The organism is Leptothoe sp. ISB3NOV94-8A (assembly GCF_043421595.1).
Lineage (GTDB): Bacteria > Cyanobacteriota > Cyanobacteriia > Phormidesmidales > Phormidesmidaceae > Leptothoe > Leptothoe turfae.
Genome location: NZ_JAXSQW010000001.1, coordinates 6,861,084 through 6,918,754, shown reverse-complemented (window position 1 = coordinate 6,918,754; position 57,671 = coordinate 6,861,084). Strand labels below are relative to the sequence as shown.

Below are 57,671 nucleotides of genomic sequence, written 5' to 3'. Positions count from 1 at the left end.
AGATTACGACGACAGCAGTATCAACTAATCCAGATGTTGTTCTGGTTAAACGCATTACTGCCATTAATGGGCTCACCACCAATCCTAATGACAGTCATGACCTCACCCAGATTGTTAATGATGGTGTTGCTAACTCTGCCGATGACGAAAGCAATTGGCCAGCGGGTTATCTAGTGGGTGAATTGGATGCAGGCCTAGTAAAGCCCGGTGATGAGATTGAATACACCGTCTATTTCCTCAATGCGGGAGATAGTGCAGCGGAAGACGTGAGAATCTGTGACTGGATTCAGCCGAATCAGAGTTTTGTAACTGGCCAGTATGGCGGCAACGATATTGAGCTAGTGATTGGCGGCACCACTTACAATCTCACTGACGATAGTGATACGGCCACCGACCGGGGAGAGGTGACCACGGTGGGCAGTCTGCCTGCGACACCCACCTGTAATCTCTCTTCGTTTAGTACTACCGCTAGCGATGAAGTAGTCGTGGTGGATATTACGGGAACAACGGGTGATCCGACCGGGTTGACCACATTCCCGAATACCACTGGACAAGGGACTCCCACCAATGCCTATGGGTATTTCCGGTTTACCACCAAGGTAGATGAATAGGAGATCCTGGTGATGTTAGCGATGGCTTATCGCAACAGATTTAAGGGTACCTCCATGCGTTTACCGCAGAGGGACTATAGACGAGCAGGTGGTTATTTTTTGACCCTATGCACCAAAAAACGGGAGTGTTTTTTCGGTGATGTAGTGGATGGTGTTATGGAATTTTCAGCTATTGGTCATATGGCAAAACGGTGTTGGCAAGAGATTCCTGACCATTGTGAGAATGTGCGAATTGATGAATACGTAGTGATGCCCAATCACCTCCACGGAATTTTGATAATTGAACGTCGTTTGGATAATCCTCTTGTAGAGACCTTCCATGGAAGGTCTCTACAAGAGAGGTCGTCGTTGTCCCAGAAGATGTCCGCGATTTCCCCAAAACGAGGTTCCTTAGGTGCCATCGTACGGTCCTATAAATCTTCGGTAACGCGATGGTGTCGCCAAAATGGGTATTCTCGGTTTGCATGGCAATCTCGGTTCTACGAACACATCATTCGTGCCGACAGATCAATTGATTATATTCGGCGATATATCGTCAAAAATCCGAGCAATTGGGGACGCGATCGCAATCATCCCCGCAAATTATTGCCCCCAATAAAATCTCCCCCAATAACGTAATCCGCCCCAACGATCCCTTTGTAGAGACCTTCCATGGAAGGTCTCTACAAAGGGATCGAGGACGATTATCCGTATTACAAAAAATTCCAATTTTCAGTATTACACAAAATTTGGTTATTGAAAATGTCTAACCGTCGCCTTTCACCCAATCAATCAAAACCAAACCGCCGTCAGTTAACCAATCGGGCACGGACTATTATCGCCGCCATATTGTTGTCGGGAGGCGTATTGTCACCGGGGATGATGGCCTGGGCCAATAGTCCTGCCCCAGGGACCATTATTCGGAACCAGGCGACAGGTAGTTTTGTTGATCCGAGTGATAGTAGCACCCAGACCATTATCTCCAATGAAGTACAGGTGGAAGTGGCTGAGGTAGCAGGTATCACTGTGGTCAGCAATGGTTATAACGAACCCACTGACGGCACCGTCAATGAAGGCGATACGGTATATGTAGACTTTGTAATCACCAATGTGGGTAACGATCCTACCCAGTTTGTACTTCCGGGCTCTGCTTCAGTGACCAATGGCACCCAAGCAGGAGATATTCAAATTATTGAGTACGATGCCGATGGGATAGGGGCAGGGGCTGCGGTTGATCTGACGGGCAACAATATTACGGTGCCCGGTGGGGGTGAGACCACTGGTAATTTGTTAAGTGGTGTGGCCAGTGCCAACAATGGCTCTATTCCAGCAGGGGCCAGCATTACAGTACGGGTACCGGTAACGGCAGGGACTGCAGGCAATGATTTAACGGTCACCCTGGGGGATACAGCGGCGACAGATGGTCAGAATGAGGCCTATGTGGCAGGGTCAAATGATGTCTACACCCAGGATAATTCGGGCACGGATAATGGGGACACAACAGGTGCACCGATTAATGGCGAAAGAGAAGCTGAGGATAGTTTAACGGTCGAGATCACAGCCGCACTTGATCCCAATGTGCTTTTGGTGAAAAGGATTACCGCCCTTAATGGGGGAACCACTACCACCGAAGGTGATGACATAGCTCAATACCTGGATGAAGCCAGTAACCCCTATGATGACAACGACATTACGGTTGCAGATCCGGTCAATCCTGGAGATCCACCAAAAGATACAGATCAGTGGCCGGATATCACAAACAATCTACTAGGCGGTATCAATGGCGGTAACGTCATGCCCAACGACGAAATCGAATACACCATCTACTTCCTCTCTTCCGGAGACACCACCGCAGAAAACGTTCTCTTCTGCGACTATATTCCCACATTTACCACCTTTATCCCCAACGCCTACACTGGCAACAACCCCCAAGCCACCGGCGGCATCGGCGGAGCCGACCTCAGCATCGAACTCTTCCGCAATGGCACCACCGACTACCACACCGGAGCCAACGACGGCGATAGTGCTACTTACTTTGCCCCCGGCGTTGACCCCGCCAACAGCTTTCCCGACATCGACTGCGACGGCGACGGCAATGGTAGCAATGCCAACCCCAACGGTGCCGTTGTTGTTAACCTGGGTGATTTACCTGACGCTACCACCAACGCCACCGGAGCCTACGGCCATGTGAAATTTAGAGCCCGAGTGAAGTAACCCCACCATGATGAATATTTTCTTACATGCCCCATAGGTAAATTGTTCTTTCCTGGTACAATTCAACCCGTTCAAAAATCTTATCGTCCCAGCTCACCTGAGAATCGCGATTAAAACAAATCAAATGGGCTTCTGCTGCTCCAGATTTATCCGCATAGTCAGCCGTTTGCGCTAAACCATTAGCCACAGTGGCCTCCAAAGACCGGTATAAAATCTTAAGCTCCAACACCACTCGCTGCACTGGCCCGAGAAACCCCTGCTCCTGAGCCAAGGGCCATTCAATTAACAAATCGGTACGTTTACGTCCCAGACCATATTCTCTTGTCAGTCTGCCACCCCCATTAAGAATACGTTGTAAAAACGCTTGCAACAGGAGTTGAGGACCGGCCTCTTTATAATCAAATCGTTCGATCCAGACTTCACTATTCTCCCGAAAAAACTGTTGGAATGCTCTCAGTAGCTTAGGCATATCCAGTCGTTTATCACTCTGGATATACCAATTGGGTTCCTGTTGAATCGTATATTGACTAGTCCAAATTAATTCCCTAGGGATAATCTCCTGATAGATAGGGTTAGCAATCTGCCAGGTAGGTCGACGATGAATCAATCCTAAATCTTCAATATATTGGGTATCATCCGTAGGAAACTCATCCACCTGCACTTCTCCAGCCAGTATCTGGGCAATTACCCGATGGACTCGGGGCTCTTTGAGTTTATCAGTGAGCTGGTCCAGGTGGGTGTCACGCCGTTGAATCAGACTTTCTCGGGCAGTTTTCATAAGTTCCAGGGTGATGGGTTGGGTGCGCTTTTTACCGTCCCCTTTAAAGCAAACCTGATAAGCCAGGGCATTTACCAACCAGGGTTGCCCCTGGGTCTGCTGCCATATGTAAGTTAGTGCTTCTGGCGTAAACACCTGCTTCGTCAGATCCGTGTGCTGCTGGAGCAATGCCTGCACCTCAGACTCAATAAAATGACCTAATCGCAGGGATTCTGCCTTAATATTAAATGCACTGCCCCCGGTAATAATGTCCTGTCCTGTGGTTTGAATGCGATAGTCCCGCACATCCCGTACCCCACAGAGAATAATTGATAGAGGAAAATTCTGCGGTCGTTGGGTATAGCCTGCTCGCAACTGACGCAACAGGGCAACCAGCGTATCCCCCACCAGTGCATCCACTTCATCCAAAAATAGAACAATGGGTTGGTCCGTTTGAGTAGCCCATTGGGATAATAGGCTACGCAGCATATCATCGGCTGGTGCCGATTGCTTGAGCATTGCCTGTCGCCAGTCATGCAATCGAGCATCTTGCTGATAAAGCTGAGCCATTGATGCCAGGGTATAGACAACGGTGTCAATGCCACGAAAAACATCATTTCTAGCGGTTTGGGCCGTCTCAATATTGGCATAAACCGCCTGGTAGCGCCCCTCAGCATTGAGATACTCCATCAGGGCCAGCAAACAGGAGGTTTTCCCTGTCTGCCGGGGTGCATGCAGCACAAAATATTTTCCCTGGGCAATCAGCTGGAGAATGTCATCCATAGCCCAACGGGTCAACGGATCGATCAGATAGTGCCAATCAGCCCGCACCGGACCCGCCGTATTAAAGAATCGATCTGTGAATACCGGTGCCATAACCTGCCAAAGGAAACGTCCGCTCCTCTATCATGAAGCAACTTGAAGCGGATTACGCCATCGACAGCCAGAGGATCTCGCAAAATCAGTATCTATTGTACAACCTTCCAGACAATGCCCTATCGCTAAAGCCGCTAAATGGGCATCTGGAAACAGGTTGGCATTTATATGGGCATCTTGCAGCAAGCCCCTTAAAACAGTGGAATATTGATCGGTGGATAACGGAATCCAGATATTAGGTAGAGCCAACCCTTCTTCCACCTGAGCCCAGGCATCATCAATTCCTAAAGACAGGGATATCAACTTTCTCATCACATGAGAAAACTATGGGTGGGCACCTTAATGAGAGCACTGGGATAACCAGGCACATTTTGTCAGGGTTGCGCACAAATGAAATGTCAGTTACTCAGTTGGGGCCTCAAACATGCCCTAATTGTCATAATATTGTTATCTCATGGAGCATTGATTGATCGTTCAGCTCGGGCAGATGCTCCAGCACCTGGCACTGCGCTTAAAAACCAAGCCACAGGGAGCTTTATTAACCCAGTTAACAACTCACAAGAGACACGGACAAGTTCATCTGTCATGGTGACCACCGACTCAGACGGCTGCACCATCGGTAGCGGTACATCTGACCCTAGCATTATCCCTTATATCAGCGGTGAGGTCAGACGCAATGTCATTGCCACCCGCGATTTAGTAGACATCTTGGACGATGATTGGCGAACTGCGGTTGGTCAACCAACCGATCCTGCGTTAGAAAACTGGTTTGGAACCGCTAGTGTTCCTCAGGGTAGCGTTAACAATTTTAGCTATCACGATCCTGTCATCGACAATATAGTCAATGTCTCTGTTGAGTTGGTACAGATTCCCATAGGGGAGACTGCATGTGCTGGAGAGCCTACGATTGCAGGCTCAAGTCCTACCCTCAGCAGTAGTAGTTCTTTGCAAGGTTCAGCACCCCGTCCGACCAGCCTTTATGAAAGTAATGACCAACCTCGATTTTGGAATGAGACTCACGCCGGCGCTTTGAGTGATCTCAAACGCAATACCGTTCTCCTATCATTTGACCAACCAGTTAGCTCGTTTGGCTTCTGGGTAGGAGACTTAGAAACTCGCACTGATGGCAACGGAACACCAGCAATTTCAAGGCTTCTGGATGCCTCGAATAACCGCATTGGCAATGATATTGAAATTGCGCCAAATTCTCTCTATGACAGTAACGAACCCGACCCAGAACTGGTTGTTCAAAGCCTGTGTGGCGGCACAGCCAATAACGAACCAGGCTGTGGCAACCAATCAACTCGCTGGATTGGCTTTGTTGATAATGGTGAGATCGAACGTATACAAAAAGTCATGCTCATTGTCGGCGATGATGACAGTACAGCAGGCAACAACAATGCCGATAGCGAACACCTTAGTTTTATCGGTGCTAATGTTGTCAGACCGCCTGAAGTACTCGTCGTCAAACGGATTACGGCTATCAATGGCAACCGCACGGTTAACTTAAACGACAACACGCCTCTCAATACTGAAGTCAATGACAATATCGCTAATTCCGCTGATGATAACAGGAACTGGCCTACAGATTATCTGATTGGTGAGATTAATGCAGGCTTAGTAAAGCCCGGCGATGAGATTGAATATACAATATATTTTATCAATACTGGGGGCAGGGAGGCTATGGATGTAAGGCTCTGCGACTGGATACAGCCTAACCAGAATTTTGTTACTGGTCTGTATGGAGCTTCTGCGCCCAACCTATATGATGGAAAAGACATTGCGCTTGATATTGGTGGTAGCACCTACCAGTTAACCGCTACGAACGATGTAACTGATAGGGCAGAATTAACAACTGTAGGTAGCTTGTCTACAAATCCTACTTGTAATCTATCTGACGACACTGCTCTCAACGATAATGTATTGGTGTTGGATGTTACTGGAACAATCGGTGAACCCACTGGGTTAACTACATTGCCTGGTATATCTGGACAAGATTTGCCTAGCAACGCTTTTGGTTTCTTTCGATTTACGACCCAAGTAGTTGAATAGCCGAGCCAGTAGAATTAACGTTTTTTTATCTAACGCTTGATTGCACATTATTTGTCAACAGCAAAAGCTCTTAATACAAAGTTCCGGCATAATACAAGTTCGTAACCTTGACAAAAAATACGCATGGTTACTGAGAGAATCAAAGTTTTTTTGTGTACCCTAGCGTTATTAGATGAGATCACTTTAAAGCCACACGAATTGGAATAGTTACAACAACTTTTCTGGGTAAAACATCTCAATTCGTGTGAAGTTATTCCATTAGCAGATGGACTTTGATTATTCTCCATAGGAGAAGAGTTAGCTTACTGCATATGCCGTTCCTGATCAGGTCAGTCATCTACCATGCAAATTCCATTCCTATCTCTAAATTCCTTGGGGATTCATCATCATTTCGCAAAGAAAGAAAACAGTTGTCCTAACTCTAGAAAAAGCCACTATTTTTTGTCTTCTCGTAATTACTTGTTAGCCACATTGGGGCTTGCAAGTATGATGGGTGGAATATTTGCAACGACAGCAACAGCAGAGGTGACAACATTTGGAGTAAGTGTTAGAAGTGATGGTACTGCAAACTTCTCGGGACCTGATCCAACCTACCCTGGCTTTAGTAATGCGGGGAATGATGCTAATGATGAGAATGGGATTGTGCGGACCTATGATACTGTCACCTATCGGGTTAACTATGCCACCGATACTCAGCCCAATGGCAGTACGACGATCACAGTCACCATTGGCGATGATTATCATTTGTGGGAAGAGAACCAAAGTTCATGTCTTGGGAGTGTGTCGGTTAGTAGCGATCGCAAAACCCTCACATGTACTGAACCCCTACCCACCTCAACCACCGGCTTCTTTGACTTTACAGCCGCTGTTTTAGGCACAGCCCCCCATGGTGCAGATCTGGAAGTAAACGCTAATCTCACCTCTAGTGCCGGTAATCTCTCAGCAGGCCCTACCCAGGTGAAAGTTTCAGCCACACCACAAATGGACCTGGCGAAGGATGACTCCGGCGCTCCTCGTCGAGTCGGTACATTAACCGAGGGGCCTGGAGGCGAAGAAGGGGTGCTTTATGTCTGGCCCCTGTCAATTATTGCTCCAAAAGGGAGCGAGGTCTTGGGTGATGACGATCCGAGTACCCCAGGCAATCAAATGATTATCACTGATGTGGTGAGTGGCATTTCCCCCAATGCCCGTTTATATACTTGGGGTGGACGATCGGGCTGTGCCCCCAATACCAAAGACAACAGTATTGCCGGATCTTGGATCAGAGAACTCCCATTGGGCTCCCTAAGTATTGCCGGGGCAGGACAAGAGACAAATGCTGTCACAGATTCTGGTACCTGGAGCTGTAGTCAAAGCGGTGCAGGCAACGACATTACTATCACCATTACCGATGCCGACTTGTCTGGTCAACATCGTCCTACCCTAAATGCCAATGGAGGTACCCTCAATGTTCATGACACTCATCTAGTCGCCGGAGTTGTAGAGATTTGGATACCTACGAGTGATTTTCCAGCCGGGGGAAATCAGCTCACAGTTACAAACTATTATGACTTTCTCGATACCCCAAGTGTTACCAATCAGTCCAATATAGAACCGGACCAAGGAGGGAATGTCACCGTTCCCATCAGTAACAGTGATGATGTAAACAATGATCGAACATTTGCGTTGCAGCAGCCCCAGTCAGGGCGTAGCCAGGACAAATATTATCGTACTCCCTACAGCGGTGGTAATTTCAATAACAACAGCGTGTTGTATCCTATGACAGACATTGAATCCGGCGATGGTGTCGTGCTCCCAGGTGAGAGCGTTGGTAGTTATTTCACTATTAGGAACACGGGTGTTGGCGATTTAACCAATGTTATGCTGTGCGACAAGTTTGATAACCGCACCCAAATTTTGGCCCCTAATCCCACCAGTGGTCAATATGTGGAATTCCGCACGGGAGGTCAACGACTGACAGAGTCAGATGTAATTATTGAGTATGGTGTAGGAGGCGACACTGCAATAGATAGCTATTATGGGGGTGAAACAGCGGCAATTGGAGACGCGACTCGGTTTGAGGATCAGCGCAACGCCACCTGCAATGATAGTGATGCCACCTGGTATAGCGAAGCTAACCTGGCCAGCAATCCTGGTTTGATTCCTCAAGTCACCCGAGTACGGATTCGGCCTAGCGGAGTGGATGGTGTTCTGCCAGAAGGCTTCCGTATAGACGCTGTGCTTCACCTACAGGTTCTTAATATTGATCCAGTGACGGGGATACAAATCCCCGATCCGACAATTCTTGCTAATTTTGTTACCTCCCGGGTAGATGAACTCAAGAGTGGCAATTGGGATGTCGGGTCTTATAACCCCGTTGACCATAGCGGTAATGATGACGGTGATCGCCTGCAGCTCACCCGTGCGATCGTCCGAATTGATAAAAGCACCGATGATCCAACTAATGGAACGGAAGCAGATGACTCCGTTAATACCGTTAAGGCAACTGAGAATATTACCTTTGCCCTAGAGACCACCCTCACAGCATTAACCAGCGATGTCTCTGAGGCTGAGATTGTGGTGACCGATACCTTGCCCACAGAACTCAGCTACGTTACCGGATCTGCCAATATTACCCCTGACAGCGTGATCGCGAATGGAGATGGAACTACGACTCTGAGCTGGAGCTTAGGCGATTACTCTCCCAATGTGCCGATTCCGACGATCACCTTCGAAGCTAAGGCGGGGTTTGATATTGTCGGTGGCACCAGTATTGCCAACCAAGCATCTGTTGCTGCTCTAGATGATACTGGTTCGGACCTTGACTCCTCTCCTTTAGAATCGCGTACCGATATCCGTTCGGTTACTATCGTCAACAATGCAGCATTTACCATTTTCAAAGAGGCGGTCACACCAGAAATAGAGCCAGGAGAAGATATTGTTTATGATCTGTATCTGGCCAATCTCAGTGAAGATATTGATGTAACAGCAGGCTCTGAATTTATCGATATCCTTCCCTATGAGGGCGATGGCTCTATTCGAGATGCGTTTGATGGTGTGGGTACCCCGCCCACAGATTATACAGCCACGCCTATCTTTAAAACTATTCAGGATGTAGATAATGCGGGTTTTACCTTCCAATTCACCAACGATAGTCCCAACAATATCAGTGATAACCCAGCGACTCAAAATGGCAGTACAGTCTGGTGTACTCCTGCTGATATTACTAGTGGAGCAGGAGGTTGTCCTGCGGCCGATTATTCTGATGTCACGGCAGTTTTGATCACAGCACCCGCTATGAATGCCGGGGATCCGACGCGGCGGCTGCGACTAACGATGTCATCTACGGGTAGTCTCGGCGGTGAAATTTATACCAATAATTTCAAGGGAACTCCTGACCATCCTAGTTTAGGCTTTATTCCATCTGTCGATGCTACGGTGAGAACTCGTGCTAGCACATTTTCTGGTCCCACCTTTGCCTGCGACACCTCCGCCTATTCCATCATCAACAGTCCATCCGAATTCGGTATCTTTGACCCAACCACCCTGAGCTTTAACTCAATTAATACCGCTACGTCCCCAAACTTTGATCCTCCCATCGAAGTCAATGGTTTAGCCTATAACATTTTGGATAACTACCTCTATGGTGTTGTCATCAATCCTCTAGGTGAGTCCAGTTTCCAACCGCGCGAGATTGTGCGCATCAGCGCCGATGGCACCCTTGAAGGGTTAGGTCGAGCCACCTTAGTGAGCGATCCGTCTACCGAACTGAATACCCCCGCCTGGTTTAGTGGCACCATGGATGGCCGTGGTAATTACTACAACATGGTAGATGGCAACACACTGCGAGTTGTTGCGATTGGTGACACTCCTACCGATGGTAGCCTCACCTACCAAACTTTTGCTATTACAGGGCTACCCAATGATCCCGATGACCTTAATTTCAATCCTGTTGATGGTCAGTTATACGGCATCACCCAGGGAAATCTCTATCGTATTCCACCAACAGGAGGAGCTGCAACCGTTGTTACAACGACAGGTGACCCCGTACCCTTTAATTCAGGGGGGTCTTGGGCCACCAGCAGCGGCATCAGCTACTTTTATCGCAATGTGGCTGGTGGTGATAATGCCCTCTTTGCCATTGATTTGACCCGGTCGCCCGCTGTTGTCCACCGGGTGGGACCAGTGTTTACCAATGATAAATTTGATGCCACTTCCTGTACTCCACCCGCCCTCACCAAAAATGTTGAACCTGAAATTGCATTTCCCGGTGATACGGTCACCTATACCTACGTGTTATACAACGGGTATGGTAGCGACATTTTTATTGATTTTGAGGATGTCCTCACGGACCCCAACATTACCTTTGATACCAACAGTCTGAGTGTTGCATCCCCTGGTGGTGGCACCGTCACCACATTTAATGACACTGCACTGAGCATCAGCAGCATTAACATCCCTAACGGTGTGGATAACATTACCAACAGTGTCACTTTCACAGTAAATGCTGTTGTTGATAACAATGCTCCAGTGGGCAACATTGATAACCAGGCATCCCTCTCCTTCGGTGCACAAACCTTCCCTAGCGACGACCCGGACTCACCCCCCATTGATGATCCGACCACGTTTACGGTCGTGTCGAGTAACGCTGATGTAGTATTGGTGAAACGGATTACGGCCATCAATGGCGATCGCACCAAAAATCCTAACGACAATACCACCCTCAATGGGATAGTCAACGATAATGTTACAAATTCGGCTGATGACATGAGTAACTGGCCAAATGGTTATCTGCTAGGTGAACTTGATGCAGGATTGGTCAACCCTGGTGACGAGATTGAATACACAGTGTATTTCCTCAACGCAGGTGGCACTACAGCCGAAACCGTGAGAATCTGTGACTGGATTCAGCCGAATCAGAGTTTTGTTACTGGACTTTATGGTGGCAACGACATTGAGCTAGTTATCGGCAGCACCACCTACAATCTCACTGATGATAGCGATGCCACAACTGTTGATCGAGGCGAGGTGACCACAGTGGGCAATCTACCTGCGGTACCGACATGTAATCTCTCTGGGTTTAGCACATCCGCCACCGATGAAGTGGTGGTGGTCGATATCACTGGCACAACCGGTAATCCAACCGGATTGGCCACATTACCTAACACCACCGGGCAAGGGACACCCACCAATGCCTATGGCTATTTTCGGTTTACCACCAAGGTGGATGAATAAGCAATCCGATTTTTACCAATGACATCGTTGTAGGGACATTCCGTGGAGTGCCCCTACAACACAAATCAGTATTGTCCTGACATTGCAGAGTTGCTACAATAACAAGCCATATTCTCAAGGAGTTTCACCGAAGTCAAACTAGCAACTATACAGGCATCATAGGGTCTGAAAGGAAGAATAGCTATCTATGTCTTTGTTGCCACCATATCTAGCAAACCTTAGCCAGACACCTGCAAAGCAGGCAGTTCCCTCTTTGATTATATACAGCGGCATTTTGGTCTGTGGGGCACCTGTGTTAGCCAACAGCAACGACAAGCCAATGATTCTGATTGAGAGTCAGGCAGTGGGAAGTTTCATAGAAAACGTTGATAATGATGTGCAGCAGATTGAATCTAATATAGTTGATGGTGTGGAGTTAGAAGATGTTGCAACAAACAACTCAACGTCTTCAGAGCGTACTAACTTAAACCATAATCAGACAAGAGATACATCAAGAGAAACTGTTCAATAGATATAGCGGTTTCCAGTTGAGATGAATACATTTTGTGATGTAAGTAAGTACTGACAAGTATAAGATCATGGCTTTGGAGCTTGATGGGTCATACTAGTAAAATCACGTATTTAGTACTATCTTAAATTCAAGTTTATAGACAAAAATAAAGAATAGGCTGATTAGATTCATATGAAGGACTTTGAGCCCCAAAATGCTTAAATATCAAAGCATTTTGATTAAATCTCTTCTGTCTTTTTCAGTATTTTATGTCAAGTATTTTAGTAAAATTCCCGAGAGATTATCGCTGATCTTTAAGGCAAGCTAAGAAAACCAAGGCAAGTATTTTTTTATACAGTGTTTTCATCATTACTTGAGCGTCTCGTCGCTCTAAATCCTCACAGGGTCAGAGTTCGAAAACAGCTGGCAGAAAAGTCTTTGCCGCTGGTTAGTTTGATTCAGCAGCGGTTGTTGGGTGCACCCTCGAAAAAAATACACAATGGGAAAATGGTCGCGGCCCATTCTTTGGCACTGGCAACGAGTATTGCGACCACGTTAATGACAGCCTTACCTGCTCAAGCAAATAATCTGCCTGTAGAGGCATGGCCGGATAGTTCACCTCAGGCTCCTCTCTCTTTGAGCTGTCACGATATGGCATTTGGCGACTTTGTGCCTGACCGTGAGCCATTTGGCATGACTGGGGGAAGTAATGCCAGGCCTAAGTATTCTGTAGATACGGTATGGACAGCAACGGCCCCTAATGGAACTACGGCCACGATGCGTACTGTTGCCATTAACAACAACAGTGGTAAGTTTATAGCCACTGGCAATGATCCAGATGTATTTTTTATTGAGTTTACCGATCCAAGAACAGGGATTAGCACTCCCAGGCTGACGGAGCGTGAAGGCGACCCTGGTGATAGCTGGGTTCTGGAAGTTGAATACAATCGTCCCATTGGTAATGCTCGTGTCCTGGCGGGGGATGTTGACAGTCAGTACGTTAACAGTAATGTCCGGTTTCGAGACATCCTTGAGGTTGAAAGTTTTTTGGGTGGGACATCCATTAGCTCTACCAATACCTATGTTGGGTCTATCCTGGTGGAGAGTCTCTCAGGTAATAAACACACATTCACAGATGATTCATCATCAACGGATAATCCGAATGCCTCTAATACCGAGGGATTAGGTCCCAACCCCTCAGAAAATGACCCTAGTAATCGAATTGTCGTTGATTATCAAAATACGTTTATTGATACTACCCAAATTACCTATGCAGTGGGTGCATCCTTAGATGGGGGAGCTACTCAATCTATTTTTATGACTTCTGGTATGGCAGCGGGCTGCCACATTAGTGGTAATGCCTTTGAGGACACGAGTCAAGATGATTTGCTGAGCAGTGGTGAGCGCGGACTAGATGAGGTAACTGTCACACTTTATAAGGATGACGGCGATAATATTCTAGAAACCAATGGTGACGACTTACTGATTGAGGTTAAGGAGACGCAAAATGGCGGAGAGTATTCATTTACTAACCTGGCGGAGAATACAAACTACTGGGTAGATATTGATGAAACCGATGGAGATCTGAAAGGATTGCTCTATGGTGGGGGTGATGCGGAGGCGTCTCAAATAAATCCGCGCCAAGTAACCCTTTTGACAACAGATATTTTGAATATTAATTTTCCATTTGACCCGGCGGGCAATGCTCAAATGGCTTTAGTTAAAAGAATTACGGCTATCAACCGAGGACAGGCTGATGAACAGGTATTTGACGACACCTATGTAGATGTGGGTAGCCCCGATGATGACGATAATGCAGCCGAGTGGCCAGCTAACTATCTGAGTGGAGTTGTAGGTGGTATCAGCGTGCAGCCAGGGGATGAGATTGAGTACACGATCTATTTTCTCTCTAACGGTAGTACTGTAGCGCAGGATTTTCGACTGTGCGATCGCATCCCCGACTATCTCACCTTTGCCGACGATGCATTTAATCCTGACACTGGCATCATGTTAGGGCTGGCTAATGGGAATCAGGTTTTCACTAACACTGAAGATCTGGATATAGGGGCCTATATTGCCAGCAATAGCGCTTCTTTAAACTATTGTCGTTACGATTTGACCCTGGGCAGTCAGACCCAGGACAATGGCTTCATTATTGTCAATGTGGGAGATGTACCGCCTGCATCGAGTGATCCAACCGGTGCTTATGGATTTGTCCGATTTAGAGCTACGGTTAATTAGCGCGCTGCCACTGGCGAATCACCTCTTCAACTACAGAACGATCTGGGGGAGTACTCACCCGTCCAGTTGGATCTGTTGTTGCTCCAGGAATATTTTTACTCCAAGGACTGTTGGGAACGGAATTAATATCAACTTTGGCATTCATTGGACGAAAGCCATGCTGCACAAATACGGCCTGCTGCCCGGGCTCCATCAAAAAGTCAATAAATGCGCGAGCAGCGTTAGCTTCACCACCGTTTACATCACGTCGCACAATGACAGCGGTGGAAATAGTCTCGATGGTCGGATCTAGGTAAAGGATTTGATAGGGCTGGCCTTGGGTTGCGCTGGATTGTTCCCAACGGTGGAGGGCAATACTCTCATATACGGTGGCAATGTCGGCATCGTTGGGACCGCGAGTAATAAACTCTTGCAATAAAATGTCCGTAGATCTAGGCGGCTGATAAACAGAGCGTTTTACCAACCCAAACAAAGTTTGTACATTGTCTTTGCTAAAGTCACCCGTATTGAGGCTGTTGCTATTAGCCTCAGATTGTGACCATAAACTCATCGTCAGCTGACCACTGTTAGAGCGGGTAGGATCAGTCGTTACAAAGTCAAAACTGCCCCAAGCGGCATTGCCACCAATTTTGTCCCAATTACCACCCGTCATGGCGTCTTCCACACGCTGCCACTGAAACTCACCGCCAGGGAATAGTGCCTGGGCTCGTTCTGGCCAGGAGACTGCTACAAGCATGGTTTTTGCAATGGGTTGGGGCGTTTCATAAAAGGGCTCATCACCGTACTGTGCCTTCCAACGTTGGCTTAGTTCGTCCAATAGTTGACCATTGGCCGGAATTAGCACTGTGGGTTCAAAGTCATTGTTATCATCAATATATTTGTTGACAATATCTTGGGAACCTTGGAATTCAAGATTGATTTGAATCGAAGGATTCTGTTGTTCGAAACGAGTTTCGAGAAGTTTAAGAGGTTCCTGAAGTTCGCTGCCGCTAACAATGGTAATGGATTGGTTAACACCGGGGAGAGGGGCGTAGGCGAGACCGGCAGAGGCAACGATGATGGCAAGGGAGGTAACGGGTTTGGTAACCATGGTGGAGAAAAATGGGGAATGGGGCCAATTGTGTAGGGTCGTTCCATGGAACGACCCTACACAATTGGAATGGATGAAAAATTAGGCAATTAAGACATCGACATTTTCTTGGAAGCCCTTGAATTCATCGCTAAGCTCTCGCAATTCATCGGCAGCTACCGAACTGGTGAGATCAGCGGTGCGGAGTTTGTTCTGAAGTTGTTGCAACACACCCCCTGATTCGGCAATTAGGGTAGACAGGTTGGCTAGCTGGGCCTGGCGAGCGTCTTCACCATGCTGGGCAAGGGAAATATTGCGCTTAAGGCTGTTGGCAAGTTTGCCCCATTGTTCTTGGGCAATACCTTTGCTGTTGCGAACTTTAGCTTCGGCTTGCTTTAACTGACGTTGGAGTTCATCTACTGAGAGAAGGGCATCGTTACCTTCCAGACGCAGGGCCAGCTGAGCGATCTTGTTAGGAAGCTCTTGGGTGCGATCGCACGCATATTGCACCACACCTAACAACTCAATCTGGTCGCTATCAGTCAGTAACCGAGTCGCCTCCTCATTTAACTCATCGGCCCGAGCCCCCAGAGCAAGAGCCTGCTGCCGCACCTGTTGAAACTCCCGATTAATAGATTTGTTGGCCAACTCAACCTGGTCAGGTTCACGAGACTTCAGGCTCGCTGCACCGGCAGTGGCAAGAACCGCCGCACCGGGTATTGCCACAACGGCAGGCAAACGTCCCAAACGCACACCACCTATCAGAAAAATGCCTCCCGCCAGCACCGCCAACGGATACTGTAATGGATTGGCTAGCTTCATCAGCGCTCCTAAAACTCTACCTGCAGATCGGCCATCAACTGGGCAATGGTCGCCGGATCACCCTTACGATAGTAACCTCCATTCAACTGAGCAATCTGCTCTAGAGCCTGGGGATTAAACTCTCCCTCCTTGCCATAGCCCACTGTAAAGAAAGCAATGCGCTGGTCCGATGAAAATCCACTGCGCGCTAGTTCTTGTTCAAGTTGGTCCAGACTAATGCCCGATTCTGAATCTTCACCATCGGTCAAAATCAGTACTGCATTGATGGCATTTTGCCTCAGGTTAGCCGATAGCCAATTGCGCGCTGCCAATGCCGAATCGTAAAGTCGGGTGCCGCCATCGGCCCTTAACCCAGCAATAAATTGTAGTCCTCGCGATTTACCCTCGGGTGTACCATCCGCCAGCACTGGCTGACGAATATCACTATCAAAGTCAATCAAAGCCACCTGGTCTTTAGGACCCAAGGCATCGACATAGGTCTTCAATGTGTTTTGCACCGACGGCAGCTTGTTACCCTCCATGGAGCCAGAGGTGTCCACTACTATCACTACTAAAGAAGACTTCTTAGCCACCTGACTCCAGGTGGTCAACATGGCTTCAGCTACCTCTGGTGCAGGGGGGCGGTACGAATCGTAGCTAGCCTGGGGGTCCACACCAAAATTGGGACTAAACTTAGGCCCCAGAGCGACTCCGGGTACGCCTGGTCGCAATCCCAATTTTGTAGCGATTTGCTGCGCTGGCGGAGATTGCAGATACTCTAAAATCTGGTCAGCCGCTTCCTTTTCTTGGTCGCTGACCCAGGGCGCATTGGGCACAATGCCCCGCATATTGGAGGTGAAGGTGGATTTGGGATACACCGCTTCATAGCGGGTACCCCCGGGGGGCAAATCAGTATTAGCTGCAATCACCGATGACTCATATACCGAGCCAATGGAGGCCCAGAAGGGGCCATTTTCCACCATAGACTGGGCCAGTGTGGAGGTGGATTTACCGTAGCGGGTGATCTTGCTCTGAATTTCTTGGACTTTTGTTTGGTGCTGCTGCACGTCTGCCACTGTTAACTCTTCAGGGCGTTTGCCGGACACTGAAGAGAACTGTGACACCAGGGTTTGTAATCCAGAATTAGACCGGGTAGGTGCGGTATGCACATAGTAGATAGGCTGTTCGGGACTGCTGGCATCTAAATCTTTGTGGGTTTTCGCAGTTACTAGCTGGGCAAACAGATCATCAACGTTGCGTAGACCGGGGGCCAGGTCCGATGGCACCATGAACACCATGGGGCTATTGGCCAACAGTGGTGCATCGGTAATCGCTGGGATATAGTTTTGGCCAGGATAAAGCTGATCCATGCGGTAGATCAGCTGATTCTGATAAATCTCACCGTCTACAGACAGAATAGTGGGAAAGTCTGGAGCCTCAGCGGTGAGATTACCTTGCTGAAATTGCTGTGCTAGGTCGACCGTCCGTTCTACAACATCGCCGCTACCTGCTGCCTCACAGGTCATATGAAATGCGTCACCATTCTCCAGCTGCGGCTTTGTTTGGTTAAACTGAACCGCTGCTTCATCACAAAAATGGTGTAGTGCACTACCCACCAGCAGCTTTACTTCAAACCCACGACCGTTACTGGAACTGGTGCCACTATTACAGCTGGCAAGTAACAAGGCACTAACTAAGGAATTAGAAATAACGCGAACAAAGGTTTTCAATCGGTTCTCCATAGCTGCCAATGTGACATTATCAATAGCTACATAACAATTGATATGAAATTCGGATTTATCCTGCCCACTTAATAGGTGTGAAAAACCGAACCGTAAAATGCGCTCACAGGTATTTAACGATCTTCACAATCAGTTTGAATATCTACGTCTAAGGTCTCTTCGTCAATTGTGATGTAAAGAATATTGGGTCGACAACATACCTGACAATCCTCAACATATTGCTGGGTGAGACCGCTGCTGATATCGATAAAGGTGGTGTTGGGTTCGCCGCAGTAGGCGCAATAGTATTCGGCGGTGGTTTGCATATGTCGTAGGGGAATAGGGACCAATTTTGTAGAGATGTTCCATGGAACATCTCTACAAAATTTTGGGATGAAAACGAACCTAATTACGTTGAGGTTGTTTGCGGCTCCGTTCTAGTTGTAGACGAATACGATGATGGGCCTTGCGGGTTAAGGGATAACGATATACACAATAAACACCACCGCAAATTAAAAGACTCGGTAAGGCGCTGGCTAATAATCGGATAATCAGCAGATGAGCATTCGGTCCAATTTGACTGGCCCAGTCAAGCATCCAGCCAGAGAGAAAGATGGCGATCGCCACACCCACTTTCTGCAAAAACACCATCAGGCTAATAAACATGCCTTCTTGACGTTCACCGGTACGCAGTTCTTCGTCATCAATGACATCGGGCAACATGGCGAAAGGCACTAGATAAAATGTGGATAGCCCTGCCCCAATCACCACGCCGATGACGTACATGAGACCTATCTGCCCCGGTTGCACCAGACCTAATATACATACGCCGATGAGCGCTAAAGGTGCCCCAGCGTAGTAAACCATCTGCTTGCTCGTGCGCTTGGTCACCCACAGCCAAAATGGCATTAGCACCACGGAACTACCCTGAACCGCAATGGCCATCTGGGTAAAATGCTGCTCTCCCAGGTTCATCCAATCCGTCACGAAAAAAGGCAGCATCGCCGCTGTTACCTGCACTCCGACCCAAGAACACAGGTATAGCCCCATCACCCAGCGAAATGCCCGATTGGCAAAGACCCGACGCAGCTGACGACCCATGGGGTGGGGCGATAATTCAGGCTGTTTACGCATCACCGGACGGTATTGACCGTAGGTGCCAACGACACACACAGCAATGGCTATCACAATAAAGATGCCGCTGGCCGCACCCAGAATCATGTACTGGCGTCGGGTGTTTTCCACCAGGGCAAAGATAATCTGGGCCAGCACTAGCCCCACCACCGAGCCGATAATATTGGCTGCTGAACGCACCGACATAATGCTGGTGCGTTCGTCATAGTCGGGGGTAAGTTCGGTTGCGATCGCCACCATTGGCAAAATAATTACCGAAAACGCCGCATAGCCCCCCACGGCCATCAGCACATAGTAAATAAATAGGCTGGTCTCTGACTCCAGGGGAGGCACCAACCAGAGCATGAAGGTGAAAAAGCCCAGGGGCAAAGCGCCCAGCACCAGCCAGGGATAACGACGTCCCCACCGAGACTGGGTGCGATCGCTTAGCCAGCCAATAACCGGATCATTAACGGCATCCCACACCCGCCCAATGAGCAGCACTGTCCCAGCCAGTGTGGGAGACAGACCTACCACCTCTGTGAGAAAAAACAGTAGATAAAAAATTGCCAGGCCAATGGGAACAGCCGTTCCTAATTCACCAACACCGTAGGCAAATTTTGTACGGAAAGACAAGCGGGTAGACATAACTCAGACAGTGACGCTCGGTATTTCACAATACCGAACAGCGCCATAGCCTGAATAGTACTAAACAGTTCTAAAACAGCCAGTTGATCGATGCCGCAACTTCTGCATCTGTATCGTTAGATTTGAAAATCAGATTGCCTTCTACATTCAGAATGAGGCGCTCACTGACAGCCATATCAACCCCCCCCGTAATCATGGGGTCAAGGTCACTGTCATCAAAGTTATAGGCAAAGCCGCCGCCGCCAAAGACCAAAAATTGCTCATCTAACGCCAGATCAAAGGAGACGGGTAAACGACCTTCAAAGTCCTCACCGATCAAAATAGCAGGGCGTACTGATAAACTCCCCTGCTCAAACGGAATCACCTCCAACTTGGAATCAAGTACGGCTGCTGTATCATCGTTAAGCCCCGTTCGTACACCTACCCCTACATAGTTCTCAATCTCACTTTCGCCAGAGGGTAAGGCCAGGGTGGGTGTTGCGATCGCCAATACTCCCACCAACGCCCCTGTCAAAGGCTTCACACAAGCGGCAAAATTCATAGTCTTAATTAATAAAGTTATATATACAATGAATAGCCTCAATCCATTGGAATACAGGCTATTCGACAATTTACAGCAACACCTTGTGATCACTTAGAGACTGCAGATGTATTTGAGACCTTCTTTATAAAAGCCGGTCCAAAATATTTTTTGCGATAAGTACCGATCCCAAAAAGAACCTGCTTAAATGGTGATCAAAACATTTTGTGTTGTATTGAGTTTCCGCTAGCTAGCGAGTAACTCTGATCTTCAGAATCCTTTTGATCAAAGTTATTTATACCGACAGGAGCGCATCATGACCGTTGAAACCTTGAATCATATGATGACCTACGTCATTGAAGGATGGGCGATTATGAGCGCGACCTACTTGAGCGTAGGATTTACTTTATCTTTTTTGACACGGGCCCAGAATGGCCTGAAAGCCAAGGAAGCGGCGGCAGCCAAAGCTAAGGCTGAAGAGGTTAGCAATGCTAAGCGGGTGGCTGAAGTAACCGCTGTGGCTGAGAAATATGCAAAGAGTGCAGATAGACAGCAGGTTCAGAGTAGTGTGACGGTGCCAGGTAGCTAGGACGAGCTTGGCGATTCTCTGGGAATTTACCTTTAAGACAGAGTGAGTTGAAGCAGTAGCGCTAACGGTTAACTCGCCCCGGAGACCCTCCCAGAAGGGGAGAGTGCTCAGATAGTGGCGTCGTAGATTTAGGTAATAACCGTAGGCTTGTCAAACCCAGTCAGCTCTTTAATCTTGGCAACTTCATCAGCTAGCTGAATCAGAGGTGCAAGAGCTGCTTGGGTATCGATGTCATGCTTAGCAGCATCGGGCTCGTAGTTTTCGACATAAAGTCGTAGGGTGGCTCCTTTGGTGCCGGTGCCGGAGAGGCGGAACACAATGCGGGAACCGTCGGTGAAGCCGATGCGGATGCCTTGCTTTTGACTCACACTGTTATCGATGGGGTCGGTGTAGCTGAAATCGTCGGCATAGTCGACGGTGTAGCTGCCCAATTGCTGGCCCTTCATGGTGGAGAGCTTGGCTCTTAAGCCATCCATCAGCTGATTGGCTACAGCCGTTTCCACCCCTTCAAAGTCATGGCGGCTGTAGTAGTTACGACCATAGGTCGCCCAGTGCTCTTTGACGATTGCTTCAACAGACTGGCCTTTCACTGCCAGAATATTGAGCCAGAACAGCACGGCCCAGAGGCCATCCTTCTCACGAACGTGGTTAGAGCCGGTGCCAAAACTTTCTTCACCACACAGGGTGGCTTTGTCAGCATCTAGCAAGTTGCCAAAGAACTTCCAACCGGTTGGGGTTTCGTAGCAGTCGATGCCCAGTTTTTCAGCCACACGGTCCACGGCCTGGCTCGTGGGCATAGAGCGGGCCACACCTGCAATGCCGTCACGATAGCCGGGAACCAAAGTGGCATTAGCCGCTAGCACCGCCAGGCTGTCACTGGGGGTAACGAAGAAGTTGCTACCGACGATCATGTTGCGATCGCCATCGCCATCAGAAGCTGCACCAAAGCTAGGGGCATTGCTACCAAACATGACCTCTACCAGGTCATGGGCATAGACCAGGTTGGGGTCAGGGTGCCCACCGCCAAAGTCTTCTAGAGGCTCACCGTTTTGCACGGTGCCTTGAGGAGCGCCCAGTAGACCTTCAAAAATGGCCTTGGCATAGGGGCCAGTTACTGCATGCAACGAATCCATGCACATGTTGAAATTGCCGGAGGTAAGCAGCTGACGGATTTGCTCAAAGTCAAATAGAGTTTCCATCAATGCGGCATAGTCATTGACCGCATCAAGCACTTCAACGGTCATATTGCCCAGGGAAGTAGTGCCCACCCGATCCAGGTTCACATCTTCAGCATCGAGAATCTCGTACTTATCGATGACCTTGCTGCGCTCAAAGATGGCACTGGTTACTTTTTCTGGAGCGGGGCCACCATTACCGATGTTGTACTTAATGCCAAAGTCACCATCGGGGCCACCAGGGTTATGGCTAGCAGAAAGGATAATGCCACCAAAGGCTCCATACTTGCGAATAATGCAGGAAACTGCCGGTGTGGAGAAAATACCACCCTGCCCCACAAGGGCTTTACCAAAGCCGCTAGCAGCGGCCATTTTTAGAATAATTTGGATCGCTTGGCGATTGTAGAAGCGACCGTCTCCACCCACAACCAGCGTTTGGCCCTGGTAGCCCTCCAAGCTATCAAAGATAGATTGAACAAAGTTCTCTAGATAATTAGGCTTTTGAAAAACAGCGACCTGTTTACGTAAACCGGATGTGCCCGGCTTTTGATCTGAAAAAGGCGTTGTCGAAACCGTTTGGATGGTCATGATACTCCTTATCTCTGCGTCGGCGAGCCGATTCATCCTTAACCTTACAGGATGCTGCGGCTGCGATGTGTTCGACGGACTGCAGTGGCATGCGTTCCACCGATCGATGGGTTGCGGGCATACCCTTTTGGAAAACCATAACTACACGAGGGAAACCATAAAGGGATACCCGTAAAAATACGGCCAGAATAGTTAGCAGCAGACCTGTTAAACCCACTGGCGCTTAAGCTGCCGCAAAAATGTAAGCCAATACTGAGCTGGCTTACCGTAAAACGTAAAGACATCACCATAGGCCAGATTTGCATTTCTATGGTGGAGGTGATGGCGCTCAGGCGTGGTAATGCATAGCCAACGGCAGATGGTTTTAATCCAGTTAGGCGTGCAATAGTCTGGGTTGAACTGGTGCCGCCAGATCACGTGCAGCTCAGCCAGTAACAGCCCAATCACGGTCCCCACGGGAGACAATAGCCAAAGCAATGGCACCCACATTAGGTAGGGCAACGCGCCCAAAAATCCTGGCAGTAGGGCCTGGGGGCAATGTTTGCGGAAGGCGTAACTCACAAAACTACGGTTGGGGCTATGGTGCACGATGCTGTGGTAACGGCCAAACACATGCTCCGGCACGTGGTAAATAAACGTAGCGACAAAGTCCCCTAGCAGTAGTAATAGCAGGGAAATTCCCAATATTCTCAATAGTTCCATTGCTGATTGCCTCACAACTCCCCGGCAACCTAGCAGAGTGAATTTAAAGTTTATTTAACGTTTGATTTAGAAATAATTTACATTTCAAGACCAGTGTGCATTATCCTATCGAGTGGATTGCACGCTGCTAAAGAGTGCGATCGCAAAACATGTCAAAATCAGCAACCAGATAATAATGCCCGGCAGAAATGACAGGAGGCCCGTACCACGCAATATCCAGACAATGGCTGTCATCGCGATGGTGGCCAGCAACAGTTGAGTAATTGGACGCAGACGAAAACGATTAGCCATCGGTTCGGAGTAGGTACATGTATCGAGGGAACAACAAGGTTTACTAAGGTTTTACGCAAAAATGTGTTTGCTTGACACTTGTCTCATATCGCCTGGTTAATAATGGGCAACGAATCGGTACAAACTTGCAATCTACATTAAGCTAATGGATGCTTTGGGGCGTCTCAGTTATTCGGCAGATTTATTAAGCATATATAAAGTTTTTCCTTATTGAATCCTATGGTTTCGACGACACAACAAACAGCTTTGCTGCGCGGCGATATCTTAATTGCGACCGATACTAACCACAAAGGTAAAGGTGCCGCTGTTACTGCTCAAATGTATGTGCCGTTAGTGCGATCGCAACTTTGGGAGCAACTCACTGACTACAGTCGCTGGGTTCATTACTTTCCTGACATTACCCACAGCCGCGAGTTAGAAGCGTCCGTAAAACACCACGTCAGACAGCAGTCCCAGCGCATTACTCGCAAACTCTACCAGGCAGCCCGCAAAGCCTTTATCCTTTTCACCGCTCAGGTAGAAATTTACCTTCACGTCGTTGAGCATCTGCATCAGAGCATTCAGTTTCGGCTAGAACGCGGCACTTTTGCAGACTTTGCCGCCGACCTTGTACTAGAAGATTTTGGTGAAGGTACGCTACTGACCTACTCGGTCAAAGCCACACCCATGATTCCAGCACCTAAGTTTTTGCTAGAGCAAGCCATGCGCATTGACTTACCCGGCAATATGAAAACCATGCGTCGGGTGCTGTGCCAGCCCTAAATGGGTAGCAGACAGTAATTTTTCTGAGCTAATTACAGGCTCATCTAAAAAGTAAGGGTCCTAGGAAAATGCATTCCTAGGACCCTACTTCTTACTAATTTAATGCCAATAGAATGCCAATAGGCTATTCAAAGACTTCTAAGCACCTAATTCCTTTCAACAAATAATCTGCCTGCGGCTAGAGCGGCACTGCTAGTGGCGTATATGTGCCCATCACTCAAGACATCCAATTCACGGTTGATTACCCAGCAGCGATATCCATCGTCTTGCTGGCTCACTTCAATGATCCACCCCACCCGTGCAGATACCTGCACCACCTGGGTCACATCCATTAGGTGTTCCTCACGCTTTGTACCTTAGGTTAGCAAACCGTCAAACGATATCAGCATTAGCGTTGCAAAAGAGAACCATTGAGCTCTAAGTCTTGTAGAATCGCCCCTTCTTACTCAATTGAATATCTTTCAAGTCTGGGTTGTTTCCCTTAGAGTTTTCTAGTTTATGATGTGCATGCACTCAGAATCCAAAGTCCCAGCAGCCTCTTCAATGTCTACTCAAATTATCACCCTCACTGAAAATCTCTATGACTATCTACTGTCTGTAGGCGTTCGAGACAGTGAGATTCTCCAGCAGTTAAGAGAAGAGAATGCTCAGCACCCTAGAGCAGTGATGCAAATTGCCCCAGAACAGGGTCAGTTTATGGGGTTATTGGTACAGCTATTAGGGGTGAAAAAAGCGCTAGAAATAGGCGTTTTTACTGGCTATAGTTCGCTAGTTGTGGCCATGGCACTGCCCGACGATGGTCAGCTTATTGCCTGCGACATTAGTGATGAGTATACAGGCATGGCTCGCAAGTATTGGCAAAAAGCTGGAGTTGACCACAAGATAGACCTACGCATCGCTCCGGCACTCGAAACCCTTGACCACCTCATTGCCGAAGGGCATAGTAACAGTTTTGACTTTGCATTTATCGACGCAGATAAGAGCAACTACAACAACTATTATGAGAAGGCTCTACAGCTCGTACGGTCAGGCGGCTTAATCGCTGTAGACAACGTTTTGTGGTCAGGGCGAGTCGCCAATCCATTCACAGAACAGGATAATCGCACAAAGCGCATTCATGCCCTGAATCAGAAAATTCACTCGGATGAGCGTGTTTCCATGAGTTTATTGCCAATTGCAGATGGGCTGATGCTCGCCATGAAACGCTGATAGACCCATTGCTCATCTCCATAAGGTTTCTGAAATCTCTAGGGATACAGACTTTTCAGCTATCTTCTCCACTAGACGGCACCAGTATCGATTGGGTCAAATGACTAAAAACGGCCTGAATGTTTTGTTTGGCCTGATGAAATTCAGGGATATCCCAATCGGGAATACGAGGCTGTTCAAGTTGTTCTAAATTGAGATAGTTGTGATATCGAAGCTCAATCTGTAACGATTGCACACCTGGCATTGCACCATAGTGGCGAGTGATATATCCGCCATTAAACACATGGTTTTGTGCGACCTGATAGGCCTGTGATACAAATGCTGCTTCAACAGCTGACATCAGCTTGTCAGAACAGGTTTTGCCATTACCATTGCCCAGGCAAACCTGATCCACAATCGGTCCTGCAAAGCTGTGTAAATCTAACAAATATGCATAGCCAAATTGGTCAACTATTTGTTGTAGAAGATATTCCAGCTTTTGATGGTAAGGGCGATAAACGTGATCAATTCGATCTTGAACCTGATGGCTTGATGGTAAGTGACGATACAGGGACTGCTTGTAAGCAGTCTGTCGTGGTACTGCCGCTTGCCAAAAGCCTCCTATAAAAGGTGCTTTAGCAACTCGATTCAGATCCACAACATAGCGACTGTAGTTGGCAGCCAACACCGTAATACCCAGTTTGGGTAAATTGTCATAGAGCTTGTCCAAATGCCAGTCTTGGTGGGGCAGAAAATCCTGATACTGAGGGTTTAGCTTGGTGATAACCTCTTCCGGAATCACCAAGCCACTATGGGGAATACTGGCCACAATCGGACATAGCCTGGTCGTAGGATGATGAACCCGAAAGGGAGTAGCCTCAAACAAGTGTGGATACCTCTGTCAGCAATTCATTGATTGTACTGAATAATGGGCGTTCACTGGGAACCGCGTCCATACAACGCTGCTGCAAATCCCGAAGAGCTTGAAATATCTTTATTTCCATCTCATCATTCTCGGAAATATGACGTGCTAGCAAATCCTCTAAGAGACAACCATAGGCCCTAGATTCAAGCTGCTGGAAAGATTGCCCGACCTCTGTATCTGTCGGGGCGTAAAAAGACGCTGCGCCAAAATCTCCGAGAATACTCTTCCCATGAGTATTGACTAGAATGTTATGGGCATAGAGATCGCCATGCATAATACCGTGGCTATGGAGGTGTGCAACGACAGAGGAGATGCCCCTGGCAATTTGGAGAATAACAGGGAGTCTAAATGTAATACCATCGGCATACGTATCTCGAGTGCAGGTTTCTAAACTGGGAGGGTTACCTAAGTTACCGTACTCAGCGGTAATAAAGGAGAATACTAAACCCGCCTTGCCATCAATGGGGTGGCTTAGTTTACCGAATACTTTGACTAAATTAGGATGGGAACCCGCTGCGATACAGGCCTGCATTTCATCTAGAGGCAAACCGTCGCTAGTAATGTCACCTTTGAACAGCTTAACTGCCACATCTTGAGCTGGAGTCGATGCTGTTTCAGGCGTCCACAGGCCTTTATAGATAACCCCAGAGGCCCCTTGGCCCAAGACTTCACCCAGCTGTAGTTCTGCTGGATCAATGGTGGCTAGGGTATTATTTTGTTGAACTTCTGTAGCCTGACTACATGGGTTGCCGGCATAGGCCAACCAGGTTAACCGGGGTAAATCAAAAAGCCAGCTAGGCAAAGTTTGTAGCTGATTAGCTGCGAGTCGCATGAGTTCTAAGCTTTGACAATTGGCCAGTTCGTCCGGCAACGAGCGTAACTGATTACCTGCCAGCATACACTTTTGTAGTTTACTGAGCTTACCAATGCTCTTGGGCAATGATGTTAGCTGATTGTTAGTCAGAATTAACCAGCGAAGGTTGGGTGACAGGGCCGTTTCACTAATCGTTTTCATTTTGTTGCCCTTAAAACTCACCATAGAGAGATTTGGGCAGGCGGCTAATATCTCTGGAAATTCTTCAAACTGATTGTTATTGAAAAAGGCAATTCTCAGCTTTTTTAACTTAGAGAATTCAGGTGGCAGCGTCCTGAGGTGATTATTGGATAGATCTAGAATTTCCAACGAATCGGCTTGTTCTAAAATTTCTAGGGGGAATTCGGTTAAATCTTGAGAGATCTTTAAACGGGGCTCTTCTGCGGAGTAATTTAAGGTTAAGGCTGTCATGTAAGTGTTTATTTTAATAAATCGTTTGAGTAGCGGGCATCGCTCAAATGAAGCATAGCTTTGAGCATGAGGCAGCCAAGCGACCCTGCAAACCCAGTGCAGTGAAAGGGTTTATGGGTAAGAAATCAAATTGTGGCAGCGTCTAGGGCTGTTTATACTTGCCACTCCAATGCATGTAGCCGAAATACATCAGCACTCCCAGTTGTATCGGCACCAGAATCAAATAGTTTTTTAGAAAAGGGTTGATTTCCATATGGGCAAAGATTTGACAGTAGGTCAATCCTGCGATGGCCAATCCTGCTTTAAGAGGTAGTGTACGATTACGCATAGTAATTATTTAGCTGCTTTAATTTAGATTAGAGAACTTAGAAAAGACTGCTGCATGTTTGTAGCTAGTGCCCCTGACATCCAGAGTTGGTATAACCGGAAACCGTGATATCCAAACATTAGTATAAGCCCGGTACTCCATAGACTGCGATGTCGCCACCAGCGGCTCCATAGGCGCTTAGTCCAAAGCTCAATACTGACCTGAACTAGGGCAACTGCCCAGAGTATGACAACCAAAGGAGCCAGGAGATGGTAATGAATAGCCGCTGACCACTGACGGTTTGCGATCGCAAACACCGCTCGCGTCATCCCCCAAGTAGGACAGGGGATGCCCACCAATGCATTTAGCGGACATCCCCACAGCGTTATTTCATATCCAAATGAAGTCAGCACCACGATCAAGAGCGGTGTACATAACGCTCCTAATAGACCGAGGCGCAAATAAATTGACGATTTTGCAAGTACCATGACTCTACGTTAGAACCATGGCTTTTTATTAGTGATATAAGTGCTGACAAATTCTTCATCCGACTTAGTCAGATACAGAATACCTTCAACTAGACCAATCACACCCACTACAGCAGAACCCACACCACAGGTCACAGTGCCACCAATCAGGCAAACCAGCAGCATGATAATGCCTTCGTTGGTATACCCCAGATAAAATTTGTGTATGCCAAAAGCACCCAGCAAAATCCCTAAAATACCGGCTACAACTTTCTTGTCAGCCCCTTCAACGCCACCAGAATTTGTCATATCGATTCAATTCCTCTTTAAGTGCATTTCCATCATGCTGGTCGTTATGACGACCTCTCTTCAAAATTGCCCGATTTTCGGCATAGAAAAACCTTGTTATAAAGATTTAATCAATATGAACTGATAAAAATCCGGATGAACTAGCGGGAAAAACAGCATACTGCACTATTACTGCCCATAATCACCGTTTATCAGAGACAGAAATCAGTACACCTAATTTTCTCATGTGTAATTAATCACGTTCGTTTAGGGCTCCCAACTTAGCTTTTTGTTCCTTATAACGTTCTTTAAAAACAGCCTGTTGTTTTTTGTGATCGACAATAGGCGCAGCGTAATCAGTCCCCTCTAAATCTAGGGGTGAGAGTTTACCACTCACCAGTGCGCCCGTATCCACATGGCGAATCTCAGGCAGCCACTGGCGAATATAGTCTGCATCCGCATCAAATTTCTTAGCTTGGCTAGCCGGGTTGAAAATTCTTAACGGCTTAGGATCCATGCCGCTAGAGGCACTCCACTGCCAGCCACCATTGTTGGCACTGAGATCACCATCCACCAGCTTTTGCATGAAATATTTCTCACCCCAGCGCCAGTCGACAATTAAGTCTTTGGTGAGAAAGCTGGCCACAATCATGCGACAACGATTGTGCATCCATCCGGTCTCATTTAACTGACGCATGGCAGCATCCACAATGGGATAGCCTGTACGTCCCTCACACCAAGCTGCAAATTTCTCTTCATCATTGTCCCAAGGAAAATCTTTCCAGGCATCACGGTAGGGACCATGTGCTAACTCTGGGAAGAAAAACATTACATGCTGGTAAAACTCTCGCCAGGCGAGTTCCTTCATCCAGGTTTGCACATTGGTACGACCCTCATCACTGTTACAGGCATCGTAGGCTGTCATTGCCGTCTGCCACACCTCACGCATACCCACTGCACCAAACTTAAGGGCCGCACTCAGCAATGAAGTACCTGTCACCGCGGGGAAATTGCGTTGCTCATCGTAGGCTTCAATGGCTTTATGACCAAAGAATTCTAGCTGGGCACGGGCGGCCCGCTCGCCGGGTTCTAGGGGTAATGGGGCATCCCACGTAAAGCCCAACTCTTGAGCCGAGGGCAGTGCGATCGCATCTACCAACCCACGTTCCGCGTCACTCAGACCCACCGCCCCCTGCAACGTTGCAGCTGGAGGTAGTTTGACTAAATTTTGCCAGTTTCGCCAGAAAGGACCATACACCGTGTAAGGTTTACCAGCTCCAGTCAGCACATCCCCCGGTGCATGCAGCAGTTGGTCCCAAGTTTTGGTCCGCATTTCAATGCCTTTTTCCGTCAGGGCTGCTGCCACTGCGTTATCTCGCTGGCGGGAATAGGGCTCCACATCTCGATTCCAATAGACAGCCATAGCTCCCAATGTCGAAGCTGTCTGAGGGATTTGTTCTACAGGATTACCCTTGAGAATCAGCAGTTCACTCCCGACTGCTTGATAACGCTCCTGTAACTGCGCCACACAGCCAAGCATATAGGCCACCCTGGCTGGGGCTACGTCATCTGCTTCTAAGATGCCAGGATCCAGGCAAAAAACCCCAACTACTTTAGGACTCCGTTCCCGAGCAGCGGCAAGGCCTAAATTATCACTAATGCGCAGATCACGACGGTGCCAAAACAGGATCAGATCAGCCATAAACTTGGTAAAAAGGGGAGGATCCGATCAGTATAGGTGGTTTTGAGTGGGGGGTTTAATTGCACTACACCCCAAAACTTAGAACTCAGAATTCAAAACTTCTTCACAGGGACGGTATTCTACACCCATGCATCATGGCTTCCCAGGGCTTAGCTCAGTATTCTAGAAGGGCACACGTTCAGGGAGTTAAAGTTTTGATGACGTCTGGAGCCCCTATCGCCAAAAAACAGCCGAAAACCCTTGAAAAACATGGGGATGTTCGCATTGATTATTATTATTGGCTGTGCGATCGCGACTCCCCAGAAACCCTGGATTACCTCAAAGCTGAAAACACCTACACTGACGCACAAACCTCCCATAACAAGAGCTTTCAGAGAGCTTTGTATGACGAAATGCTAGGCCGCATTCAGGAAAGTGATCTGTCGGTACCCACAAAAGACGGGGATTATTACTATTACAGCCGCACTGAAGAAGGCAAAGCCTATCGCATCCTATGCCGTAAACAAGGTAGATTAGACGCCCCCGAAGAAATTTTGCTCGATGAAAATGAGCTAGCTGAGGAGCATGAGTTTTTTGCCTTGGGAGACTATGAAACGAGTCTTGATCATCAGTTGCTAGCCTATGCTACAGACACCAATGGATCAGAGCGCTGCACCTTAGTATTCAAAGACTTGACCACTGGAAATCTTTATCCAGAAAAAATTGAAAACATTAGTGAAGTCATCTGGGCTAACGACAATCGTACTGTTTTCTACACTCGACTAGATGATGCCCATCGCCCCTACCAAGTATGGAAACATCGTTTGGGAGAAGATCCAGGTAACGACCAACTGGTTTACGAAGAAACCGACGATGCTTTTTATCTCTCAGTGGGCGGCACCCGCAGCGAAGCTTATCTATTCATCTCAATTAACAGCAAAATCACCTCCGAAATCTGGATTTTAGATGCCAACAATCCAGATGGAGAGTTTCAGATAGTTTGTCCCCGCAAACATGGCGTGGAATACTCCATTTCTCACCATCCTGGCAACAACCACACCCTCGACCGATTTTACATTGTTACCAACGAGGATGCCATTAACTCAAAGCTAATGGTGACACCAGTCAACGCACTCGGCCAAGAGAATTGGAAAACCGTCATACCCCATCGCCCTGATGTACAGCTGACAGGTATTAGTGTATTTATCGACCATCTGATCATTTACGAACGCCAGGGGGGGTTGCCCACCATTCGTATCCACAAACTCTCCACAGGAGAAGACACAGCCCTAGAGTTTCCAGAACCCACCTATTCGGTCTGGTCTGGTGCCATGCCTGATTTTGACAACAAAACTCTGCGATTTACCTACACGTCATTAATCACTCCGTCCTCAGTATTTGATTATGACATGGACACCCATGAACGAGAGCTCAAAAAAGAGATGCCGGTACTTGGAGGCTACGACCGCAGCCTATATCAAAGTGAATGGTTGATGGCGAAGGCTCCCGACGGCACCGAAGTGCCAATCTCGCTGGTGTACAAAAAAGGAACTGAGCGAAATGGCAACAGTCCCCTCTTCCTCTATGGCTACGGATCCTATGGCGCATCATCATCGGCCTATTTCTCCTCTATCCGGCTCTCCCTATTAGACCGAGGTGTCATCTATGCCATTGCCCACATTCGCGGTGGTGGTGAAATGGGTCGGCCATGGTACGAGAACGGCAAGTTTCTCCATAAGAAAAATACGTTTACGGACTTTATTGCCTGTGCTGAGTACCTGATCGATAACCAATGGACCAGCGCTGACAAACTCGCTATTTATGGTGGTAGTGCCGGTGGGTTATTGATCGGTGCCGTATTAAATATGCGACCCGAGTTATTTAAAGTTGCCCTCGCAGCTGTCCCCTTTGTGGATGTTGTAACAACCATCTTAGACCCCAGCCTGCCGCTATCGGTGATGGAATGGGACGAATGGGGCAACCCTAATGAGAAAGCGTACTATGACTACATGAAGTCTTACTCGCCCTACGACAATGTCACAGCCCAGAAGTATCCTGACCTGTTGATCACGGGTGGACTTAACGACCCACGAGTCTCTTATTGGGAACCTGCCAAGTGGACAGCAAAACTGAGAGAGTTAAAAACCGATCAGAATAAGCTTCTTCTCAAAACCAATATGGATGCAGGCCACGGCGGTGCCTCCGGGCGTTATGGATGGCTCGAAGAAACCGCCTTTGAATATGCCTTTGTGCTGGATAGCCTAGGGTTAGCAGCTCCAAGCTAGCGCCTCCGGAACACTGAACGTTTGTGGACACGAGGTCCAGTGCAAGGACAGCTTAGCCACACAATTAAGCAAATATTAAATTACACTTTAAGGTTTACTAACTTAGCCTTAATGCATCCCGATAGAATATAAACTGTAATCAATTACACAGTTTGATGTTTTTGGCGGGAAGTTTTAGCGATTTTCTTGCTGTCCAAAGATTTCTGTCATGGCATCTACACATTTGGAGGAACCGAGATGAAACTCTCATTTCTTGGCGCTCTCTACGAAGCGCACTTCGAAAATATTCAAGTAACTGATACTGAAAAGATTGGCACCTACCGTGGTGCGCCCCTTAAGCGCAAGGCATTTAAGGTTCCTAATCACCCCCATCAGCGTGTACAGCTCACCTATCGTGGCGTGAAATATAACCAAGAAGTCTAAAAGAGGGGTGGCAACCTCGCATTAGATGAAAATCGCAGGTATTCTAAGTTGAACTCAGGGAATGTCATTGCCGACTCTTTCCTCTCAGTAGAAACAAAGTATCGTATTGCCCTCTTTCTTCATTGATAGTGAAGAAAGAGTTTTTTGTGTTTTTTGTGTTTTTGGCTAGGGCATTCTTCACGCCCCTGCACACCAAAGTTAGTGAAAGCAGCCATAATTTAGATCAAGATCACTCATGTTTTTTTCAGACTGCCATCACGTTGATTTCATATGAGCGCGTCAACCTAGGAACTATCAAGGTTCATTTCAAGCATCTACCAAGGGTGCATCACCTCTAAATCCACCACTGCCCCCATCCCTCTACATAGCTTTAAAAGCTGGAGGTCCCATGAAACTTTATTGGCTACCACTCCTAATTTTGGGCGCTCATTTCAGTGCTCTTACGCCAAAAGCCGCTGCCTTCGAGTTTGAGACTGTTCCCAAGACACCAACAGAAATTATTAATGATTCTACAAATAACGTAGACAAGTTGGCAGATCTAGAAGATGGGGAAAGCCCATGGGTAAAAACAGAAGATACTAGTATATCCTTAGAGAAAGGATTTCATAGAAGACGATCCGGGCGCAGTCGATTTCGTCCTGATAGATTTCGGGGAGATATTTTCTTCCGAAACGGCAGCATCCGTCGAATCCACTTCAGACATGGGGAATTTCGGCGGGATGAAATTTTCTTCCGAAACCGGGAATTCCGTCATGGCAGTGTCCGCCATCATAATTTCTACCGTGGAAGATTTCGACATGGTAGACGTCATGATTTCCACCATGACCGGTTCCGACATGATCGATTTCGACACCATGATTTCTATCGCATCAGGATTCACTAAACTCTGGGTATTGACTACAACCCAGTGGCTAATCGTCTTATTACTATCAATGTCTACACCATTTTTTGTCTTCATTGCACCATAGAAATCCCAAATTATCCTTGAAAACAAATAATCAGCCCTCCATGTCGTCCCATAAAGGGCTGATGTACTGTCGGCACTTTGAGAAGCCAACATCAGTGTATGCCTACATAAGATGAGTGGATGTCTTCTAAAACTCTCGTTTTATTTATTCAAAAACGGTTTTACCATAAAGTACCCGGCAATCGATTTTGCATCCACACCTTCACCACTAAGAACAGCTTTTTCAAACTCTTCTGGCGTCATCAAAACAACTTCAATATCCTCATCTTCATCCTGGGCTGGAGCTGTTTCTAGCTTCTCAAGGTCGCTTGCCAAAAACGCAAAAATATATTCATCAGAGTAACCGGGGGCCAATGGAAACTTGCCAAGATTGGTCCATTCGCTGGCACTATAACCAGTCTCTTCTTCTATCTCTCGTTGAATGGTTGTAAATGCATCTTCCTCTCTTTCAATCGTACCTGCCGGGAACTCTAACAATCTTCCTTGCACGGCAAAACGATATTGTCGGACCAGCACCAGCTTACCGTCAGGGGTAATGGGTATAGCCATCGCTCCCCCTGGATGGCGAATGCATTCCCACTGACCTTCCACTTTGTTGGGTAGACGGAGACGGTTGACTTCAAAGTCAAACTTACGTCCGGCGTAAAATAGACACTTTTTGAGTAGCTGAGGCGGTTCTAAACCAAGAGACATAGTGTTGGATGCAGTGAGGTAACGGGATCAGGTTACACCATGAGCCGCTGGCTAACTCCATTAAAGGCGCTTCGCTCAGACAACTAATGCGATGAGAGCTGAGCGTAGTCAAAGCCCAGTCTCTAAGCCACCAGTGGATACACTCCAGCCGTATCAACCTGTCCCAATAATTCCTTCACGGTTCGCTGCCTGACGGGATGTCGCCAGTCCGCTGCAATTTCCGACAGGGGCACCAACACAAACGCCCGCTCATGCATTCTCGGATGCGGCAAAATCAGTCTGGGCGTATCTATGATCTGATCGCCATAGAACAGTAAATCCAAATCTAACGTACGAGGTCCCCAACGCTCACGCCGGATACGACCAAAGCTCGCCTCTGTCACTAGCAGTAACTGCAGCACCTGATCAGGACGCAGGGTGGTATGGAAAACAGCACTGGCATTGATGTAGTCAGGCTGGGGGGGACCCACTGGAGCGGTTTTGTAGAGTTGCGATCGCCGCCTCAACCGCATACCACCCCGATCAAGCTGTGCCAATGCTGCTTCAATGGTTTGCTCCGAGTCTCCCAGGTTACTGCCCAGGGCAATGGCACACGCCGTTTCCATACTGTTTTGCTGAGTCGTCACGAGCCCAGGCATGCCTGGGGACTCTCAATCATACCCGTTGCTACCAAGCAGTTGAGTCAGCAGTTCCCAATTATAAATTCGGCCGTAATCGCGTAACCAATTGAGTAGCGTTCATGGCACCTTCAATTCGGTCCACTTCTTGACCATCCTTAAAGAGCACCATAGTCGGTAGCGCATGGATCTGATACTTGGACGCCAGCGTGTCGTAGCGATCCGTGTCAATTTTCACGATTTGCAGCTTATCCTGTAGCTCATCCTTAACTTTCTTCAATTCTCCTGCCATCAACTGACAAGGACCACACCAGGTAGCATAAAAATCCACCAGCGTAGGCTTATCAGACCCAGCTAACATATCCTCAAAACTAGAAAATTGTTGTTTTACAGCCATTGTCCTAAATCCAGGCTAGGTTCAGCCTTCATGCTAAGCGAGCCCCATCAAAATGGTGGGAATTTAAGGGAATTCTTGGCATTTTTATAAGCATTTGTAAGGTACTGGATTTTAGGCTAACTATTTGGGCCAAGATGGGCAGTGAAAAGAGGGTAATTGATCCCCAACCCCCAAAAATAATAGAGTGATCGAGCCGTTAACCATTTCCCCTCACCATGACTGGAGCAATGCAAGATCAGGTCGCTATCATTACCGGCTCGTCCCGTGGCATCGGTAAAGCAGCTGCCCTCGCCCTCGCCGCAGAAGGGGCCAGCGTTGTGGTCAACTATGCACGCTCTAGTACTGCTGCTGATGAAGTCGTTTCTGAAATAACGGGTGCAGGTGGTAATGCCATTGCCCTTCAGGCTGATGTCTCTAAAGAAGATCAGGTAGAGACCTTGATCAAGGGCACTATGGAAAAGTTTGGGCGCATCGACGTGCTAGTCAACAATGCCGGCATCACCCGAGACACGTTGCTACTCAGAATGAAGCCCGCCGACTGGCAGGCAGTGATCGATCTCAACCTCACAGGCGTATTTCTCTGCACCCGTGCCGTTGCCAAAATCATGCTCAAACAGCGTTCAGGGCGCATCATTAATATTTCATCCGTGGCCGGTCTCATGGGTAACCCCGGTCAAGCTAACTATAGTGCCGCTAAAGCAGGTGTCATCGGTTTCACAAAGACTGTGGCCAAGGAAATGGCAGGCCGTAGTGTAACTGTCAATGCCGTTGCACCTGGCTTTATTGAGACTGATATGACCAGCGAACTCCCTAACACCGAGGAAATTCTCAAGTACATTCCGTTAGGTCGCTACGGTCAAGTAAGTGAAGTTGCTGGACTCATTCGATTCTTAGCAGCTGATCCCGCAGCAGCTTACATCACCGGTCAGGTAATGAATGTGGATGGCGGCATGGTGATGTAATTGAAATTCAATTTGTAGGGGTGTTGGATGTAGGGGTGTTGCATGCAACGCCCCTACATGGGTGCCTTCATCTCATTTTTTGCTAACGCTGCCTGCACCGCCGCCTGCTGATCTCGGTAGGTCATCCAACGGTGGTACGTCCGATTGTGTACCTGTACCGAGTGGCCCATCATTCTGGCGGCGACGGCATCGGGTAGGCCCATTAATATAGTGCGCACAGCCCAGGCATGACGCAAGTCGTAGGGTGAAAACGGAATTTTGTAGCGACGAAACTGGGTGGTCACCTGCTGACCGACACGCTGCAAAGTCGTTGCATCTAGATCGGTATTGACGTTTGGGAGTTCACCAGTGGTGAGGTTAAAACGCTCTACCCATTCGGGGTAAAAGGGCCAAACTTCGTGGTGGCCGGTTTTGGTGGTTTCGCGGACAATGATTTCAGCGTTAGGGGTGCAGGTGCGATCGCAAAAGAACACCTCATGGTTCCGTAAACCATAGGTAGCCATCATGCCGTAAACATACTGCCAACGAGGATTTTTTAGGCTGTCGTAAACTTCAACAATCTGTTCATCAGAAGGCAGCTCCCGTAATTGAGTTTGGCTATTGCCATAGTTACCCCAAAAGGACTTGAGATCTGTAGGCAGGTCTAAGTTTAGAAACTCTGCTAAGGCAGCTAAAGCGGTGCAGCAAATCTGACGGCTGCGGGAATTGGCCTTGGTACTTTGCACTGTGGCATAAATGGCCTCAGGCAAACTGAGGTTACGATGATGCTCCGCTGTGGCTTGCAGTTTCCGCAGGTAAGGCACGTAAGCTTTTTCCCACGTCGTTTGCAATGAAGCAGCTGAGGATTGTGAGCGCCGGGTTTCAAAAAAATACTGCTCAAAAGCATCAATCTGCGCAGATAAATCAGCCCCTGCCATGCGCAATCCTGCAACAACTCCCAGATAGTTGCGCCAATCAAAGGTGTTTTGCAATAACTGAGCCGCAATGATTTTAGCCGTTTGCTCACATTGCTTCAGCCCCGCTTTAGTCGCAGGCAACTTTAAAGGAACTCGCTGTTGATAGGGGCGTAGCTTAGGGCTACCAGGCCGTGGTGGCAACGTACCCCGCAGATTTAAGCGATCTCCTCGCCGTTCGATTTGCAGCCCTAATTTCGCAGCTTTTAAGCGCTGATTCACCTGCGCTAATGACTTATCTATGGAATGCGCTATGGATACATCCGCCATACTAAATGAAAAAAATTCTCAACTTCTACAAATCTGATATGCCTATCGAGTAGTTAGTTGTTACGATAAGTCAAAGATGATTAAAACTTCGTTTATAAAGGTAACTGCGCTGTCATGGGTCGTACTGGAGTCTTACTACTTAATCTTGGGGGTCCAGAGCAGTTAGAGGATGTCCGTCCTTTTCTGTTCAACTTGTTTGCTGACCCAGAGATTATCCGGCTCCCATTTCCCTGGTTGCAAAAACCTCTCGCTTGGCTAATTTCCACTAGCCGTGCGAACAAATCCCAGGACAATTATAAGGAAATTGGGGGTGGCTCTCCCCTACGCCGTATTACTGAAGAGCAGGGAACGGCTCTCAAGGATTACTTACAAAAACTGGGGCGCGATGTCAAGATTTATATTGGCATGCGCTACTGGTATCCCTTCACTGAAGAGGCTGTTGCTCAAATTAAGCAAGATGGTATTGAAGACCTCGTTATTTTGCCTCTCTATCCTCAGTTCTCCATTAGTACTAGCGGCTCTAGTTTCCGCCTGCTAGAAAAACTTTGGCAGGCTGACCCCGCCCTACAGAAAATTAACTACACCCTGATTCCGTCTTGGTACAACAGCCCTGGCTATGTCAGAGCTATGGCAGATTTGATCATTCAAGAGCTGGATAAACTACCAAATCCTGAAAGTGGTCACATCTTCTTTAGCGCCCATGGTGTACCCGTTAGCTATGTCGAAGAAGCAGGTGATCCATACCAGCGAGAGATGGAGCACTGCGTTGACTTAATCATAAAAGCGGTCAATCGTCCCAATGACTTTACACTGGCTTATCAAAGTCGTGTAGGCCCCGTAGAGTGGCTACAGCCCTACACAGAAGATGCCATTGAAGAGTTGGCAGAGAAAGGCATTGATGACCTTGTGGTTGTGCCCATTAGCTTTGTATCTGAGCACATTGAAACTTTGCAGGAAATCGATATTGAATATCGCGAGTTGGCTGAAGAATCTGGCATCAAAGGATTCCACCGAGTTCCTGCCCTGAATACCTATCCTGTCTTTATTGAAGACATGGGTAACATGGTGGTAAAGGCTTTGGAATCTCCCCGTAAGCTATTTTCTGACGCTGCGCAGTTGCAGAAACAGGTACGTATTTACCCTCAAGATAAGTCTGCATGGGGGTTAACTCCCTTTGCCGAGGTCTGGAATGGTCGCCTAGCAATGGTGGGTTTCTTGGCACTACTGCTGGAAATGGTAAGCGGTCATGGGCCGTTGCACATTGCTGGACTGATGTAATTCTGCAAGAGCAATACAAAAATGCCGGAGGGTGGGCAATGCTCACCCTCCGGCATTTTTATCACCGTTTTTTCTGCCATTGCCGCCAGACAGCTGAACTCCGGATAGCAAACCAAAGTAAAAATAAAGCGATTAGGCCACCTTGTTCCGGTGCATCAAAGGCAAAGAATACCAGGCAGATGCAAAGGGCATCTTCCACAAAAATCATCCACATGGGCGGGCTGTTAAAACGATATAGCCAACCCACTTGAACCATTTGAATAACCAAGGCAAGCACGCCCCCGGTCACGGCTAAAAGGACAAGGGTGAGGCTGTCATTGATATCAGCGAGGCGTGCGATCGCAACGCCAGCAATTGTACCAACAAACGGACTGATAAACAGCTCCGCACTTTGCAAAAATCGACGACTGACCCGATCTTTAGAAATCGTCAATTCTAGCAGGGACCAAATCACCAACACGGCAACCACCAACATCTGAGGAATGTTGGCCAAAATTGGCACAGCGGCCCATAACTGTTCGCCTGAAAACAGGCCAATCAGCAGTAATGGTAACGCCAGTCTGAGGCCAGTGGCTGCCGAAATCGAGAGCACCGCTAGCAGTTCTGGAAGGATCACGTCGTTTCTGTAAATGGAGTGAAGGGAGTCAAACGTGAGATGAGGGTGGTGACGCAGGTAGGGCGGTAGAAATGCAAATTTGCAAGAGAAGCGAAGGCAACTTTACGGTAGTTGGCTTAACCTAGGAACTAGTGGTTATTCCAAGCCTGTGCCGCATAGGTTGCCCACATCCTGAGTTAATGCCATCTCAAAACATGTCATCCGATCGTCCTCTCTTATCTGAACTGAAATCTGCTACCGTAGCTCGATTTCAGCTATTGGGTATCGTTTTGATTACCCTATGGTGTATTGAAATTATAGATTTTTTAGTGTTTGGTGGGCATCTCGATCGATACGGTATTCGCCCCCGTTCTATAGATGGGATCTGGGGAATTCTCTTTGCCCCATTTCTCCATGGTGGATTTAATCATTTATTAGCGAATACAGTACCCATGCTCACCCTCAGCTGGTGGGTGATGCTGCGCTCTATCGACACCTGGATCAAAGCCACAGTGATGATTACGATCCTGGGGGGAGCAAGCACATGGTTATTGGGCAGTCTCTTTTCTCTAGGTTCAACCGTCCACATTGGGGCCAGTGGCCTAATCTTTGGCTATTTAGGATTTTTAGTAGCCCGAGGATATTACGAACGAACGATGGGTGCGATCGCAATATCCTTATTTATCCTAGTTACCTATGGCGCAATGTTTTGGGGAGTTTTACCCACACAACCTGGAATTTCCTGGGAAAGCCACCTTTTTGGCTTTATCAGTGGCATTGTCGCCGCCTACTGGTTAACGTCTAAGCCTGACATAATTTCTGATAGATAACTAGATGTGGCTTCAACAGCTGCAATTGTATTTTCATACAGCATCCGAGTGGGTCCCATCACCCCCACACTACCCAACGGCAGAGAGTCCCGATTATAGGTCGCTGAAATCAGAGCACAGCTTTGCATTGGCTCCAGCGGATTTTCCTCTCCAATCCAAATCTTAAGCAGCGGGCTATCGTCTGAGTAGATCAAGGGCCATAGCTGCTCGCGTCCATCTGCCAACAACGACACCAGGTTTCTCAGCTGACTTTGCTCTGCAAACTCCGGCTGACTCAACACATCCGCTACACCTTTTACCAAAATATGGGTTTGGGGCTGACGCTTACGGCGCGACAGGTCATCAATGGCCTGACAAAGGGCTACAACATGATGTTCGGCTGTATCTACTTCATCCCAATCTAAGCTAGAGATCTCAGACAGCTGCCTGCCACATAGCTGAGCGGTTAAAAAATTGGATAAAATCTGTAGCTCTCGATCCAGCACTTCCTCGTCTTGGGTTCCCCCGGCCCCCGTAGTGCCCCTCGGCAAACTAACCACCATAGACTCAGTACCATAGCTATCTAAGACCACCACTAAAAGCACTTGCTCAGCCGATATTTGCACTAGCTGTAAGTGCTTGACCACCATTTTTTCTAATACAGGCATGGTCACTAAAGCCACATAGCCACTCAAGTGAGCCAGAATGTGAGCCGCTTCCTGCAACAAGGCCTCAATGCTCCATCCCTGCCAATCTAGATGCTGTGACAAAAGTTGATCGATCCGCAGAGCCGTTGGCCTTGAAGGCTTAATCAGCTGATCCACATAGAGCCGATATCCTGAGTCAGAAGGCACTCGCCCTGCTGATGTGTGGGGCTGATATAAAAAACCAGAGCGCTCCAGTGCCCCCATGACATTTCGCACTGTGGCCGCACTGACATTTAAGTCATAGGCATCCAGCAAGGCTTTGGACCCCACAGGCTCTGCTGTCGACACATAGTGGCGCACAGTGGCACGCATCACATTTTGTTGACGGAGATTAAGATCCCTAGATTTATCGACAGCCATCAATATCTAAAAATACAAGCAGCCACATCAAGTATTATCTGGCCGAGCCCTCAATTAAACCCATACTAAAGGGTGCTGTTTACCTAGAAAGCTCAATAAGATACTAAATCTTTTAATAAAGATATTAAATTGTCTTTCTCAAAAAGACCTTGAAGACTATGGGCGTAAACATATCGTTACAAAATAATCTAAGCAATACAGGGACCTGCCTACATAGTGCCGTCTACCAGATACCTACATTCTAGGTACTGTGGTTGAAATACTCGTTCAGGTTTAAATCGGCACCATTTGCAATTTTGCGTAACATCGACCGGGTAATTAATTTGCCCTGTTCTACCAGCACGGCACCAGTCAAAGGGTGCAGTAAGTCTTGGTCGGCTCGACGACCAATCAGAGACTCAATGTCCTTGATGGAGTTGACGTACATGCCAGGGGGTAACTCCACCACTACACCATTCCCCTTCACCCGAGCTTGACAGGCTAAACGAGAATTGGCTCTACAGGAAGTAATAATTGCTAGGGTACGTTGCTCCCGTCGACTGATGGGGGTCAATTCATCCATGCCTTCATTGACATAAACGTGGCAGGTAGCACACATACCTCGTCCGCCACATTCCTTTAATACAGTTAACTCTTGATGTAATAAGACCGATAACAGGTTGCCGTTAGTTTCAACGGCACTCTCCTGGGCAATCGGTTCTAACCGAACTGTCTTTACCATAGGTGTTTAAATATCGGGCAAAAGTTTCCACTATTCACGTAAACATAGTGACTGGCAAGTGTTTAAAATTGACTCAGTGTTTGGTTTACCGTCACTAATATCCGCAAAACAAAAGTTATCCACCAAACAGCAGCTGCCAGTGCTCTTTAGGTAGTGTCTGCTCCACTAATACGTCGTAATCTCGAATAATACGGGTACATCGCTGATGAAATCGCTGAGTCCACAGACGAATCTCTGTGAGCTGTTCCGGCGAAAGTTTTGAATCTACATCCTTCACACTGATCGTGCCATCAACGGAAATACAAAATTTCTTCAGCCAGACCATGTCCTGGGATTGATAGGTGCGCCACTGATTAGCCACCAATTGCGTGCCTAAATATCGACTCGTTACCTGACTAAGACTATTCATCGCCGCTACAACATCATCAACACTAGCTGTTTGCCGCTGTGCAGAGAATGTTGTGGCAGGAGTTACATTGTCGGCATGAATGGACTGTATGCTCTCAACTAACGCTAAATAGTCAGCTTTAATGAACTGCATTAGCTCACTGACCGACTTCGAATACTGGCTAGAGAGTGCACCTTCACTAAAAACTAGTAAGACAGCTCCGCTCTCAACCTTGTGCAACTCCACCTGATACGACCCAAATTGAAATGCACAAAATTCTAGCGAGGTGGGCGTTGTCTTGATAATCTGTTGAATTCCTTGTAGCAGTAGGGGATTTTTATCAGGCCCGTTCCCTTGAGGAAAGCCAACGCTATAAGCGTGATTGGAGGTGTCATTTAAAGGCACCAGACTAAAACCAATAATACCGGGCAGGTCTAGAAAATTTTGAATTAATTGGAACTGCATATAAGCAAGACTAGAGCAGATAGAATATGACCACAAACGTTCAATAAAATCGGTAAACTCATTGACAAGCTTTAAAAGTTTTCCTCACAAAAAATACTTTAGCTAACGTTTTGAGTTATTCTCCCCTCATAAGGAATGAATGATCTACGTATCCTGTGGACTTTAACGTGCTAGTAAGTGTGTTAAGCAGCGACAGGGTAGCTCTATTTGTTAGATACTTTAAAGTGCTCTTATTTAGTAGAGGCCCTTATTGATCGTGCCACGGATTTTGCTTGAAATACCGGCGTTAACACCCTAACCGTTATGTCTGACCTCCCGTTTACGTTAGATCAACTGCGCATTCTAAAGGCGATTGCGGCAGAGGGTAGTTTCAAGCGAGCTGCCGATAGTCTGTATGTATCTCAGCCTGCCGTTAGCCTGCAGGTACAAAATTTAGAGCGTCAGTTGGATGTCCCTCTATTTGACCGTGGTGGTAGGAGAGCACAGCTCACTGAAGCGGGATATTTGTTGCTGGAATATGGCGATCGCATCCTCAGTCTTTGCCAAGAGACCTGTCGCGCCATTGAGGATTTGCAAAAACTACAGGGGGGCACTCTGATTGTGGGGGCCAGCCAAACCACAGGCACCTATCTACTACCAAGGATGATTGGCCTGTTTCGTCAACGCTATCCAGATGTGGCGGTACAGCTTCATGTGCATTCCACTCGCCGCACCTCTTGGAGTGTCGGCAATGGCCAGATTGACCTGGCGATTATTGGGGGTGAAGTCCCTCCAGAACTACAGGATTCGCTGGAAATTATCCCCTACGCTGAAGACGAACTGGCGTTGATTATGCCTGTCTTCCACCCACTGGCCAGTAGTCAAGCGATTCAGCGAGAAGATCTCTACAAACTAAAATTTATTTCCCTCGATTCCCAATCTACTATTCGTAAGGTAATCGACCAGGTACTCACCCGGTGCGGCATTGAAACCCGGCGGCTAAGAACCGAAATGGAACTGAACTCCATTGAGGCCATTAAAAACGCCGTTCAGTCTGGGCTGGGAGTGGCCTTTGTCTCAATCTCAGCCATTGAGAAAGAATTACAGATGGGAGTATTGCATCGAGCCAAAATTGACTCAGTCGTAGTCAAACGCACCCTATCGGTGATTTTTAATCCCAATCGCTATCGCTCAACGGCAGCTGGAGCTTTTACCAAGGAGATTCTGCCTCAGTTTACAAACCGGGAAATTGACTTTGATCAGCGCTCTGATCGCAAGAAAAATGGGGGAAATCAGGCAGCACCCGCTAAAGCAGATACCAACGGCAAGCAAGTAGACCAAAAACCTGTTGAAGAGAGCAATTAAGCTTTAGTTAAGCTTATTCTTGGGCGTTGCCACTTGAATACGTCGTCACGTTGCTGCTCCATGCAATTACACTGCACTAGACCCGGCTGTTCTCGACCAGTTAACTTCCATCCAAACCTAAAGGATTCGCTTCAAACAGCGTCTCAGCTCTTTTGCACGAGCTGTGGCATGCCGTTAATTTTAAGAGGACGGTATTTGCCACAGCGACTTTTAGGTCAAGGGGGGTTTGGGTCAGCTTATTATGCGTGCGATCGCGACACCCCCACCTTACGTCCCTGCGTTGTCAAGCTATTTCAACCATCAGCCCAACTCAACCAACAACAATTAAAGATTGCTCAGAAGCTCTTTGCCCGTGAGGCTGAGGTCCTAGAGCGTCTAGGTAATCAACATCCACAAATTCCCGATCTCTACGCCTATTTCCCCATCGTGGTGAAATCTCCATCATCGGGTCAGGATGAAGAATACTTTTACCTGGTCCAAGAATTTATTGATGGTGAAGACTTAGACCAAATTCTCGATCGGCGCGGCACCTTACCCGAAAGGGCAGTTAAAGCTATCCTCATCTCTATTTTAAAAGTCCTGGATTTTGTCCATAGTAACGGAGCTATTCATCGCGATATCAAACCTTCTAACATTATGAAAACAGTTGATAATCAGCTGTATTTGTTAGATTTCGGAGCAGTCAAACAGGTCACTGGAGCCGCTGCATCAAATCGTTCAACAGGCATCTACACCACAGGCTACGCACCTCCCGAGCAGGTTACTGGTGGACAAGTTTTTCCAGCGTCCGATCTCTATTCCTTAGCCGTTACCTGCATTATTTTATTGACTGGCCAAGAAACAGCAGATCTATTTGATAGCTATAGCAGCGAGTGGCTTTGGCAAAAATACATCACCCTTGAAGACAAAAATCTGGACCATGTCATCACCAAACTACTAAGTGCTAGTCCTCAAGATCGATATCCCAGTGCCCAGGCCGCCTTAGATGTCTTGATGCCCAGCATCAGTCATTCGGTATCTGGTGCAGCGACACCTGCGCCCCAAACACCGACGTCACCGTCACCACCTCAGCCACTCAACACAGCAGCCTCCCCAAACCCTGTTTCAACTCGCCAAACCAAACCAGGAGTCATACGGCCATGGATGCTCGGTCTGGCTCTACTCGTCGCATTGGTAACTGGAGGAGGTTGGTGGATAAAACAAAAGGGTCTGTTTAACACCCCAACATCACAGCTATCCGACATCAAGCCAGCAGAAAAATTTGCAGATGTCGATGTACCAACCGGGCAATTCACCTATGGTGGTAGCACCACTTGGGCTCCCATTCGAGGCATCATTGATCCTCAGCTACAGCAGGCTATTCCGGGGTTACAACTAACCTACCAAGCACCCAGCAATCAAGCGCCAGGGTCGTCTGCTGGTATTCAAATGCTGATCAAGGGTGAACTAGATTTTGCCCAGACATCGCGCCCTCTCACTCAAGCCGACAAGCAACAGGCCCACCAACAGGGTATAGCGTTACAAGAAATTCCTGTGGCCATTGAAGGTGTTGCCGTCGTTACCCACCCAACGTTACCACTTTCAAATTTGAGTCAGGCTGACCTCCGGGATATCTACACTGGCCGTGTCAATAATTGGCAACAACTCGGTGGCCCTGATCTTCCCGTTGTACCCATTTCCCGTGATGATGCAGGTGGCACCGTGATGTTTTTTAGCCAAACCGTGCTGAATGGAGAAGCCCTAAGTACTCAGGTACAACGCAGCAATAACACGACTGAAGCGATTCGTCTCACAGCTAACACACCAGGCGCTATTTACTTTGCATCGGCTCCAGAAGTCATAGGTCAGTGTACGGTCAAACCGCTCTCCATCAATCAACAGCCTCCGTATCAACTCCCCTATATTGATTTACAAAACTGCCCTAATCAGCGCAATCACCCCAACCTAAAGGGATTTGAGTCAGGAAACTATCCTCTAACGCGTCAAATTTATATTGTGTCAAATATCGATAAGCCCATTGGCCAAGCCTATGCAGAGCTAATTTTATCGGATGAAGGTCAAGCCGCTTTAAGCAGCGTAGGGTTTGCACGCCTGCAATAATCCTAAGGAACCGTGCCAAGCTCCACAAATTCTAGAAACACCAAAACGTAGGGGGGTGCATGCACCCCCCTACGTTTTGGCAAATAAAAATAAACTCAGCTCTTATCCCTGTTGCTTGAGGCTGGCACTAAAAGGAATACTAATCAAATTTTCCCCATGACTCTGAATTAGACCCCGCTGACGCAATTTGCCCATCAGACGTGTGACGGTTACTCGGGTTGAACCGATAGCACTACCAATTTGAGCATGGGTTAATGGGAAGGGCAGGTAATAGCCATTTTCACAGGGCTCACCGTACTCATCAACCAGTAGAGTTAGAAAACCAAGCAGGCGATCGATGGTACGACGCTGTCCCAAAGTACTTAACCAAAGCAATTTACGCTGGTGCTGACGACGAAATGCGTCTAGCACCTCACGACGAAAATGAGGCCACGTGTCCAAATCGTTCCAGTAAAGCCAAACGATAGTTGTTTGATCTACATGGGAAAAACTTTGCAGGGTAAATGGTGGCTGCGCAACGATCTCAAACGGCTGACCTGCACCGACAAACCCTAGGAATGCTTCTTCAGCTGCCACCAAGGGGACTCTGGCAGATGAACTCTTCTGCTGCTTTAGCGTGGCGCTAACCTGAGCGCTTCCAACTAAGCGCACAGCTCCCTGTTGCACTAAATAAAGCAGTCCAGGGCGTGTCGGAATCCTCTCATCTTTACTAAAAGTGCGGCATCGATAGTGCTCTTGCGCCCAATCCAGAATGCGTTGCCATACATGAAATGGCCGAGCGTCATCTGATGGGATAGATGAGGACATGGAGGAGGTGCTGGAAGTTGTCGATAATTCAGATAGTGTCATTTACCTAGTGTCAAGCCATAGAGTTTGTAGACAAAACAAACAACCTGGAAAGCTTCCGATTAAAGAAAATTCCAGTTATCGATACGCCCTGAAAGTAATCATTTATGTAAATTAAAAAGAAGTAATTTAAAGCTCTATGTCAACTACCAAGGAACCACCATATCTGTCAACCGTAAAACCACGATCAGTATACGGAACAAACATGTCAAGTACATTAATACAAACGACTAACCTGGTTGGCATCCTAAAATTGATTTCTTTATATTTACTTCAGCTTTTATTGAAGTAGATGATTGAAATACAACCATTAACCTTCAGTAAAGCTAAAAAGGCCTGAACAGAGTCGGGTCTGTCCTACTTACTTTGACTATTACAAATATGACATGGTTTTCGTTAAAACGGACATTGCAGTCTAATCTAGCTTCCTCGATTGAAGTTCTTAATCCCATCAATCAAGATGTACCTAGATTAAACCTTCATACTCACCTTAGGTATTCAGCAGTTTTGTTAAGCATCGGTAAAACCACACAGATTTGTCATCAGAATATTCCCTTAAAAAAAGTTAACTGTAACGGAACAGTTACATACATTTCTGCAATTTCACGGAAGTTGGCGACAATCTGGCAGCAGCCAAGCGATGACATCGCAAATATGCTGTTATCGATCTTACGCCAACAAACCACTCCACCCCTATGGTCTAGTGTTCATAAGACCAGGGATGGTTGGTTGGAGTTCGTCATTTCTCAGCGAGGAATGGCACAGTGGCAACAGCAGCTAGAACAGTGGATACTGCCCTTGGCACCATCGCCTTGGCCGATTACGCCTGAAGACCTATGGCAACTGCAATCTGCTTATGAGCTGTGCTGTCGATGGCAAACCCGTTATCATCAGCGCGATTTTTTAACTACAAGAAGCGCTGCAAGGAGCATCGAAAGGGGCCCAACGGAAACATTTCAAACTTCCTGGTCTCCTTTACAAGCTCTGATTCATTGTTTGTTGGATATCTGCGATCGATGGCATCAGACAACCTCACCTCAGCTTTTGCGACAGGTTCAACAGCTTGTCCTGGCATTAGCAGCCTGCACTACGCCAATCAATCAATCACCAGAAGTCTTTGCCCTTAGACCTTGGCTAGAATCAACTCGAATTGTCTTGAAACAGTCTGTGAACGGCAGATTAGGCTACCAACTAGCTGAACGATTGTAGGTACTCTAGATATCTAACCTATGCAAACCTGCCACGGGGGGATGACAAAGTCCACGATGTGCCCTAACATATGGATGTGTGTGAGGAGCGAACCAGTGAGGGTACCGAGACGAAACACGGCCAGTCGTCGGTACCCTTTCTGCTTTTAAAATTTTCAATTAGTCAATCAGATACACTTGCTTCTCCCACATCCTTCTTAAAAGATTTAGAAAAGCATTCGCTGCAACCAACTTTTCTAAACTGCTGTCAAGGACTCGTATAGCTATTCGTATTGTTTGAATATTGAGCTGAAGTTTCTGTCTGCTTTTGTCAGCAAGTTACAGACGTTTGAGAAACATATGATGAGCGATGGCATCGGCTCGTGATGTCTTTGCCTGTCAGACCTGAAATTAATTTAGGGGCATCAGGTCTATTCTTACTATATTTACTCTAGCTACTGGTTAAATCAGTAGCTTTTTTATTGTTTCCTATAGGTAGGATCCAATGTTCATGGCTCATACGACATCTTGACTGATAGCGTTCGGTAGGGAAAATCATGGCTAACCCCACATTCAACTTGAAAGAAAATCCCCCATGTTCATAGATGCTGGGCAACAAAGGCAAACATGCTACCGCCTATTGCTCATGATGCTCTGGGCTAATTTAGTGATTTTGACAATTGAGGTCATAGCGGGTTGGGTCAGTCATTCTGTATGTCTATTAGCAGAATCACTCCACACTCTGATTGATGTATTTAGCACGGCTCTAAGTTTGACAGCGGTCGCTTCACCGCATCGTCCATTAGGACGCGAAATATGGGGCCATGGTCGAGGAGAAGCAGGAGGAGCGTTAATTTTAGCAGCTACGTTAGGGTTCTTTGGCGTCAGCCTATTAATCGTTGCTTTAGGGCAATTTCAACTAGCAATGCAAAAGATTACGACTCCTTTTCCAGTAGAAGTGACCGTAGCGCTGATGCAGTTGATGGCTGCCATGGTAGCCATTGCCTTAACGTTAGCTTTATTGGTGTCTTACCAAGGCAGATATCTAAATAGTTTGGCCCTTAAACTCACGACACAACATGTCTTAGGCGATGGCTGGCTCAGCATCATAATGCTGTTAAGCTTGGTAGGTATCTGGCGTGGTTATACTTGGCTCGATCCACTGCTTGCGATCGCACTTATCATCTTCACCCTTCACAGCTTCTGGCGCGTCCTAGACACCCAACTACCCACATTGTTACGTCCCACTGCCATTGCACCTGAAGCGATTGCCCAGGTAGCGACTAGCGTAGAGGGGGTCACCCGATGCAATCTCATTCGGTCACGGGGCATGGTCGGTCGCCAAGTTTGGATCGAACTTTATCTGGCCGTTCATCCAGAATTTTTAGCCATGTCCCACACTATCGGTGAACGTGTGGAAAATGCGTTACGCCAGCATTATGGACCAGTAAATACCCAGATTTGGGTAGAACAGGCCTACACACCACCCCCCGCTAGAAATTATTACTAGCCCTACCCCCACTCCTACTCTTCACTATCTCCCCCGCCAATCTTCGTTGCATTGGTCAGCTCGACTAAATTACTGGCAAACTCTTCAATTACCTGCTGGTTATTCGTAGCAAACATACGGGCCATCATGGCAATGGCAGCCAGCCGTTTAAGCCTTTTGTGGAGGGTTTGCAAGCTAGAACCATCCGTATGGGTTAGATCTGTGCTGAGGTCATCAAGTTCTAGCAGGACATCTTCCCGCTGTTCCTTAGGAAATGCTTGCGCTAGTTGACGCAAATTCACTAAACGGTCTTGGACCGTCTGTGACTCAGGCGAATGTTCAGAAGCGTTGCTCATAATGGAAATCCATAACTAATCCCTTCCTAGCATCTAAGAGTCTGGGACGTCCTTGCAACTCATCATTGACTGGCCCTGACAAACGTTCTAAGCGCTATCTTGATGCTGTACCTGCCACATCCGGATCGCCAACATAGGCCAGCAATCGGCTATCGGTAAAATCTGCAATCGTACACTGGGCTCCTAATTGACATAGGATCGTGTCGCTATGGGTAGACGTCACGCCAATAGTGGGAATGCCCGCCGCAGTCGCTGCCTGAACACCCGTGGGAGAATCTTCAAACACAATTGCCTCATCTGGAAGCAGCCTCAACTGCTCTAATGCAGTTTGATAAGGAAGCGGATCAGGCTTACCTTTAGGTAAATCATCCGCAATGACAATAGGATCAAAAACACCGTTTAAGGCCAGGGTTTTCAGCATAAATTCCGCATTGGGGCGGGGGGCATTTGTCACTAGGGCAATGGCATATCCTTTCTGCTCAATGGAGTGAAGAAAGTCGGTCAGCCCTGGCATCCGCTGGAGTTGATTCGCGGCCATTTCTCGAAACTGAGCTTCTTTATCAGCAATGAAAGCTACTCCTGCTTCCACTGAAAGCTGCGGTAAGAGATCTTGCACAATATCAGGGTTAAGACGCCCGCTGATAAAGCGATCATAAAATTCCTGGTCGACGACCATGTCATGGGATGCCAGCAATGTCTGCCACACTTGGAAGTGAATTGGATCGGTGTTGGCCAGGGTGCCATCTAAGTCAAATAAAACTGCTTTTAACATTGGAGTGGCGTTCTAAAAAACGATATAACTCTTCGACCATAGCGTGGGTTAGCCGTTGAGAGCTGTGTCGTGGCTATCCTCAAACCCTGTGTTACGATAGCGACCTACGAGACTTGAACGATGAAAAAACGGATTAAAGCAGATAGAGCTAGCGTGGTGATTGCGATCGCAACTCTTACCCTGGTGGCCGTGGTGGCTTTAGCGTCCCCAGCTTTCGCAACGTAGATTCTCCCTCCCATCAGATAGTACATTTTAACTATATAGTCTATATAGCACTAAGCCTGAGCTATGCAAGGTTGGGGCATCCATCACCAGTGGTGAGTATCATTATCTTTGCAAGAAAATCATCATGTTAAGTAGCTGCTTAAATCTGTCAGGTATGCGCTATATTTAGGGCTCTACTGAGAAAGTGCTACTAGATATAGCGTTTTATGGTTCAACAGCTGAGGGTAGATCAGAATGCCCGCCGCCCATCCCGCCTCTCGCCTGTTCCTGATGTTTCCCAAAACATTGCCAGCGGGGAGCGTCACCCATTTTTACAAGCCCTTGAAGGATCAATACGGGTATTTACATCTGTTCATCGCAGCTTTTTTACCAATGTCATGGTTCAAGCCCTGCACTCTGCAGACCAAGGTATGACGGTACTAGTAGCTCAGTTTCTCAAAGGCGGTATTGACCAAGGCCCAGGTCACATGACCCACATGGGGCAAAACTTAGACTGGTTACGCTGCGGGTACGCTGGTTGCATTTTTGAAACTACAGACGATGCCGATGCCCAAAGGGCAGTAGGTGAGCTGTGGTCCCATGTCAAGTCAGTTGTACAAAGCGATCAATATGGTTTGGTCATGCTAGATGAGCTCAGCCTTGCCATTGAATACGGTTTAATTCCCGAAGCAGAGGTACTCGATTTACTTAAGCACCGCCCCACTCAAATGGATATCATTTTGACAGGCCCTAAGATGCCCTATTCAATTCTGTCAATGGCCGATCAGGTCACTGAGTTCCGCCGTGAGTTTTTGCCCTAGTCAAAAGGCAATCAAGTCCATTTCCATATGGTGAGTCGTGAGTCGTAAACAATGATCAAAAATGATGCTTGGATCAACACCATGGCCAAAGAGGGCATGATTGCGCCCTTTGAAACCAAACTAGTGCGACGGGTAGACCTAAATGGTGCCAACGTGCCCGTCATCAGCTACGGACTATCTTCTTTTGGATACGACATCCGCTTATCACCTAAAGAATTTCGGATTTTCCGTCACATACCAGGCACGGTCATCGACCCTAAACACTTTAATCCAGAAAACTTGGAGCTCACTCAGCTGCAACGTGATGAATCCGGCAGCTATTTCATATTGCCTGCCCATTCCTACGGCTTGGGAGTAGCCCTAGAGCGACTTGCGATTCCCGACAACATTACTACTATTTGTATCGGCAAAAGTACCTATGCCCGCTGCGGGATTATCGCTAACCTGACACCAGCCGAAGCCGGCTGGCGTGGTTACCTTACATTAGAGTTTTCCAACTCCTCCAGCGCAGACTGCCGTATCTACGCCAATGAGGGCGTCGTGCAGCTTTTATTTTTGGAAGGGGATCCTTGCCAAATTAGCTATGAAACTCGCCAGGGTAAGTATCAGGATCAATCAGAAATGGTCACCCTGGCGCGGGTTTAGTTAACCGATACTATATATAGAGACGGTTCGTTGTAGAGGCGTTCCATGGAACGCCTCTACAACGAACGCCGGAAGTTAAACCAATTCTCAGCCCCATCTCGTCGCCATTGCCCTTCACACCAACGGCAATGTTTCCATTGATCAATCGCTTGATAAATAACATCCAGCAATGTGCCAGGTCTAAAACTAGCAGTTATCCATGGGCTCAAGGTCTGCATATCAGGTTTGTTACCCAAAGCTGCTGCCAATGTAGGAGCCCCATCCCCCATCAGATGCATCCCAATAATCTGCTGACCTAAGATAATAAGTTTGCAAAAATTAATCTGTGCAACATTTTCAGCCATCACTGGCAGACAAAATGCCTGAAATATCTGCACATCACGCCCATAACATCGTCTCGCCTGGCGCTCCGTCAAACCCCAGCGGCCAATGGGGGACAATAAATTAATTCCATACAACACCCGCTCATATTGCATCGTTAATCGTCGCCCAAACAAGGCATTGACCAAAGCAATACTTATTTCTTGCTGGGTCAACTCAGGACGATTCTCTCCCCCCAGACTACTGCCAGTCACATAAAGCTGAGACCATTGTGTTTGCAGACAGACATTAACCGCCATGGGAACATCTGAAGCAATACCAACATTGCTTAAAGCTAGCGTCTCCCAGGCATAGGGCTGAGGTACAATCACCAATTGCTCAACATTAAATTTTTCCGCCTTAAACTGGCACTCATCAGATCCAGGGGAATTATGCGAGAAAATGACCTTAACACCTATGCTCCGAAGCTGAGCCGCAGCAAGACGTTGAATATCTTCATCTTCCGCTGGTAAAAGCGACCGATCTTGCAAAATGAGAACGACCTTGGCATGATGACTCAAAGCATAGGCCCATTCCAGAGCTGTTGCACCATATCCAATCACGCCAATGCTTTTAGGAAGTGTCTCAAGTTTTGCTAACTGATGGCATAAGAGACCAGTCGCCATGGGACCTGATGTGGCGTAACCATCCGTTAGCAAATATCCCTTTGCCTTAAGATAACGATTTGCTAGTTTCAACCGTCGCCCTCGTGTGAAACTAGCCGGTTCAAGGATTACATCCACACCTTGGGAGTTAAGTGCCGCAGGAGAAAGAACTGTATGGGCACATTGCAAAGCAACCCAATCACGCCAAAAAGCCCAACGTTTCTTTGGTGTTGAAGTAGACCCAGCATAGCTAAGTGCTGCCAAGGTGTATCGAGTCATATCACTAATCTGCCAGTGCGGCGCGATCAAAGCGACCCGAGCACCTTTTTGAGCTGCAGTACAAGCAGCCATCCGACTGCTGAGACTACCCCCAAAAATCGCCAAGTCATAATCTGTGTCGTAGATTGCCATACTGTCCCATCAACGTCTGTCACATTGCTTTGTATTACAAACAACCTTTAAGACAGCTAAAAAGAAGTGCCGCTACAACTAAAAGCGGTTTGAGTGTAGTTGCAGAATAATTTCTGACAATAACACTGCCAATACGCAAAGTCGTAACGACACTATTAATAATTTTCTAATTACTTTTGACCAGCTTACTTTTTAGCAACCATTTCCTTGAATAGCTTACCTGCCGAAAATGCGGGCACAGTAGTAGCTGGGATAACCATAGTATCGCCAGTTTTCGGGTTACGGCCCTCACGTTCTTTGCGGTGGCGAGGCTCAAAAGAGCCAAACCCTACCAGTGTTACCTTCTCGCCATCGGCAACCGCTTCCATAATAGACTCAACCGCTGCAGAGATGACTGCATCAGCCTGCTTTTTAGTAACAGAGGCCTTTTCAGACACCTTGTCCACAAGTTCACCTTTATTCATCTTCGTCTCCTCGCAGATTAAAACCAATGAATGAACCATGTCCATGGTTGGACAAACAAGTCGAAAAACATAAGGAAAATCTCAACAGATCGCTGAAACCCCTGAGGCCCCATGTTTTCTCTGCCCTATTCTAAGGGGTACTTTGTCAGTATGGATCTATAAAACATTGAATTTATATGGATTTCAGCGATTTTTAGGAAAATTCATAGGATCTGTCCTCACAAAAGATACATTTTAAAGCAGAAAAATCTCTGAAAACCCTAAAAAATAAGGTCTTCAGAGATTTTACAAAAATGTTACAGAGGCTAACGTAAACTACTCGTCTTCTCCTAACAATTCCCGCACATCTTCCCCAGGTGTATAGCTATAGCCAAAGACACTCTCATCAGAGTCATCCAAAATCTGGGGTGTAACCAAAACAATTAGTTCACGGCGTTCATCTTCATTTTGTGTATCTCTAAATAAAGCACCAATTAGGGGTAAATCACCCAGAATTGGAACTTTACTGACTGTGACGCGATCAGTCTCTTGAATAATGCCTGATAGCAGTAACGTTTGTCCATCTCGAACTCTAATTTGCCCAGATGACAAAGCTCTGGTCGAAATTGGGGTCACCCGTCCTTGCCCACCTCCCAAATCAATATTAGCCAGTGGAGATGAAATACTTGGCGCTACCGTCATGTTGACAAAACCATTATCATCAATCCGATCAATCAGGATTTGCAGAGTTAGGCCCACATCTTCAAAATTAACAGTCTGAGTTTCCCGCGGAGGATCGGTGTTAGTGAAGTTTACAGTGATACTGCTCACTACTTGCTCTACTAAGGTAATAGCCGCATCTTGCCCTTCCTGAACAATCAATGTGGGATCGGTAATAATTTTGGCATTACCATTTCGAATTTCAGCTTGGATATCTAAGAAAAAGCTAGTTGCAATACTAGCTAAGTTTCTAATCCCAAACTGACTCCCGGCAACACCCTCAGTAGAAAAGCCGAAGTCCCCTGCACGAAACCTGAGACTAGTATCAATCTCTTCTATGGCACTGAGGTCAACGTCAATCACCCTTACGTTGACAGCTACCTGACGACGACGAAGATCAAGCTGTACCAGCTGAGCGGTAGCAATTTCGATCTGGCGTGGAGTACCCACCAAGGTTACGGAACTAGTCCGCTCATCGCCAATCACCTCTAAACCGCGCAGCAAAGGTGCAGAGTCTTCATATTCTGCCCGCAGAATCTCAACTTCGGTTTCTAGTTCAGTTCTTTCAACTTCCTCGACTTCACCCACATCAGTCGTGGCCACAACCTCAGTAATCTCCTGCTGATCAGTGAACGCACTCTCAGCGCCCATGAAGACCAAGAAGTTAATCGCCGTTGCAACATCCACCTGGTTGAGACGAACACTGCGTATGTTTACGTTACGTGCAGCTTGAGGTAAACGGGGTCCAACAAAAATAGTTCTACCGACACGGTTGGCCTCAAGGCCAGAAATTTGCAAAACATAGTTGAAGACATTTTGCACAGGCTCATCTTCTATATCCAGAGTCACCTTAGTCTCTGCCTCTGCAGCACCTTCGCCATCTGCACCAGCCTCGGTGAACGCTAGGTTCAGGCCTGCTGCACGAGCCAATAGTGATAGTGCTTCACGGGCAGTTGCATCTCTCAGTACTAAACGGGGAACCCGCTCAGCCGTACCTAGATCAATAACATCTAGGCCAGAATTGATTTCAGATACCGAAATATCACCCACCGGAGGTGGAACAGCCTGGGGTAAAAATGGCGGTGCAACGTTGACTGAGGGAGTTGGTACAACTTCGCCATCGATGATGACTTCGGGATTGGGGACTAAGATATCCGGTGTATCTGTTTCCGGCGTATCTGTGTCTGCCTGGGCGATATGGGTGGGTAGCAGAGTCTCATCGGTGACGGTTTCAATGGATTCGGGTAGCTCTGTAGGCTTGGGGATAGCATTGGGGCGTGTATCAAGACTTACGAGCAAGCCTTGACCATCAATCTTTTGCAAGTCAGCCACTGGAGCCGTGTCATTGCCCTTAATAGTTAACCTCACAGTGCTATCATTAAGGGTCTCTAATTGAATCGACTTGATCGTCGATGCAGGGTTCTGCTTGGTATAGGCCTTGCTGCTAGGTAACGTCAACTGAGCATTCGTGATGTCTGCCTGTAGCACATTATCGCGATTGACAGCAAAGATTTGAGGAGTATCACCGCCTTTAGTTGAAAGCAGCAACTCCATGCCAGTTTTAGTTACGTTAAGTTCAACGTCTTGAATGGCTGTAGCAGCAGCTTCAGCAGACTGGGCTGTGAGGACGCTGATAGCTCCGCCAGCAATTAAACTTCCGAGTTTGAAAAAGCGTTTCACAGTTCACTCCTTAAATCTTAGTTAGCGTACGTCAATGCCTAGGGATGGAATTTTGAAATTGGATAGGATTTACCAATCCACTGATCGGAGACTATCTACTACTCCGCAGGGGTTTCACCCTCAGGTGGCGGCGGTGGTGCAATTTCTGGCGGCACATTCGGATCCCCCGTTGGGATCAGCGCATTTACCTCAAAGGAAGTATTGATGCGCTGTTTTGGTTGCCCCACCACTTGTCCCTGGTTGT

Annotated in this window: 55 protein-coding genes and 1 pseudogene (2 of these 56 cut by a window edge); 22 read left to right on the top strand and 34 right to left on the bottom strand. The window is 47.5% G+C overall.

Translation table 11 applies throughout. The features are described from left to right. The 3 genes from SPB21_RS29880 to SPB21_RS29870 all read left to right on the top strand — a co-directional run. Nucleotides 1-611, top strand: partial view of a hypothetical protein gene (locus SPB21_RS29880; RefSeq protein WP_499868564.1) — the final stretch only. Its footprint begins 1,549 nt before the window's first position; only the last 611 of its 2,160 coding nucleotides appear in the window; its start codon lies off the left edge, out of view; the stop codon is at nucleotides 609-611. 21 nt (nucleotides 612-632) lie between these two features. After that, nucleotides 633-1,229, top strand: coding sequence for a transposase (locus SPB21_RS29875; protein WP_499868562.1), 597 nt, complete (start codon nucleotides 633-635; stop codon nucleotides 1,227-1,229). Nucleotides 1,230-1,352: 123 nt separating this feature from the next. Beyond that, nucleotides 1,353-2,804 carry a hypothetical protein gene (locus SPB21_RS29870; protein ID WP_163663905.1) on the top strand — a complete coding sequence of 484 codons (1,452 nt, stop codon included), beginning with the start codon at nucleotides 1,353-1,355 and terminating at the stop codon, nucleotides 2,802-2,804. Nucleotides 2,805-2,826: 22 nt separating this feature from the next. Here the strand turns inward: SPB21_RS29870 and SPB21_RS29865 are convergent, their stop codons facing one another. Next, nucleotides 2,827-4,437: an AAA-like domain-containing protein gene (locus SPB21_RS29865; protein ID WP_163663904.1), complete on the bottom strand. Its 1,611-nt coding sequence runs from the start codon at nucleotides 4,435-4,437 to the stop codon at nucleotides 2,827-2,829. Nucleotides 4,438-4,467: 30 nt separating this feature from the next. Further along, the gene (locus SPB21_RS29860; protein WP_163663901.1) at nucleotides 4,468-4,749 is read right to left on the bottom strand and encodes a PIN domain-containing protein; all 282 of its coding nucleotides are present in this window, start codon (nucleotides 4,747-4,749) and stop codon (nucleotides 4,468-4,470) included. Nucleotides 4,750-4,899: 150 nt separating this feature from the next. Between SPB21_RS29860 and SPB21_RS29855 the strand changes: the two genes are divergently transcribed. The 4 genes from SPB21_RS29855 to SPB21_RS29840 all read left to right on the top strand — a co-directional run bounded on the left by SPB21_RS29855 (nucleotide 4,900) and on the right by SPB21_RS29840 (nucleotide 14,434). Next, a complete protein-coding gene (locus SPB21_RS29855; protein WP_499868559.1) occupies nucleotides 4,900-6,489 on the top strand; it encodes a hypothetical protein in 1,590 nt (529 codons plus the stop codon). Nucleotides 6,490-6,975: 486 nt separating this feature from the next. Further along, complete coding sequence (locus SPB21_RS29850; protein ID WP_499868558.1) at nucleotides 6,976-11,703, top strand: hypothetical protein; 4,728 nt, start codon at nucleotides 6,976-6,978, stop codon at nucleotides 11,701-11,703. 187 nt (nucleotides 11,704-11,890) lie between these two features. Then, entirely contained in the window at nucleotides 11,891-12,214 is a 324-nt protein-coding gene (locus tag SPB21_RS29845) for a hypothetical protein (RefSeq protein ID WP_163663895.1), read from the top strand. Nucleotides 12,215-12,550: 336 nt separating this feature from the next. Then, the gene (locus SPB21_RS29840) at nucleotides 12,551-14,434 is read left to right on the top strand and encodes a hypothetical protein (RefSeq protein WP_499868556.1); all 1,884 of its coding nucleotides are present in this window, start codon (nucleotides 12,551-12,553) and stop codon (nucleotides 14,432-14,434) included. On the opposite strand, the gene SPB21_RS29835 is transcribed toward SPB21_RS29840, so the two are convergent. The 6 genes from SPB21_RS29835 to SPB21_RS29810 form a co-directional block, all read right to left on the bottom strand. Then, nucleotides 14,427-15,524 carry a substrate-binding domain-containing protein gene (locus SPB21_RS29835; RefSeq protein ID WP_163703069.1) on the bottom strand — a complete coding sequence of 366 codons (1,098 nt, stop codon included), beginning with the start codon at nucleotides 15,522-15,524 and terminating at the stop codon, nucleotides 14,427-14,429. The two genes, SPB21_RS29840 and SPB21_RS29835, sit on opposite strands and share 8 nt — an antisense overlap. 81 nt (nucleotides 15,525-15,605) lie before the next feature. Further along, complete coding sequence (locus tag SPB21_RS29830) at nucleotides 15,606-16,325, bottom strand: hypothetical protein (RefSeq protein WP_499868554.1); 720 nt, start codon at nucleotides 16,323-16,325, stop codon at nucleotides 15,606-15,608. An 8-nt stretch (nucleotides 16,326-16,333) separates the two neighbouring features. After that, nucleotides 16,334-18,046, bottom strand: a complete 1,713-nt coding sequence (locus tag SPB21_RS29825) for an extracellular solute-binding protein (protein ID WP_499868552.1) — start codon at nucleotides 18,044-18,046, stop codon at nucleotides 16,334-16,336. Between the two features lie 113 nt (nucleotides 18,047-18,159). Further along, a complete protein-coding gene (locus SPB21_RS29820; protein WP_006517925.1) occupies nucleotides 18,160-18,351 on the bottom strand; it encodes a CPXCG motif-containing cysteine-rich protein in 192 nt (63 codons plus the stop codon). Between the two features lie 79 nt (nucleotides 18,352-18,430). Then, complete coding sequence (locus tag SPB21_RS29815; protein WP_163663884.1) at nucleotides 18,431-19,786, bottom strand: MFS transporter; 1,356 nt, start codon at nucleotides 19,784-19,786, stop codon at nucleotides 18,431-18,433. 70 nt (nucleotides 19,787-19,856) lie between these two features. Further along, nucleotides 19,857-20,327: a hypothetical protein gene (locus SPB21_RS29810; RefSeq protein ID WP_163703066.1), complete on the bottom strand. Its 471-nt coding sequence runs from the start codon at nucleotides 20,325-20,327 to the stop codon at nucleotides 19,857-19,859. 295 nt (nucleotides 20,328-20,622) lie between these two features. Here SPB21_RS29810 and SPB21_RS29805 point away from each other — a divergent pair, with 295 nt between their 5' ends. After that, complete coding sequence (locus tag SPB21_RS29805; protein WP_499058173.1) at nucleotides 20,623-20,895, top strand: hypothetical protein; 273 nt, start codon at nucleotides 20,623-20,625, stop codon at nucleotides 20,893-20,895. Nucleotides 20,896-21,023: 128 nt separating this feature from the next. Here the strand turns inward: SPB21_RS29805 and SPB21_RS29800 are convergent, their stop codons facing one another. The 3 genes from SPB21_RS29800 to SPB21_RS29790 form a co-directional block, all read right to left on the bottom strand. Further along, on the bottom strand, nucleotides 21,024-22,658 hold the full coding sequence (locus SPB21_RS29800; RefSeq protein ID WP_499868550.1) for an alpha-D-glucose phosphate-specific phosphoglucomutase: 1,635 nt from the start codon (nucleotides 22,656-22,658) through the stop codon (nucleotides 21,024-21,026). Between the two features lie 207 nt (nucleotides 22,659-22,865). Next, complete coding sequence (locus tag SPB21_RS29795; protein ID WP_163663876.1) at nucleotides 22,866-23,360, bottom strand: sterol desaturase family protein; 495 nt, start codon at nucleotides 23,358-23,360, stop codon at nucleotides 22,866-22,868. Between the two features lie 105 nt (nucleotides 23,361-23,465). Further along, entirely contained in the window at nucleotides 23,466-23,651 is a 186-nt protein-coding gene (locus SPB21_RS29790; protein ID WP_163663874.1) for a hypothetical protein, read from the bottom strand. 219 nt (nucleotides 23,652-23,870) lie between these two features. Between SPB21_RS29790 and SPB21_RS29785 the strand changes: the two genes are divergently transcribed. Next, complete coding sequence (locus SPB21_RS29785) at nucleotides 23,871-24,413, top strand: SRPBCC family protein (RefSeq protein ID WP_163663872.1); 543 nt, start codon at nucleotides 23,871-23,873, stop codon at nucleotides 24,411-24,413. Nucleotides 24,414-24,559: 146 nt separating this feature from the next. On the opposite strand, the gene SPB21_RS29780 is transcribed toward SPB21_RS29785, so the two are convergent. Continuing rightward, nucleotides 24,560-24,745: a hypothetical protein gene (locus tag SPB21_RS29780; protein ID WP_006517933.1), complete on the bottom strand. Its 186-nt coding sequence runs from the start codon at nucleotides 24,743-24,745 to the stop codon at nucleotides 24,560-24,562. A gap of 211 nt (nucleotides 24,746-24,956) precedes the next feature. On the opposite strand from SPB21_RS29780, the gene SPB21_RS29775 reads away from it, so the two are divergent. After that, the gene (locus tag SPB21_RS29775; RefSeq protein WP_163663870.1) at nucleotides 24,957-25,622 is read left to right on the top strand and encodes a class I SAM-dependent methyltransferase; all 666 of its coding nucleotides are present in this window, start codon (nucleotides 24,957-24,959) and stop codon (nucleotides 25,620-25,622) included. A gap of 55 nt (nucleotides 25,623-25,677) precedes the next feature. On the opposite strand, the gene SPB21_RS29770 is transcribed toward SPB21_RS29775, so the two are convergent. The 6 genes from SPB21_RS29770 to SPB21_RS29745 all read right to left on the bottom strand — a co-directional run bounded on the left by SPB21_RS29770 (nucleotide 25,678) and on the right by SPB21_RS29745 (nucleotide 30,575). After that, complete coding sequence (locus tag SPB21_RS29770) at nucleotides 25,678-26,487, bottom strand: N-formylglutamate amidohydrolase (RefSeq protein WP_499868547.1); 810 nt, start codon at nucleotides 26,485-26,487, stop codon at nucleotides 25,678-25,680. After that, complete coding sequence (locus SPB21_RS29765; RefSeq protein ID WP_163663866.1) at nucleotides 26,480-27,811, bottom strand: protein kinase; 1,332 nt, start codon at nucleotides 27,809-27,811, stop codon at nucleotides 26,480-26,482. Before SPB21_RS29765 ends, SPB21_RS29770 begins: the two co-directional genes overlap by 8 nt. A 142-nt stretch (nucleotides 27,812-27,953) precedes the next feature. Next, complete coding sequence (locus SPB21_RS29760; protein WP_006517937.1) at nucleotides 27,954-28,139, bottom strand: hypothetical protein; 186 nt, start codon at nucleotides 28,137-28,139, stop codon at nucleotides 27,954-27,956. A gap of 23 nt (nucleotides 28,140-28,162) precedes the next feature. After that, on the bottom strand, nucleotides 28,163-28,606 hold the full coding sequence (locus tag SPB21_RS29755) for a DUF2752 domain-containing protein (RefSeq protein ID WP_163663864.1): 444 nt from the start codon (nucleotides 28,604-28,606) through the stop codon (nucleotides 28,163-28,165). 9 nt (nucleotides 28,607-28,615) lie between these two features. Then, complete coding sequence (locus SPB21_RS29750; protein ID WP_006517939.1) at nucleotides 28,616-28,894, bottom strand: TM2 domain-containing protein; 279 nt, start codon at nucleotides 28,892-28,894, stop codon at nucleotides 28,616-28,618. Nucleotides 28,895-29,126: 232 nt separating this feature from the next. Next, nucleotides 29,127-30,575 (bottom strand): FAD-binding domain-containing protein, encoded by a 1,449-nt coding sequence (locus tag SPB21_RS29745; protein WP_499868545.1) that lies wholly within the window; start codon nucleotides 30,573-30,575, stop codon nucleotides 29,127-29,129. Between the two features lie 197 nt (nucleotides 30,576-30,772). On the opposite strand from SPB21_RS29745, the gene SPB21_RS29740 reads away from it, so the two are divergent. Both SPB21_RS29740 and SPB21_RS29735 read left to right on the top strand, forming a co-directional pair. Next, a complete protein-coding gene (locus tag SPB21_RS29740; protein ID WP_499868543.1) occupies nucleotides 30,773-32,839 on the top strand; it encodes a S9 family peptidase in 2,067 nt (688 codons plus the stop codon). 237 nt (nucleotides 32,840-33,076) lie between these two features. Beyond that, nucleotides 33,077-33,262 carry a DUF4278 domain-containing protein gene (locus SPB21_RS29735; protein ID WP_006517942.1) on the top strand — a complete coding sequence of 62 codons (186 nt, stop codon included), beginning with the start codon at nucleotides 33,077-33,079 and terminating at the stop codon, nucleotides 33,260-33,262. A gap of 589 nt (nucleotides 33,263-33,851) precedes the next feature. On the opposite strand, the gene SPB21_RS29730 is transcribed toward SPB21_RS29735, so the two are convergent. The 4 genes from SPB21_RS29730 to trxA all read right to left on the bottom strand — a co-directional run bounded on the left by SPB21_RS29730 (nucleotide 33,852) and on the right by trxA (nucleotide 35,936). Further along, the gene (locus SPB21_RS29730) at nucleotides 33,852-34,322 is read right to left on the bottom strand and encodes a hypothetical protein (RefSeq protein ID WP_163668316.1); all 471 of its coding nucleotides are present in this window, start codon (nucleotides 34,320-34,322) and stop codon (nucleotides 33,852-33,854) included. A 48-nt stretch (nucleotides 34,323-34,370) separates the two neighbouring features. Further along, nucleotides 34,371-34,922, bottom strand: a complete 552-nt coding sequence (locus tag SPB21_RS29725) for an NUDIX hydrolase (protein WP_499868541.1) — start codon at nucleotides 34,920-34,922, stop codon at nucleotides 34,371-34,373. Between the two features lie 122 nt (nucleotides 34,923-35,044). Further along, nucleotides 35,045-35,560, bottom strand: a complete 516-nt coding sequence (folK, locus tag SPB21_RS29720) for a 2-amino-4-hydroxy-6-hydroxymethyldihydropteridine diphosphokinase (RefSeq protein WP_163702931.1) — start codon at nucleotides 35,558-35,560, stop codon at nucleotides 35,045-35,047. A gap of 58 nt (nucleotides 35,561-35,618) precedes the next feature. Next, nucleotides 35,619-35,936 carry a thioredoxin gene (gene trxA, locus SPB21_RS29715; protein ID WP_163668323.1) on the bottom strand — a complete coding sequence of 106 codons (318 nt, stop codon included), beginning with the start codon at nucleotides 35,934-35,936 and terminating at the stop codon, nucleotides 35,619-35,621. Between the two features lie 215 nt (nucleotides 35,937-36,151). Here trxA and fabG point away from each other — a divergent pair, with 215 nt between their 5' ends. After that, nucleotides 36,152-36,898 (top strand): 3-oxoacyl-[acyl-carrier-protein] reductase, encoded by a 747-nt coding sequence (gene fabG, locus SPB21_RS29710; RefSeq protein ID WP_006517947.1) that lies wholly within the window; start codon nucleotides 36,152-36,154, stop codon nucleotides 36,896-36,898. A 53-nt stretch (nucleotides 36,899-36,951) separates the two neighbouring features. On the opposite strand, the gene SPB21_RS29705 is transcribed toward fabG, so the two are convergent. Continuing rightward, a complete protein-coding gene (locus SPB21_RS29705) occupies nucleotides 36,952-38,121 on the bottom strand; it encodes a site-specific integrase (protein WP_499868539.1) in 1,170 nt (389 codons plus the stop codon). Between the two features lie 114 nt (nucleotides 38,122-38,235). Between SPB21_RS29705 and hemH the strand changes: the two genes are divergently transcribed. Next, on the top strand, nucleotides 38,236-39,399 hold the full coding sequence (hemH, locus tag SPB21_RS29700; RefSeq protein ID WP_006517949.1) for a ferrochelatase: 1,164 nt from the start codon (nucleotides 38,236-38,238) through the stop codon (nucleotides 39,397-39,399). Between the two features lie 61 nt (nucleotides 39,400-39,460). Here the strand turns inward: hemH and SPB21_RS29695 are convergent, their stop codons facing one another. Then, a complete protein-coding gene (locus SPB21_RS29695; protein WP_163668329.1) occupies nucleotides 39,461-40,015 on the bottom strand; it encodes a DUF4126 family protein in 555 nt (184 codons plus the stop codon). A gap of 194 nt (nucleotides 40,016-40,209) precedes the next feature. On the opposite strand from SPB21_RS29695, the gene SPB21_RS29690 reads away from it, so the two are divergent. Beyond that, nucleotides 40,210-40,824: a rhomboid family intramembrane serine protease gene (locus tag SPB21_RS29690; RefSeq protein WP_499058194.1), complete on the top strand. Its 615-nt coding sequence runs from the start codon at nucleotides 40,210-40,212 to the stop codon at nucleotides 40,822-40,824. On the opposite strand, the gene hrcA is transcribed toward SPB21_RS29690, so the two are convergent. From hrcA to SPB21_RS29675, 3 genes are all read right to left on the bottom strand, one after another. Continuing rightward, nucleotides 40,782-41,870, bottom strand: a complete 1,089-nt coding sequence (gene hrcA, locus SPB21_RS29685; protein ID WP_163698572.1) for a heat-inducible transcriptional repressor HrcA — start codon at nucleotides 41,868-41,870, stop codon at nucleotides 40,782-40,784. The two genes, SPB21_RS29690 and hrcA, sit on opposite strands and share 43 nt — an antisense overlap. Nucleotides 41,871-42,111: 241 nt before the next feature. Then, nucleotides 42,112-42,591, bottom strand: coding sequence for a 2Fe-2S iron-sulfur cluster-binding protein (locus tag SPB21_RS29680; protein WP_006517953.1), 480 nt, complete (start codon nucleotides 42,589-42,591; stop codon nucleotides 42,112-42,114). A 115-nt stretch (nucleotides 42,592-42,706) separates the two neighbouring features. Further along, the gene (locus SPB21_RS29675) at nucleotides 42,707-43,444 is read right to left on the bottom strand and encodes a hypothetical protein (protein ID WP_499868537.1); all 738 of its coding nucleotides are present in this window, start codon (nucleotides 43,442-43,444) and stop codon (nucleotides 42,707-42,709) included. Between the two features lie 303 nt (nucleotides 43,445-43,747). Between SPB21_RS29675 and SPB21_RS29670 the strand changes: the two genes are divergently transcribed. The 3 genes and pseudogenes from SPB21_RS29670 (at nucleotide 43,748) to SPB21_RS29660 (ending at nucleotide 46,888) form a co-directional block, all read left to right on the top strand. Further along, nucleotides 43,748-44,788: a LysR family transcriptional regulator gene (locus SPB21_RS29670; protein ID WP_163668335.1), complete on the top strand. Its 1,041-nt coding sequence runs from the start codon at nucleotides 43,748-43,750 to the stop codon at nucleotides 44,786-44,788. A 60-nt stretch (nucleotides 44,789-44,848) separates the two neighbouring features. Beyond that, nucleotides 44,849-44,953: pseudogene (locus SPB21_RS29665) on the top strand (4-Cys prefix domain-containing protein); the annotation flags it as partial. Nucleotides 44,954-44,956: 3 nt separating this feature from the next. Further along, entirely contained in the window at nucleotides 44,957-46,888 is a 1,932-nt protein-coding gene (locus SPB21_RS29660; RefSeq protein ID WP_499868759.1) for a protein kinase domain-containing protein, read from the top strand. Nucleotides 46,889-46,990: 102 nt separating this feature from the next. Here the strand turns inward: SPB21_RS29660 and SPB21_RS29655 are convergent, their stop codons facing one another. Then, nucleotides 46,991-47,695: a Crp/Fnr family transcriptional regulator gene (locus SPB21_RS29655; protein WP_163668339.1), complete on the bottom strand. Its 705-nt coding sequence runs from the start codon at nucleotides 47,693-47,695 to the stop codon at nucleotides 46,991-46,993. A 693-nt stretch (nucleotides 47,696-48,388) separates the two neighbouring features. On the opposite strand from SPB21_RS29655, the gene SPB21_RS29650 reads away from it, so the two are divergent. Continuing rightward, the gene (locus tag SPB21_RS29650) at nucleotides 48,389-48,943 is read left to right on the top strand and encodes a hypothetical protein (RefSeq protein ID WP_499868535.1); all 555 of its coding nucleotides are present in this window, start codon (nucleotides 48,389-48,391) and stop codon (nucleotides 48,941-48,943) included. 573 nt (nucleotides 48,944-49,516) lie between these two features. Then, nucleotides 49,517-50,431, top strand: coding sequence for a cation diffusion facilitator family transporter (locus SPB21_RS29645; RefSeq protein WP_499868533.1), 915 nt, complete (start codon nucleotides 49,517-49,519; stop codon nucleotides 50,429-50,431). A gap of 14 nt (nucleotides 50,432-50,445) precedes the next feature. Here the strand turns inward: SPB21_RS29645 and SPB21_RS29640 are convergent, their stop codons facing one another. Both SPB21_RS29640 and SPB21_RS29635 read right to left on the bottom strand, forming a co-directional pair. Beyond that, the gene (locus SPB21_RS29640; protein WP_163664869.1) at nucleotides 50,446-50,766 is read right to left on the bottom strand and encodes a hypothetical protein; all 321 of its coding nucleotides are present in this window, start codon (nucleotides 50,764-50,766) and stop codon (nucleotides 50,446-50,448) included. Nucleotides 50,767-50,860: 94 nt separating this feature from the next. Next, the gene (locus SPB21_RS29635; protein WP_163664867.1) at nucleotides 50,861-51,538 is read right to left on the bottom strand and encodes an HAD family hydrolase; all 678 of its coding nucleotides are present in this window, start codon (nucleotides 51,536-51,538) and stop codon (nucleotides 50,861-50,863) included. A 431-nt stretch (nucleotides 51,539-51,969) separates the two neighbouring features. On the opposite strand from SPB21_RS29635, the gene SPB21_RS29630 reads away from it, so the two are divergent. Both SPB21_RS29630 and dcd read left to right on the top strand, forming a co-directional pair. Continuing rightward, a complete protein-coding gene (locus SPB21_RS29630) occupies nucleotides 51,970-52,563 on the top strand; it encodes a cob(I)yrinic acid a,c-diamide adenosyltransferase (RefSeq protein ID WP_499058205.1) in 594 nt (197 codons plus the stop codon). 51 nt (nucleotides 52,564-52,614) lie between these two features. Next, the gene (dcd, locus tag SPB21_RS29625) at nucleotides 52,615-53,208 is read left to right on the top strand and encodes a dCTP deaminase (protein WP_163664865.1); all 594 of its coding nucleotides are present in this window, start codon (nucleotides 52,615-52,617) and stop codon (nucleotides 53,206-53,208) included. A gap of 56 nt (nucleotides 53,209-53,264) precedes the next feature. Here dcd and SPB21_RS29620 read toward each other — a convergent pair whose 3' ends face one another. The 4 genes from SPB21_RS29620 to SPB21_RS29605 all read right to left on the bottom strand — a co-directional run. Then, on the bottom strand, nucleotides 53,265-54,584 hold the full coding sequence (locus SPB21_RS29620) for an NAD-binding protein (protein WP_163664863.1): 1,320 nt from the start codon (nucleotides 54,582-54,584) through the stop codon (nucleotides 53,265-53,267). A gap of 185 nt (nucleotides 54,585-54,769) precedes the next feature. Then, nucleotides 54,770-55,087, bottom strand: a complete 318-nt coding sequence (locus tag SPB21_RS29615; RefSeq protein WP_163671673.1) for an HU family DNA-binding protein — start codon at nucleotides 55,085-55,087, stop codon at nucleotides 54,770-54,772. Between the two features lie 276 nt (nucleotides 55,088-55,363). Continuing rightward, the gene (locus tag SPB21_RS29610; RefSeq protein WP_499868530.1) at nucleotides 55,364-57,427 is read right to left on the bottom strand and encodes a secretin GspD/PilQ domain-containing protein; all 2,064 of its coding nucleotides are present in this window, start codon (nucleotides 57,425-57,427) and stop codon (nucleotides 55,364-55,366) included. 98 nt (nucleotides 57,428-57,525) lie between these two features. Continuing rightward, nucleotides 57,526-57,671 carry the 3' end of a hypothetical protein gene (locus SPB21_RS29605; RefSeq protein ID WP_499868528.1) on the bottom strand. 667 nt of this gene lie beyond the right edge of the window, so only the last 146 of its 813 coding nucleotides appear in the window; its start codon lies beyond the right edge, outside the window — the gene reads right to left on this strand; the stop codon is at nucleotides 57,526-57,528.

Excerpts from the sequence above, each read along its gene's own strand:
- SPB21_RS29800 (WP_499868550.1), bottom strand. The coding sequence starts at position 22,658 with ATGACCATCCAAACGGTTTCGACAACGCCTTTTTCAGATCAAAAGCCG.
- SPB21_RS29850 (WP_499868558.1), top strand. The coding sequence starts at position 6,976 with ATGATGGGTGGAATATTTGCAACGACAGCAACAGCAGAGGTGACAACA.
- SPB21_RS29620 (WP_163664863.1), bottom strand. The coding sequence starts at position 54,584 with ATGGCAATCTACGACACAGATTATGACTTGGCGATTTTTGGGGGTAGT.
- SPB21_RS29750 (WP_006517939.1), bottom strand. The coding sequence starts at position 28,894 with ATGACAAATTCTGGTGGCGTTGAAGGGGCTGACAAGAAAGTTGTAGCC.
- SPB21_RS29825 (WP_499868552.1), bottom strand. The coding sequence starts at position 18,046 with ATGGAGAACCGATTGAAAACCTTTGTTCGCGTTATTTCTAATTCCTTA.
- SPB21_RS29765 (WP_163663866.1), bottom strand. The coding sequence starts at position 27,811 with ATGACAGCCTTAACCTTAAATTACTCCGCAGAAGAGCCCCGTTTAAAG.
- SPB21_RS29845 (WP_163663895.1), top strand. The coding sequence starts at position 11,891 with ATGTCTTTGTTGCCACCATATCTAGCAAACCTTAGCCAGACACCTGCA.
- SPB21_RS29615 (WP_163671673.1), bottom strand. The coding sequence starts at position 55,087 with ATGGTTCATTCATTGGTTTTAATCTGCGAGGAGACGAAGATGAATAAA.
- SPB21_RS29870 (WP_163663905.1), top strand. The coding sequence starts at position 1,353 with ATGTCTAACCGTCGCCTTTCACCCAATCAATCAAAACCAAACCGCCGT.
- fabG (WP_006517947.1), top strand. The coding sequence starts at position 36,152 with ATGACTGGAGCAATGCAAGATCAGGTCGCTATCATTACCGGCTCGTCC.
- SPB21_RS29650 (WP_499868535.1), top strand. The coding sequence starts at position 48,389 with ATGCTGTTATCGATCTTACGCCAACAAACCACTCCACCCCTATGGTCT.
- SPB21_RS29660 (WP_499868759.1), top strand. The coding sequence starts at position 44,957 with ATGCCGTTAATTTTAAGAGGACGGTATTTGCCACAGCGACTTTTAGGT.
- hrcA (WP_163698572.1), bottom strand. The coding sequence starts at position 41,870 with ATGGCTGTCGATAAATCTAGGGATCTTAATCTCCGTCAACAAAATGTG.
- SPB21_RS29865 (WP_163663904.1), bottom strand. The coding sequence starts at position 4,437 with ATGGCACCGGTATTCACAGATCGATTCTTTAATACGGCGGGTCCGGTG.
- SPB21_RS29805 (WP_499058173.1), top strand. The coding sequence starts at position 20,623 with ATGACCGTTGAAACCTTGAATCATATGATGACCTACGTCATTGAAGGA.
- SPB21_RS29735 (WP_006517942.1), top strand. The coding sequence starts at position 33,077 with ATGAAACTCTCATTTCTTGGCGCTCTCTACGAAGCGCACTTCGAAAAT.
- dcd (WP_163664865.1), top strand. The coding sequence starts at position 52,615 with ATGATCAAAAATGATGCTTGGATCAACACCATGGCCAAAGAGGGCATG.
- SPB21_RS29790 (WP_163663874.1), bottom strand. The coding sequence starts at position 23,651 with ATGGCTAATCGTTTTCGTCTGCGTCCAATTACTCAACTGTTGCTGGCC.
- SPB21_RS29640 (WP_163664869.1), bottom strand. The coding sequence starts at position 50,766 with ATGAGCAACGCTTCTGAACATTCGCCTGAGTCACAGACGGTCCAAGAC.
- hemH (WP_006517949.1), top strand. The coding sequence starts at position 38,236 with ATGGGTCGTACTGGAGTCTTACTACTTAATCTTGGGGGTCCAGAGCAG.
- SPB21_RS29745 (WP_499868545.1), bottom strand. The coding sequence starts at position 30,575 with ATGGCTGATCTGATCCTGTTTTGGCACCGTCGTGATCTGCGCATTAGT.
- SPB21_RS29785 (WP_163663872.1), top strand. The coding sequence starts at position 23,871 with ATGGTTTCGACGACACAACAAACAGCTTTGCTGCGCGGCGATATCTTA.
- SPB21_RS29795 (WP_163663876.1), bottom strand. The coding sequence starts at position 23,360 with ATGGAACTATTGAGAATATTGGGAATTTCCCTGCTATTACTACTGCTA.
- SPB21_RS29725 (WP_499868541.1), bottom strand. The coding sequence starts at position 34,922 with ATGTCTCTTGGTTTAGAACCGCCTCAGCTACTCAAAAAGTGTCTATTT.
- SPB21_RS29670 (WP_163668335.1), top strand. The coding sequence starts at position 43,748 with ATGTCTGACCTCCCGTTTACGTTAGATCAACTGCGCATTCTAAAGGCG.
- SPB21_RS29875 (WP_499868562.1), top strand. The coding sequence starts at position 633 with ATGGCTTATCGCAACAGATTTAAGGGTACCTCCATGCGTTTACCGCAG.
- folK (WP_163702931.1), bottom strand. The coding sequence starts at position 35,560 with ATGCCTGGGCTCGTGACGACTCAGCAAAACAGTATGGAAACGGCGTGT.
- SPB21_RS29830 (WP_499868554.1), bottom strand. The coding sequence starts at position 16,325 with ATGAAGCTAGCCAATCCATTACAGTATCCGTTGGCGGTGCTGGCGGGA.
- SPB21_RS29690 (WP_499058194.1), top strand. The coding sequence starts at position 40,210 with ATGTCATCCGATCGTCCTCTCTTATCTGAACTGAAATCTGCTACCGTA.
- SPB21_RS29740 (WP_499868543.1), top strand. The coding sequence starts at position 30,773 with ATGACGTCTGGAGCCCCTATCGCCAAAAAACAGCCGAAAACCCTTGAA.
- SPB21_RS29680 (WP_006517953.1), bottom strand. The coding sequence starts at position 42,591 with ATGGTAAAGACAGTTCGGTTAGAACCGATTGCCCAGGAGAGTGCCGTT.
- SPB21_RS29760 (WP_006517937.1), bottom strand. The coding sequence starts at position 28,139 with ATGCGTAATCGTACACTACCTCTTAAAGCAGGATTGGCCATCGCAGGA.
- SPB21_RS29645 (WP_499868533.1), top strand. The coding sequence starts at position 49,517 with ATGTTCATAGATGCTGGGCAACAAAGGCAAACATGCTACCGCCTATTG.
- SPB21_RS29675 (WP_499868537.1), bottom strand. The coding sequence starts at position 43,444 with ATGCAGTTCCAATTAATTCAAAATTTTCTAGACCTGCCCGGTATTATT.
- SPB21_RS29815 (WP_163663884.1), bottom strand. The coding sequence starts at position 19,786 with ATGTCTACCCGCTTGTCTTTCCGTACAAAATTTGCCTACGGTGTTGGT.
- SPB21_RS29775 (WP_163663870.1), top strand. The coding sequence starts at position 24,957 with ATGTCTACTCAAATTATCACCCTCACTGAAAATCTCTATGACTATCTA.
- SPB21_RS29730 (WP_163668316.1), bottom strand. The coding sequence starts at position 34,322 with ATGTTGGCTTCTCAAAGTGCCGACAGTACATCAGCCCTTTATGGGACG.
- SPB21_RS29820 (WP_006517925.1), bottom strand. The coding sequence starts at position 18,351 with ATGCAAACCACCGCCGAATACTATTGCGCCTACTGCGGCGAACCCAAC.
- SPB21_RS29630 (WP_499058205.1), top strand. The coding sequence starts at position 51,970 with ATGGTTCAACAGCTGAGGGTAGATCAGAATGCCCGCCGCCCATCCCGC.
- SPB21_RS29655 (WP_163668339.1), bottom strand. The coding sequence starts at position 47,695 with ATGTCCTCATCTATCCCATCAGATGACGCTCGGCCATTTCATGTATGG.
- SPB21_RS29860 (WP_163663901.1), bottom strand. The coding sequence starts at position 4,749 with ATGAGAAAGTTGATATCCCTGTCTTTAGGAATTGATGATGCCTGGGCT.
- SPB21_RS29705 (WP_499868539.1), bottom strand. The coding sequence starts at position 38,121 with ATGGCGGATGTATCCATAGCGCATTCCATAGATAAGTCATTAGCGCAG.
- SPB21_RS29755 (WP_163663864.1), bottom strand. The coding sequence starts at position 28,606 with ATGGTACTTGCAAAATCGTCAATTTATTTGCGCCTCGGTCTATTAGGA.
- SPB21_RS29810 (WP_163703066.1), bottom strand. The coding sequence starts at position 20,327 with ATGAATTTTGCCGCTTGTGTGAAGCCTTTGACAGGGGCGTTGGTGGGA.
- SPB21_RS29780 (WP_006517933.1), bottom strand. The coding sequence starts at position 24,745 with ATGGATGTGACCCAGGTGGTGCAGGTATCTGCACGGGTGGGGTGGATC.
- SPB21_RS29635 (WP_163664867.1), bottom strand. The coding sequence starts at position 51,538 with ATGTTAAAAGCAGTTTTATTTGACTTAGATGGCACCCTGGCCAACACC.
- trxA (WP_163668323.1), bottom strand. The coding sequence starts at position 35,936 with ATGGCTGTAAAACAACAATTTTCTAGTTTTGAGGATATGTTAGCTGGG.
- SPB21_RS29835 (WP_163703069.1), bottom strand. The coding sequence starts at position 15,524 with ATGGTTACCAAACCCGTTACCTCCCTTGCCATCATCGTTGCCTCTGCC.